Source organism: Nitrosomonas eutropha (assembly GCF_900116685.1).
Classification (GTDB): Bacteria; Pseudomonadota; Gammaproteobacteria; order Burkholderiales; family Nitrosomonadaceae; genus Nitrosomonas; species Nitrosomonas eutropha_A.
This window is the reverse complement of record NZ_FPBL01000007.1, coordinates 1-55,000: the sequence shown is the minus strand read 5'-3', so window position 1 is coordinate 55,000 and position 55,000 is coordinate 1. Positions and strand designations below refer to the sequence as shown.

The 55,000-nt window shown below is 45.5% G+C and carries 58 protein-coding genes, 3 tRNA genes and 3 rRNA genes (1 of these 64 cut by a window edge); 46 read left to right on the top strand and 18 right to left on the bottom strand.

From position 1 onward, the window contains the following. The 12 genes from BM331_RS08255 to BM331_RS08200 form a co-directional block, all read left to right on the top strand. Positions 1-41 (top strand): 16S ribosomal RNA (locus BM331_RS08255) (it extends 1,496 nt beyond the left edge of the window). A 94-nt stretch (positions 42-135) separates the two neighbouring features. Next, positions 136-212: transfer RNA gene (locus BM331_RS08250), tRNA-Ile, on the top strand. A 2-nt stretch (positions 213-214) separates the two neighbouring features. Then, positions 215-290, top strand: a tRNA-Ala gene (locus BM331_RS08245). 143 nt (positions 291-433) lie between these two features. Further along, positions 434-3,317: ribosomal RNA gene (locus BM331_RS08240) — 23S ribosomal RNA — on the top strand. A gap of 70 nt (positions 3,318-3,387) precedes the next feature. Then, a 5S ribosomal RNA gene (gene rrf, locus BM331_RS08235) occupies positions 3,388-3,500 on the top strand. The 16S, 23S and 5S rRNA genes sit together here with 2 tRNA genes alongside, the layout of an rRNA operon. A 1,064-nt stretch (positions 3,501-4,564) precedes the next feature. Beyond that, positions 4,565-5,572, top strand: coding sequence for an NAD-dependent epimerase (locus BM331_RS08230; RefSeq protein WP_074928772.1), 1,008 nt, complete (start codon positions 4,565-4,567; stop codon positions 5,570-5,572). An 8-nt stretch (positions 5,573-5,580) separates the two neighbouring features. Beyond that, a complete protein-coding gene (gene tviB / locus BM331_RS08225; RefSeq protein WP_074928770.1) occupies positions 5,581-6,855 on the top strand; it encodes a Vi polysaccharide biosynthesis UDP-N-acetylglucosamine C-6 dehydrogenase TviB in 1,275 nt (424 codons plus the stop codon). Between the two features lie 230 nt (positions 6,856-7,085). Beyond that, on the top strand, positions 7,086-8,246 hold the full coding sequence (locus BM331_RS08220) for a cysteine desulfurase family protein (RefSeq protein WP_074928768.1): 1,161 nt from the start codon (positions 7,086-7,088) through the stop codon (positions 8,244-8,246). A 43-nt stretch (positions 8,247-8,289) separates the two neighbouring features. Continuing rightward, complete coding sequence (locus BM331_RS08215) at positions 8,290-9,099, top strand: phosphocholine cytidylyltransferase family protein (RefSeq protein ID WP_074928767.1); 810 nt, start codon at positions 8,290-8,292, stop codon at positions 9,097-9,099. 21 nt (positions 9,100-9,120) lie between these two features. Next, positions 9,121-9,558 (top strand): HIT domain-containing protein, encoded by a 438-nt coding sequence (locus BM331_RS08210; protein ID WP_074928765.1) that lies wholly within the window; start codon positions 9,121-9,123, stop codon positions 9,556-9,558. Positions 9,559-9,579: 21 nt separating this feature from the next. After that, positions 9,580-10,638, top strand: a complete 1,059-nt coding sequence (locus tag BM331_RS08205) for a fatty acid desaturase family protein (protein WP_074928762.1) — start codon at positions 9,580-9,582, stop codon at positions 10,636-10,638. Between the two features lie 62 nt (positions 10,639-10,700). Then, a complete protein-coding gene (locus BM331_RS08200; RefSeq protein WP_074928760.1) occupies positions 10,701-11,411 on the top strand; it encodes a 2,3-bisphosphoglycerate-dependent phosphoglycerate mutase in 711 nt (236 codons plus the stop codon). Positions 11,412-11,455: 44 nt separating this feature from the next. Here the strand turns inward: BM331_RS08200 and BM331_RS08195 are convergent, their stop codons facing one another. The 6 genes from BM331_RS08195 to BM331_RS08170 all read right to left on the bottom strand — a co-directional run bounded on the left by BM331_RS08195 (position 11,456) and on the right by BM331_RS08170 (position 16,288). Beyond that, entirely contained in the window at positions 11,456-12,142 is a 687-nt protein-coding gene (locus BM331_RS08195; protein WP_074928759.1) for a DUF6781 family protein, read from the bottom strand. Between the two features lie 48 nt (positions 12,143-12,190). Beyond that, positions 12,191-13,504, bottom strand: coding sequence for a serine--tRNA ligase (gene serS, locus BM331_RS08190; RefSeq protein WP_074928757.1), 1,314 nt, complete (start codon positions 13,502-13,504; stop codon positions 12,191-12,193). A 195-nt stretch (positions 13,505-13,699) separates the two neighbouring features. Further along, complete coding sequence (locus tag BM331_RS08185; protein ID WP_074928756.1) at positions 13,700-14,224, bottom strand: adenine phosphoribosyltransferase; 525 nt, start codon at positions 14,222-14,224, stop codon at positions 13,700-13,702. A gap of 90 nt (positions 14,225-14,314) precedes the next feature. Next, the gene (locus BM331_RS08180; protein WP_074928754.1) at positions 14,315-14,797 is read right to left on the bottom strand and encodes a YbhB/YbcL family Raf kinase inhibitor-like protein; all 483 of its coding nucleotides are present in this window, start codon (positions 14,795-14,797) and stop codon (positions 14,315-14,317) included. 155 nt (positions 14,798-14,952) lie between these two features. Further along, entirely contained in the window at positions 14,953-15,510 is a 558-nt protein-coding gene (locus BM331_RS08175; RefSeq protein WP_256214860.1) for a hypothetical protein, read from the bottom strand. 328 nt (positions 15,511-15,838) lie between these two features. Continuing rightward, positions 15,839-16,288: an NUDIX hydrolase gene (locus BM331_RS08170; protein ID WP_074928751.1), complete on the bottom strand. Its 450-nt coding sequence runs from the start codon at positions 16,286-16,288 to the stop codon at positions 15,839-15,841. Positions 16,289-16,468: 180 nt separating this feature from the next. Here BM331_RS08170 and BM331_RS08165 point away from each other — a divergent pair, with 180 nt between their 5' ends. Continuing rightward, complete coding sequence (locus tag BM331_RS08165; RefSeq protein WP_074928749.1) at positions 16,469-17,194, top strand: glycosyltransferase; 726 nt, start codon at positions 16,469-16,471, stop codon at positions 17,192-17,194. A gap of 141 nt (positions 17,195-17,335) precedes the next feature. Here the strand turns inward: BM331_RS08165 and BM331_RS08160 are convergent, their stop codons facing one another. The 5 genes from BM331_RS08160 to BM331_RS08145 form a co-directional block, all read right to left on the bottom strand. Further along, positions 17,336-17,605 carry a Rho-binding antiterminator gene (locus BM331_RS08160; RefSeq protein ID WP_074928747.1) on the bottom strand — a complete coding sequence of 90 codons (270 nt, stop codon included), beginning with the start codon at positions 17,603-17,605 and terminating at the stop codon, positions 17,336-17,338. Positions 17,606-17,664: 59 nt separating this feature from the next. After that, positions 17,665-18,969 (bottom strand): acyltransferase family protein, encoded by a 1,305-nt coding sequence (locus BM331_RS11435; RefSeq protein WP_371265351.1) that lies wholly within the window; start codon positions 18,967-18,969, stop codon positions 17,665-17,667. 74 nt (positions 18,970-19,043) lie between these two features. After that, a complete protein-coding gene (locus tag BM331_RS11430) occupies positions 19,044-19,745 on the bottom strand; it encodes an acyltransferase family protein (RefSeq protein ID WP_083414723.1) in 702 nt (233 codons plus the stop codon). A gap of 41 nt (positions 19,746-19,786) precedes the next feature. After that, positions 19,787-20,518, bottom strand: a complete 732-nt coding sequence (murU, locus tag BM331_RS08150; RefSeq protein ID WP_074928745.1) for an N-acetylmuramate alpha-1-phosphate uridylyltransferase MurU — start codon at positions 20,516-20,518, stop codon at positions 19,787-19,789. Positions 20,519-20,532: 14 nt separating this feature from the next. After that, entirely contained in the window at positions 20,533-21,531 is a 999-nt protein-coding gene (locus BM331_RS08145) for an aminoglycoside phosphotransferase family protein (RefSeq protein WP_074928743.1), read from the bottom strand. 163 nt (positions 21,532-21,694) lie between these two features. Between BM331_RS08145 and BM331_RS08140 the strand changes: the two genes are divergently transcribed. Together BM331_RS08140 and BM331_RS08135 are read left to right on the top strand one after the other, a co-directional pair. Next, positions 21,695-22,009, top strand: coding sequence for an accessory factor UbiK family protein (locus BM331_RS08140; protein ID WP_074928741.1), 315 nt, complete (start codon positions 21,695-21,697; stop codon positions 22,007-22,009). 60 nt (positions 22,010-22,069) lie between these two features. After that, on the top strand, positions 22,070-23,569 hold the full coding sequence (locus tag BM331_RS08135; protein ID WP_074928740.1) for a YifB family Mg chelatase-like AAA ATPase: 1,500 nt from the start codon (positions 22,070-22,072) through the stop codon (positions 23,567-23,569). Positions 23,570-23,587: 18 nt separating this feature from the next. Here BM331_RS08135 and dnaB read toward each other — a convergent pair whose 3' ends face one another. From dnaB to rpsF, 5 genes are all read right to left on the bottom strand, one after another. Beyond that, on the bottom strand, positions 23,588-24,985 hold the full coding sequence (dnaB, locus tag BM331_RS08130) for a replicative DNA helicase (RefSeq protein WP_074928738.1): 1,398 nt from the start codon (positions 24,983-24,985) through the stop codon (positions 23,588-23,590). A gap of 108 nt (positions 24,986-25,093) precedes the next feature. Next, positions 25,094-25,549 (bottom strand): 50S ribosomal protein L9, encoded by a 456-nt coding sequence (gene rplI, locus BM331_RS08125; protein WP_074928736.1) that lies wholly within the window; start codon positions 25,547-25,549, stop codon positions 25,094-25,096. An 18-nt stretch (positions 25,550-25,567) separates the two neighbouring features. Continuing rightward, the gene (gene rpsR, locus BM331_RS08120) at positions 25,568-25,846 is read right to left on the bottom strand and encodes a 30S ribosomal protein S18 (protein ID WP_074928734.1); all 279 of its coding nucleotides are present in this window, start codon (positions 25,844-25,846) and stop codon (positions 25,568-25,570) included. 41 nt (positions 25,847-25,887) lie between these two features. Then, the gene (gene priB, locus BM331_RS08115; RefSeq protein WP_083414722.1) at positions 25,888-26,196 is read right to left on the bottom strand and encodes a primosomal replication protein N; all 309 of its coding nucleotides are present in this window, start codon (positions 26,194-26,196) and stop codon (positions 25,888-25,890) included. A gap of 1 nt (position 26,197) precedes the next feature. Then, entirely contained in the window at positions 26,198-26,629 is a 432-nt protein-coding gene (rpsF, locus tag BM331_RS08110) for a 30S ribosomal protein S6 (RefSeq protein WP_074928733.1), read from the bottom strand. A 353-nt stretch (positions 26,630-26,982) separates the two neighbouring features. On the opposite strand from rpsF, the gene BM331_RS08105 reads away from it, so the two are divergent. The 24 genes from BM331_RS08105 (at position 26,983) to queC (ending at position 47,159) form a co-directional block, all read left to right on the top strand. Further along, positions 26,983-27,450 (top strand): ATP synthase subunit I, encoded by a 468-nt coding sequence (locus tag BM331_RS08105; RefSeq protein WP_256214859.1) that lies wholly within the window; start codon positions 26,983-26,985, stop codon positions 27,448-27,450. An 18-nt stretch (positions 27,451-27,468) separates the two neighbouring features. After that, complete coding sequence (gene atpB, locus BM331_RS08100) at positions 27,469-28,278, top strand: F0F1 ATP synthase subunit A (RefSeq protein WP_074928729.1); 810 nt, start codon at positions 27,469-27,471, stop codon at positions 28,276-28,278. A gap of 43 nt (positions 28,279-28,321) precedes the next feature. After that, on the top strand, positions 28,322-28,594 hold the full coding sequence (gene atpE / locus BM331_RS08095; protein ID WP_011633400.1) for a F0F1 ATP synthase subunit C: 273 nt from the start codon (positions 28,322-28,324) through the stop codon (positions 28,592-28,594). 39 nt (positions 28,595-28,633) lie between these two features. Beyond that, positions 28,634-29,107: a F0F1 ATP synthase subunit B gene (locus tag BM331_RS08090; RefSeq protein WP_074928727.1), complete on the top strand. Its 474-nt coding sequence runs from the start codon at positions 28,634-28,636 to the stop codon at positions 29,105-29,107. Further along, on the top strand, positions 29,108-29,644 hold the full coding sequence (locus tag BM331_RS08085) for a F0F1 ATP synthase subunit delta (RefSeq protein ID WP_074928726.1): 537 nt from the start codon (positions 29,108-29,110) through the stop codon (positions 29,642-29,644). Positions 29,645-29,656: 12 nt separating this feature from the next. Beyond that, positions 29,657-31,198 (top strand): F0F1 ATP synthase subunit alpha, encoded by a 1,542-nt coding sequence (gene atpA, locus BM331_RS08080; RefSeq protein WP_074928725.1) that lies wholly within the window; start codon positions 29,657-29,659, stop codon positions 31,196-31,198. 3 nt (positions 31,199-31,201) lie between these two features. Then, positions 31,202-32,086, top strand: coding sequence for a F0F1 ATP synthase subunit gamma (gene atpG, locus BM331_RS08075; RefSeq protein WP_074928723.1), 885 nt, complete (start codon positions 31,202-31,204; stop codon positions 32,084-32,086). 30 nt (positions 32,087-32,116) lie between these two features. Further along, positions 32,117-33,499 carry a F0F1 ATP synthase subunit beta gene (gene atpD / locus BM331_RS08070; RefSeq protein WP_011633405.1) on the top strand — a complete coding sequence of 461 codons (1,383 nt, stop codon included), beginning with the start codon at positions 32,117-32,119 and terminating at the stop codon, positions 33,497-33,499. 25 nt (positions 33,500-33,524) lie between these two features. Continuing rightward, a complete protein-coding gene (locus BM331_RS08065) occupies positions 33,525-33,947 on the top strand; it encodes a F0F1 ATP synthase subunit epsilon (protein WP_074928722.1) in 423 nt (140 codons plus the stop codon). A 246-nt stretch (positions 33,948-34,193) separates the two neighbouring features. Continuing rightward, positions 34,194-35,570, top strand: coding sequence for a bifunctional UDP-N-acetylglucosamine diphosphorylase/glucosamine-1-phosphate N-acetyltransferase GlmU (glmU, locus tag BM331_RS08060; RefSeq protein ID WP_074928720.1), 1,377 nt, complete (start codon positions 34,194-34,196; stop codon positions 35,568-35,570). A gap of 39 nt (positions 35,571-35,609) precedes the next feature. After that, on the top strand, positions 35,610-37,457 hold the full coding sequence (glmS, locus tag BM331_RS08055; protein WP_074928718.1) for a glutamine--fructose-6-phosphate transaminase (isomerizing): 1,848 nt from the start codon (positions 35,610-35,612) through the stop codon (positions 37,455-37,457). A 153-nt stretch (positions 37,458-37,610) separates the two neighbouring features. Next, entirely contained in the window at positions 37,611-38,336 is a 726-nt protein-coding gene (locus BM331_RS08050) for a YebC/PmpR family DNA-binding transcriptional regulator (protein WP_074928716.1), read from the top strand. A 2-nt stretch (positions 38,337-38,338) separates the two neighbouring features. Next, on the top strand, positions 38,339-38,875 hold the full coding sequence (ruvC, locus tag BM331_RS08045) for a crossover junction endodeoxyribonuclease RuvC (protein ID WP_074928863.1): 537 nt from the start codon (positions 38,339-38,341) through the stop codon (positions 38,873-38,875). Beyond that, positions 38,872-39,456, top strand: a complete 585-nt coding sequence (gene ruvA, locus BM331_RS08040) for a Holliday junction branch migration protein RuvA (protein WP_074928714.1) — start codon at positions 38,872-38,874, stop codon at positions 39,454-39,456. The genes ruvC and ruvA overlap by 4 nt, the downstream gene beginning before the upstream one ends. Before the next feature lie 18 nt (positions 39,457-39,474). Then, positions 39,475-40,515: a Holliday junction branch migration DNA helicase RuvB gene (gene ruvB, locus BM331_RS08035; RefSeq protein ID WP_074928713.1), complete on the top strand. Its 1,041-nt coding sequence runs from the start codon at positions 39,475-39,477 to the stop codon at positions 40,513-40,515. 61 nt (positions 40,516-40,576) lie between these two features. After that, positions 40,577-40,990, top strand: coding sequence for a tol-pal system-associated acyl-CoA thioesterase (gene ybgC / locus BM331_RS08030; protein WP_074928711.1), 414 nt, complete (start codon positions 40,577-40,579; stop codon positions 40,988-40,990). Next, a complete protein-coding gene (gene tolQ / locus BM331_RS08025; protein WP_074928709.1) occupies positions 40,983-41,687 on the top strand; it encodes a protein TolQ in 705 nt (234 codons plus the stop codon). The genes ybgC and tolQ overlap by 8 nt, the downstream gene beginning before the upstream one ends. Next, positions 41,684-42,100, top strand: coding sequence for a protein TolR (gene tolR, locus BM331_RS08020; protein WP_177217851.1), 417 nt, complete (start codon positions 41,684-41,686; stop codon positions 42,098-42,100). Before tolQ ends, tolR begins: the two co-directional genes overlap by 4 nt. A gap of 20 nt (positions 42,101-42,120) precedes the next feature. Next, on the top strand, positions 42,121-43,017 hold the full coding sequence (gene tolA, locus BM331_RS08015) for a cell envelope integrity protein TolA (protein WP_074928708.1): 897 nt from the start codon (positions 42,121-42,123) through the stop codon (positions 43,015-43,017). 38 nt (positions 43,018-43,055) lie between these two features. Next, on the top strand, positions 43,056-44,327 hold the full coding sequence (gene tolB / locus BM331_RS08010; RefSeq protein WP_074928706.1) for a Tol-Pal system beta propeller repeat protein TolB: 1,272 nt from the start codon (positions 43,056-43,058) through the stop codon (positions 44,325-44,327). Between the two features lie 54 nt (positions 44,328-44,381). Beyond that, a complete protein-coding gene (gene pal, locus BM331_RS08005; RefSeq protein WP_074928704.1) occupies positions 44,382-44,903 on the top strand; it encodes a peptidoglycan-associated lipoprotein Pal in 522 nt (173 codons plus the stop codon). Next, entirely contained in the window at positions 44,903-45,724 is an 822-nt protein-coding gene (ybgF, locus tag BM331_RS08000) for a tol-pal system protein YbgF (protein WP_074928702.1), read from the top strand. The genes pal and ybgF overlap by 1 nt, the downstream gene beginning before the upstream one ends. Before the next feature lie 91 nt (positions 45,725-45,815). Then, positions 45,816-46,451, top strand: a complete 636-nt coding sequence (gene queE, locus BM331_RS07995) for a 7-carboxy-7-deazaguanine synthase QueE (RefSeq protein ID WP_074928701.1) — start codon at positions 45,816-45,818, stop codon at positions 46,449-46,451. A gap of 21 nt (positions 46,452-46,472) precedes the next feature. Further along, positions 46,473-47,159, top strand: a complete 687-nt coding sequence (gene queC / locus BM331_RS07990) for a 7-cyano-7-deazaguanine synthase QueC (protein WP_074928699.1) — start codon at positions 46,473-46,475, stop codon at positions 47,157-47,159. Here queC and BM331_RS07985 read toward each other — a convergent pair whose 3' ends face one another. Then, positions 47,160-47,513 carry a dihydroneopterin aldolase gene (locus tag BM331_RS07985; RefSeq protein ID WP_074928698.1) on the bottom strand — a complete coding sequence of 118 codons (354 nt, stop codon included), beginning with the start codon at positions 47,511-47,513 and terminating at the stop codon, positions 47,160-47,162. 85 nt (positions 47,514-47,598) lie between these two features. Here BM331_RS07985 and plsY point away from each other — a divergent pair, with 85 nt between their 5' ends. Further along, on the top strand, positions 47,599-48,201 hold the full coding sequence (gene plsY, locus BM331_RS07980) for a glycerol-3-phosphate 1-O-acyltransferase PlsY (protein WP_074928696.1): 603 nt from the start codon (positions 47,599-47,601) through the stop codon (positions 48,199-48,201). A gap of 17 nt (positions 48,202-48,218) precedes the next feature. Here plsY and tsaD read toward each other — a convergent pair whose 3' ends face one another. Next, positions 48,219-49,241 (bottom strand): tRNA (adenosine(37)-N6)-threonylcarbamoyltransferase complex transferase subunit TsaD, encoded by a 1,023-nt coding sequence (tsaD, locus tag BM331_RS07975; RefSeq protein WP_074928694.1) that lies wholly within the window; start codon positions 49,239-49,241, stop codon positions 48,219-48,221. 13 nt (positions 49,242-49,254) lie between these two features. Between tsaD and BM331_RS07970 the strand changes: the two genes are divergently transcribed. The 6 genes from BM331_RS07970 (at position 49,255) to BM331_RS07945 (ending at position 54,668) form a co-directional block, all read left to right on the top strand. Continuing rightward, positions 49,255-49,458, top strand: a complete 204-nt coding sequence (locus BM331_RS07970; RefSeq protein WP_143100944.1) for a hypothetical protein — start codon at positions 49,255-49,257, stop codon at positions 49,456-49,458. A 58-nt stretch (positions 49,459-49,516) separates the two neighbouring features. Beyond that, a complete protein-coding gene (rpsU, locus tag BM331_RS07965; protein ID WP_011110871.1) occupies positions 49,517-49,729 on the top strand; it encodes a 30S ribosomal protein S21 in 213 nt (70 codons plus the stop codon). Between the two features lie 31 nt (positions 49,730-49,760). Beyond that, a complete protein-coding gene (locus BM331_RS07960) occupies positions 49,761-50,210 on the top strand; it encodes a GatB/YqeY domain-containing protein (RefSeq protein ID WP_074928691.1) in 450 nt (149 codons plus the stop codon). Positions 50,211-50,305: 95 nt separating this feature from the next. Further along, positions 50,306-52,108 carry a DNA primase gene (gene dnaG / locus BM331_RS07955; RefSeq protein WP_074928689.1) on the top strand — a complete coding sequence of 601 codons (1,803 nt, stop codon included), beginning with the start codon at positions 50,306-50,308 and terminating at the stop codon, positions 52,106-52,108. A 183-nt stretch (positions 52,109-52,291) separates the two neighbouring features. Further along, positions 52,292-54,541: an RNA polymerase sigma factor RpoD gene (gene rpoD / locus BM331_RS07950; RefSeq protein WP_177217850.1), complete on the top strand. Its 2,250-nt coding sequence runs from the start codon at positions 52,292-52,294 to the stop codon at positions 54,539-54,541. A 50-nt stretch (positions 54,542-54,591) separates the two neighbouring features. Beyond that, a tRNA-Ile gene (locus BM331_RS07945) sits at positions 54,592-54,668 on the top strand. Positions 54,669-55,000 lie beyond the last annotated feature (332 nt).

Here is a 55,000-nt window from a genome sequence, read left to right as displayed (position 1 = left end):
AAGGTAGCCGTAGGGGAACCTGCGGCTGGATCACCTCCTTTCATAAATTATTGTCAAGTGTTCACACTTATTGGTTGTTTGGATAAATAAATACAAATTTGGGTTTGAGGTGTGGGGTTAAACTTGGACTCGTAAGGGTCTGTAGCTCAGTTGGTTAGAGCACACGCTTGATAAGCGTGGGGTCGGTGGTTCAAGTCCACCCAGACCCACCATAGGGGGTGTAGCTCAGCTGGGAGAGCACCTGCTTTGCAAGCAGGGGGTCATCGGTTCGATCCCGTTCACCTCCACCATTAAAAATAAAATTTGATTTATTTATTGTTCTTTAAAAATAAAAATTGGGTAAGATTGTGCTTAAGGCATAATTAAAGTAACTATAATATGATGGCAAAATACTGGCCTTTATAAGGGTAGTAATGAGTTTTCAAGATTATAGGATCAAGCAAATAAGTGCATGTGGTGGATGCCTTGGCGATTACAGGCGATGAAGGACGTGGAAGCCTGCGAAAAGCTTCGGGGAGCTGGCAATAAGCTTTGATCCGAAGATGTCCGAATGGGGAAACCCACCCGCAAGGGTAATCTCTCCTGAATATATAGGGAGATGATGGCTAACCTGGTGAACTGAAACATCTAAGTAGCCAGAGGAAAAGAAATCAAAAGAGATTCCCAGAGTAGCGGCGAGCGAAATGGGAGTAGCCGGTAATATTTAGTATTTGAATTAATCGAATTATTTGGAAAGTTAAACCATAGTGGGTGATAGTCCCGTAGATAAAAATTCAAATATGGAACTAGGGTTACATAAAGTAGGGCGGGGCACGTGAAACCCTGTCTGAATATAGGGGGACCATCCTCTAAGGCTAAATACTCGTAATCGACCGATAGTGAACCAGTACCGTGAGGGAAAGGCGAAAAGAACCCCGGGAGGGGAGTGAAATAGATCCTGAAACCGCATGCATACAAACAGTAGGAGCCTCGCAAGGGGTGACTGCGTACCTTTTGTATAATGGGTCAGCGACTTACATTCAGTAGCAAGCTTAACCGATAGGGGAGGCGTAGTGAAAACGAGTCTTAATAGGGCGATAAGTTGCTGGGTGTAGACCCGAAACCAGATGATCTACCCATGGCCAGGATGAAGCGAGGGTAATGCTTCGTGGAGGTCCGAACCCACTAATGTTGAAAAATTAGGGGATGAGCTGTGGGTAGGGGTGAAAGGCTAAACAAATCTGGAAATAGCTGGTTCTCTCCGAAAACTATTTAGGTAGTGCCTCATATATCATTTTTGGGGGTAGAGCACTGTTATGGCTAGGGGGTCGTCAAGACTTACCAAACCATTGCAAACTCCGAATACCAAAAAATGCAAGTATGGGAGACAGACATCGGGTGCTAACGTTCGGTGTCGAAAGGGAAACAACCCAGACCTTCAGCTAAGGTCCCAAAGATACAGTTAAGTGGTAAACGAAGTGGGAAGGCATAGACAGTCAGGAAGTTGGCTTAGAAGCAGCCATCCTTTAAAGAAAGCGTAATAGCTCACTGATCGAGTCGTCCTGCGCGGAAGATGTAACGGGGCTAAACTGTGCACCGAAGCTAAGGACTTGCAATTAGTTGCAAGTGGTAGGAGAGCGTTCCGTAGGCCTGTGAAGGTGATTTGTGAAAATTGCTGGAGGTATCGGAAGTGCGAATGCTGACATGAGTAGCGATAAAGGAAGTGAAAAGCTTCCTCGCCGAAAACCCAAGGTTTCCTGTGCAACGTTCATCGGCGCAGGGTTAGTCGGCTCCTAAGGTGAGGCAGAGATGCGTAACTGATGGGAAACTGGTTAATATTCCAGTACCTTTATTTAATGCGATGCGGGGACGAAGAAGGCTAGCTTAGCCGGGTGTTGGATGTCCCGGTTGAAACAGGTAGACATGCTATTTAGGAAAATCCGGATGGCTAAGTTGAGATGTGATAACGAAACTTCCTTAGGGAAGCCAAGTAAGTAATGCCATGCTTCCAGGAAAAGCCGCTAAGCTTCAGTTAAATAAAGACCGTACCGTAAACCGACACAGGTGGGAAGGATGAGAATTCTAAGGCGCTTGAGAGAACTCAGGAGAAGGAACTCGGCAAATTGACACCGTAACTTCGGGAGAAGGTGTGCCTTGAGTATGTGAAGTACTTCGCGTATAGAGCAGAAAGAGGTTGCAATAAAATGGTGGCTGCGACTGTTTAATAAAAACACAGCACTCTGCAAACACGAAAGTGGACGTATAGAGTGTGACGCCTGCCCGGTGCCGGAAGGTTAAGTGATGGGGTGCAAGCTCTTGATCGAAGCCCCGGTAAACGGCGGCCGTAACTATAACGGTCCTAAGGTAGCGAAATTCCTTGTCGGGTAAGTTCCGACCTGCACGAATGGCGTAACGATGGCCACACTGTCTCCTCCTGAGACTCAGCGAAGTTGAAATGGTTGTGAAGATGCAATCTACCCGCGGCTAGACGGAAAGACCCCGTGCACCTTTACTGTAGCTTTACATTGGATTTTGATTATTCTTGTGTAGGATAGGTGGGAGGCTGTGATACATGCTCGCTAGAGTATGTGGAGCCAACCTTGAAATACCACCCTGGAATGGTCGGAATTCTAACTCAGGTCCATAATCTGGATCGAGGACCGTGTATGGTAGGCAGTTTGACTGGGGCGGTCTCCTCCCAAAGAGTAACGGAGGAGTGCGAAGGTACGCTAGGTACGGTCGGAAATCGTGCTGATAGTGCAATGGCATAAGCGTGCTTAACTGCGAGACTGACAAGTCGAGCAGATGCGAAAGCAGGTCATAGTGATCCGGTGGTTCTGTATGGAAGGGCCATCGCTCAACGGATAAAAGGTACGCCGGGGATAACAGGCTGATTCCTCCCAAGAGTTCATATCGACGGGGGAGTTTGGCACCTCGATGTCGGCTCATCACATCCTGGGGCTGTAGTCGGTCCCAAGGGTATGGCTGTTCGCCATTTAAAGTGGTACGTGAGCTGGGTTTAAAACGTCGTGAGACAGTTTGGTCCCTATCTGCCGTGGGCGTTGGAAATTTGAGTGGGGCTGCTCCTAGTACGAGAGGACCGGAGTGGACGCACCTCTGGTGTACCGGTTATGACGCCAGTCGTATCGCCGGGTAGCTAAGTGCGGAAGAGATAACCGCTGAAAGCATCTAAGCGGGAAACTTGCCACGAGATTAGATTTCCCGGGAGTATAACTCCCCTAAAGGTTCGTTGGAGACTACAACGTTGATAGGTCGAATGTGGAAGCACAGTAATGTGTTGAGCTAATCGATACTAATTGACCGTGAGGCTTGATCCTATAATCTTGAAAATTAAGTTGTATTTAATAACTGATTAATAGTTATTATTGCCCAATTCTACCGTTTATGCTTGGCGGCCATAGCGCTTTGGACCCACCTTTTCCCATCCCGAACAGAGAAGTGAAACGAAGCAGCGCCGATGATAGTATGTTTTCACATGTGAAAGTAGGTCACCGCCAAGCTTCCTATTAATAGAGTGTTTTGAAATATTATTTTAAAACACTCTAATTAATTTTAAATTCTGTATGGCTAATATTTAAATATTATTAGTGAATATCTTCGCAGTATCTCTACACCTGTTTATTTACACATCCTATCTACTAATCTTTGTGGTATCATTTAATTTCATTTTTAATGCTAATGTTATTGTATGATTCCTATCTCTATTGAAAGTGGGAATAAGTTAGCAAAGATGTTTGAGTGCTCTTGATGAGCAGATCGAGCGACTTATTCTCTATATTCATTATCTCGTATGATGATTGTATTATTTTCATTAATCACCTGTCTGGTGGATTCTTTTCTTATTTGTAAAACTTTGTAAACTGTGAGAAAGCTTCGTTTTTTAGCCTAACCTTCTATTTAAACGAATGAGAAGTAGTGATAATCTTAGGCTGTAGTGCTAGTTTGAAATTTGTTCTGTACCCATAATAAAAATTTGAGCTGTGATATCTGAGTTTGTGTTGCATATTAAAAATGCGAATATAAGGGTGATATGTTGAAAACAACACGCACTGATTAGAGAAATGAACTGACTGACCTATGAAAATTGCAGTTGCAGGAATCGGATTTAGTGTTGCTGGCACAGCATGATGAAGTTGTTACCTTAAGTCTGTCATTATCACTGCGCCGACAAACTTCCTGACGTAAATTACTTCAACGCGAGCTTTATTAAGGTAATCGTTCGCGATGTTATAGTCATCAATCTGTGAGCAGTGATTGTGACTAAATTCATCATCCGGTTGATTATACTGCTAAAATACGTAAGGTATTGGGTATATAACCTGATTTTTCTCCTGAATTTTTACGTGAAGGTAGGGCACCATCAAATAAGATAGCTTCTACTATTTACTGGCAGTGCCGAGTCCAAGGCAATTAGCTGCTGATACCAAGAACTTGTTGGCCAAATTGCGCTGTGTCAGAGAACCTGTTCATGGCCATTGTCGAAACTAATACTACATGAGTAGATTGATACATTAGCGGATGTGCCGACAAGATTTATACACGTGATCTATTCAGGAGTAATTAATTGAAGGTACTTATTACTGGTTCAGCCGGTTTTATTGGATCTGCACTGGCGCTGCGGCTGCTTGAACGTGGTGACACCGTTATCGGTATCGATAATCACAATGATTATTACGATCCACAGATTAAGGAAGATCGTCTTGCCCGGTTTGCGGATCACCCTGCCTACACCCATTTGCGTCTTGACTTGGCAGATCGCAAAGGGATCAATACCTGTTTTGAAATGCATAAACCGCAACGAGTGGTGAATCTGGCTGCTCAGGCTGGGGTGCGCTATTCCATCGAAAATCCATTGGCCTATATTGACAGTAATATCGTTGGTTTTGCCCACATTCTTGAAGGTTGTCGTCATAACGGTGTCGAACATCTGGTGTATGCCAGTAGCTCCAGCGTGTATGGTGCCAATACGATGATGCCGTTTTCGGTGCATCACAACGTTGATCACCCGCTCAGTCTCTATGCAGCCAGCAAAAAATCTAATGAACTAATGGCACATACTTACAGCCATTTATACAATTTATCGACTGCTGGCCTGCGTTTTTTTACTGTATATGGCCCTTGGGGACGGCCGGATATGGCATTGTTCAAATTCACCAAGGCTATTCTTGCCGGAGAAAAGATTCCAGTATTTAATTATGGCAAACATCGCCGAGATTTTACTTATGTAGATGACATTGTGGGGGGGGTAATCCGTGTACTGGATCAACCCACTCGGCCTGACCCGGCCTGGAGCGGGGTAAATCCGGACGCAGGCACCAGCATGGCGCCCTGGCGTGTTTACAACATTGGTAATAACAGCCCGGTGGAGCTGATGGACTATATTGCTACGCTGGAAAAAGCGCTTGGTAAAAAGGCCGAAATGGAAATGCTGCCCTTACAACCAGGTGACGTACCGGACACTTATGCCGACGTCTCCGATCTCGTCAAACAATTCAATTATAAGCCCACCACGTCTGTCGAACAGGGAATAGCCAACTTTGTGACGTGGTATCGCAATTACTTCAATTTGTAGGAGACAACATGCAACTCCAGGATATCAAACTTGCCATTATCGGGCTTGGATATGTCGGTCTTCCACTGGCTGCTGAGTTTGGTCGCAAGCGTCCTGTGACCGGGTTCGATATCAACCAACAGCGTATTAATGAGCTTAAAAATGGCAGTGATTTTACACTGGAAGTCACGCAGGAAGAACTGGCTGCGGCAAAGTATTTGACATTTACCACGAATATCGACGATTTGCGCGCCTGCAATTGCTACATTATTACTGTTCCCACACCAATCGATGATCACAAGCGCCCTGATCTTACGCCACTTGTCAAAGCCAGCGAGACTATCGGCAAGGTATTGAAAAAAGGCGATATTGTCATTTACGAATCCACTGTCTATCCCGGTTGTACTGAAGAAGATTGTGTGCCTGTGCTGGAGCGTGTTTCTGGCCTGGAATTCAACCGGGATTTCTACTGTGGCTACAGTCCCGAGCGCATCAACCCGGGCGACAAGGAACATCGTGTCACTACTATCAAAAAAGTTACCTCGGGCTCTACTCCAGAAATTGCTGATCTGGTAGATAGCCTGTACAACGAAATTATTACTGTAGGCACACACAAAGCGGAAAGCATCAAGGTGGCTGAAGCTGCCAAGGTGATCGAAAACACCCAGCGTGATCTGAATATTGCTCTTATCAACGAGCTGGCATTGATTTTCAACAAAATGAATATTGATACTGAAGCCGTACTCAAAGCAGCGGGCAGCAAGTGGAATTTTCTGCCGTTTCGCCCCGGTCTGGTGGGCGGGCATTGTATTGGGGTGGATCCGTATTACCTGACACATAAAGCACAGGCGATTGGCTATCATCCGGAAATTATTCTTGCCGGGCGGCGGCTGAATGACAGCATGGGCGCCTATGTTGTTGCCCAGCTGGTTAAAGCCATGACCAAAAAACGTCTTCAGGTAGATGGTGCCAAGGTATTGGTCATGGGGCTTACTTTCAAGGAAAACTGCCCAGATTTGCGTAATACCCGGGTAGTGGATATTGTGACCGAACTCAAGGACTATAACTGCATGGTGGATGTATACGATCCATGGTTATCTTCTGAAGAGGCGCAGCATGAATACAGCATCACGCCTATTGAAGCACCTGAATCCGGCAATTATGATGCCATTATCTTGGCTGTGGCACATCGGCAGTTCAAGGATATGGGAGCTTCCTCTATCCGCGCACTGGGTAAACCCAATGCTGTTCTATATGATCTTAAGTATGTACTTAATCCACAGGAATCGGATCTGAGGCTGTAAATAAGATTACTCTCGTATATCCTGTTTTTAGGAAATAGGCATTTCAAATTCATCATTCTGCACTCGAACCAAGTATTAGTGATTTATCTGTTGCCAGTCAATTTGAAGCAGATATTTGAAAGATCGTATCCGTAGTCCGCGAATTTGACTATACTCATTCTTTATCGTTTTCTATATGGGGAGTACACCAGATATACATTATCTGGTGTACTAATCGACTCGTACATCTCATGACTCAAGTTTATTTTGATCATAATGCCACTACCAAAGTGGATGATGCGGTACTGGAAGCGATGTTGCCTTACTTCCGTGAGCATTATGGTAATGCGTCCAGTAGTCATTCCCTTGGATTAGTTGCACGCCGGGCGATTGATCGGGCGCGCGAACAGGTGGCTCAGGCGATAGGAGCCCGGCCTGCGCAGGTCATTTTTACCAGTGGTGGTTCTGAGGCAAATAACTTGTTTATTCGCGGTGTGGCAGATAGCCTGAAGCCTTCTGCGCTGATTGTGAGTGCAATTGAGCATCCATGCGTCATGCGTACCGCGCAGGCACTGACAAGAAAAAACGGTGAGAAATGGCAACTACATTATCTGACAGTGAATGCGGCAGGACAGGTAAAAGCAGATGAAGCAACGGAGATGCTGGTTTCAGAAAAATCAGCCATGGTTTCAGTAATGTTGGCAAATAATGAGACTGGTGTGATTCAGGACATTACTTCCATTGCTGAGGCTGCAAAGGCGCAGGGTGCTTGGATACATACCGATGCAGTGCAAGCATTTGGTAAAGTTCCGGTAAATTTTGATGAGCTTGGCATACATGCCATGACACTGTCTGCACATAAAATTTATGGGCCCAAGGGAGCCGCAGCGCTGATTATTGATCCACGTTTACCACTTAGACCGCTCATTTACGGAGGTGGTCATGAAGATGGGCTGCGCTCCGGTACCGAAAATGTACCGGCTATTGTAGGATTTGGTGCTGCTTGTGAACTTGCCATATCCAGGCTAACTGAATCAATGGCACACATGGTGAAGTTGCGTGATCATTTGGAGCATGGTTTGCTGGCGATGGGTGCTGTGGTATTTGGATTGGATGCTTCTCGCTTGCCTAATACCTGTTATTTTGCATTGCCAGATATCGAAGGTGATACCTTGGTTGTTCGCCTGGATAAAAGAGGATTTGCAGTTGCCAGTGGCGCTGCCTGTTCCAGCGCTGTCCCAGGTAAAAGTCATGTGCTGGAAGCCATGAATGTGCCAACTATTCTGGCGCGATGTGCGGTAAGGATAAGTCTGGGGCCGGATAATACAATTGAAGAAGTTGACGCTTTTCTTTCTGCTGTCAGGCATATCGCGGATGAATTGAGGAAAATGAGCGTATTGCTGGATGTATGAATATATCGAAAGGATCCATAATTGAATAAAGCCGGATATAAAAATGACTGATCAAATTGATGATTTTCCGGCTAAGGCGATTATTCTGAGTGCCGGGCAAGGTAGGCGATTGTTACCTTTGACCGAAGATACTCCTAAATGCTTGTTGCCAGTTTCAGGCAAACCGGTGATTGTTTGGCAGATTGATACCTTGCTGGCCAATGGTATCCAGGAGATCGTGATTGTCGCCGGCTTCCAAATTGGCAAGGTGGAAATGCTGTTAGCCGAACGCTATCCGGATCATTCTAATATTCGGGTTGTATTTAATCCTTTCTACGAAGTAGCGGATAATCTGGCTAGCTGCTGGATTGCACGCGAAGAGATGAATACCGGATTTCTATTACTGAATGGTGATACGCTGCTGGAAGATAATTTGCTGTCAGGCGTGTTACATGCACAAATAGCACCAATTACTTTGTGTATTGATTTTAAAGAAAAATTTGATGACGATGACATGAAGGTTCAACTTGACCTGGCAGGTCAAGTGAAACAAGTCAGCAAGAAACTCCCTGTAGAGGAAACCAATGCAGAATCAATTGGACTGATTCGTTTCAGTAGGCAAGGTGCGCAGCTTTTCCGTAATGCGGTGGAGCAGGCATTACGTGAACCGGAAACACTTGGATCATGGTATCTGGCTATTATCAGTACGTTAGCTAAACAAGGTATGGTGAGCAGCCACTCGGTTGTTGGTAATTACTGGTGTGAAATTGACTTTATTCAGGATTTGCAGAGGGCGGGAAACTACTTTCTTTGCGAGGAAATTGCTGCTGCAGATCAATCGCAATCTGATCAGTTTCTGCAGGCACCAGGCTGATCTGGAGAAAAGATAGTGAGTATGGAAATATTTAACGACACCATGCAGAAGTTTGGTGCGCCAGATACAGTCATTTACCAGTTTCAATATTGGAGCGTGCTGTTGCGTCCAGCCCAATTGACCCTGGGAGCTTTGGTTTTGATTGCGCATGAGCCGGTGCAAAGTTTTTCTGCATTGAGCAGCGCCAGTTTTGCTGAACTACAAATTGTGACTGGCAAGATTGACGCTGCTTTAAAAGAAGCCTTTCAGTATGACAAATTGAATTATCTGATGTTGATGATGGTTGACCCTGATGTCCATTTTCACGTTATTCCTCGTTATGCACAAGCCAGAGAATTTGCCGGTAAAACTTTTTTTGATGCTGGTTGGCCTGGTGTGCCTGATTTCAGCAAAATTAATGGAACCGATCTAGATATAAATCAACAGATAATCAAACATCTGATTTCTAGCTGGGAGTGAATTTGAAGAATATTTTTCCTCATGGCTGCTGATAGCAATAATACGATACAAGCCAATTTTCCCTTATATGAGGCGCGTGCATTGGTGCGTGACCTGATGACGCCTGATCCTGGAATTTACTGGTCAGATTTTCTGTTTCATATCATGCTGGGCTGGGCAGCTTTTGCGACAGTATTCTATATGCCATGGTTTTCCATCTGGCAAATACTTTCTTGTTGGGTAGCGATATTTGCCTTTTATCGTGCTGCAATTTTTATCCATGAGCTTGCTCATCTTGAGCGTGGAACGTTCCGGGTATTCCGACTGGTATGGAATCTGACGTGTGGCATCCCATTCATGATCCCATCTTTCACCTATGATGGCGTGCATTACGATCATCATAAACCGACCATCTATGGTACTTCTGAGGATGGGGAATATCTTCCATTTGCCACTCAACATCCGGCAGGGTTAGTAGGTTATGTACTACTTTCATTGATTTTGCCGCTACTGCTGGTGGTGCGGTTTTTGTTACTGACTCCAATCTCGTATCTGATTCCACCCTTGCGGAAAATTGTCTGGGAGCGTGCTTCTTCGCTGACAATTAATCCAGCTTATATCCGTCGGGAAGATGCTGTACGTAACGATCATAATTGGCAGCTGCAGGAGCTGGCAACGTTTTTGTTTGCAGTGACTGTCGTAGTCAGTGTGATATTGGGGAAGTTATCCTGGCAGGTATTGGTGCTCTGGTATGTGGTTGCTGTCGCAATTTTTATCCTGAATTCACTGCGTACCCTGGCTGCCCATGCGTATCGTCATCAGGGTGATTATCATCTGACACTGGTTGAGCAGTATCTTGATTCCATCAATGTTCCCGGTAATTCTATGACCGGATTATGGGCGCCGGTCGGGTTGCGTTACCATGCTACACATCATCTTTTCATGAGTATGCCCTACCACAATCTCGGCAAGGCACAAAGGCGAATTACACAGAAATTTGGCGATAACAAATTGATTTTACAAACCAATCGTAGTGGGTTGTGGCCTGCATTGAAGCAAATCTGGCAAGAATCTACCGCTGCGGCAGCAAAGAAAAAATAATGTGCAAGGTTGATGTTTAATATTTCTGTAATTTTCCTGTCTCTAAAAATCTATAATCGTTTGTGAACAAAACAGAAGAATTAACCCGGCTGGTATTGCTTCGCCATGGGAAAAGTATCTGGAATAAAGACAGGCACTTTACTGGATGGACTGATATCGCACTTAGCTTGCAAGGTGAAGAGGAGGCAAGAAAAGCAGGCCAGCAGCTCAAGCAGGCAGGTTTTAGTTTTGATATCTGTTTCTGTTCGGAGTTAAAGCGTGCACGAGATACACTTGCTTTTGTGCAATCAGAAATGAATCTGGATCATCTTCCGGTTCATCATAGCTGGCGGCTGAATGAGCGTCATTACGGTGCATTGGAGGGCATGCGTCCTTGGGACGCCATTCGTAAATTTGGTATCTGGCCGATACTGAAAAGCCAGCTCCACTTTGATGCAAAACCTCCAATATTAATGCCGAGTGATCCGCGTGCGCCGGTGAACCAGCAGCGTTATACGGCGATTGTTCGCTCTCAACTTCCTCTGACAGAAAGCATACAACAAGCATTAGTGCGTGTGCAGCCCCTCTGGCAGGAAACGATTCTTCCCGAAATCAGGCAGGGAAAACGTTTGCTGATTGTCTCGCACAAAGGGCTTTTAAGAACACTGGTTATGCAATTGGAAGGATTGACAGGCGCACAGGCGATGCGTCTGTCAATTAAGACAGGTCAGCCGCTTTGTTACGAGCTGGATAGCTCGCTCAACCCGGTTAACCGTTATTATTTACCAGGTTGAAGAGAGGCAGAATTTACGACAGATTTTTTGGATCGGAGAAATGATTATTTATTATCCCGATCAGTTTGACTGGTAATGCCAGATAAGACTCCGGTAGAAATTTTGTACAGAAGATCTACAGTCATCTGGGTGAGTTTTACGCCCGCTTCAAATTGTGCCCGGCCGGCTGAAGCTACTTGATGTGCCAAAACTGCCAGCGTATCTTTGATCTGTCTGCCCACAGCGGTGCCATTATGCTGTGCATGTGTTAACAGATCCTGCAGTGTTTCAGCAATCAGACCCTGTGCAGCGGAAGCCGTGTGCTTCAGGGTATCCAAAAATACATCTTCCAGGTCTTCCAAATCTGCTCGGGCTTTGGCCAGGTCGCTGTCGGAGAATTGCTTTGCTTTGCCTGCTGCTTCTTCCAGGGCCAGCTTGGAAGCACCAGCCAATTGAGCAAAAGCACTATCCAATCCGCTGACTGCCTGGGTGATTTGTGATTGCGCTGTTTGAGATTGACCTGTGGCATGTGTTATTTTCTGCTGTGCGCCAGCCTGAGCCCCCTCCATGACAGCGGTTGCTATCTGTTTCAGGGATTCGATATCCAGACCATTGGAGTGAATAGCCTTGAGTGTAAGATTTCTGACGGCGTTTTCCACATCACCACCTTGCTCTATTGCCTTCCTGACTTCTGCGGCAAGCTGGGTAACATCCTTATCAGTACAGGCGGCATCATGATTATCATTTTGCATCAGAATCCTCCATTCTAGTAGTTAATACGGGCGAATATGGTGTATGTATTATAGGCTGATCCGCTTGATGCCGCCCATATAAGTCTGCAAGATTTCCGGGATGGTGATACTGCCATCTTCATTCTGATAATTTTCCAGGATGGCCACCAATGTTCGTCCCACTGCCAGTCCGGAGCCATTAAGTGTATGCAGTAGTTCCGGTTTATCCTGCCCCTTGCGGAAGCGTGCCTGCATGCGCCGTGCCTGGAATGCTTCGCAATTACTACATGATGATATCTCCCGGTAGGTTTGTTGTGCGGGTAGCCATACTTCAATGTCGTAAGTCTTGGCTGCAGAGAATCCCATATCTCCTGTACACAACAGCATGATCCTATAAGGTAGATCCAGCTTTTGGAGAATTTTCTCGGCATGACCTACCAGTGATTCCAATGCTTCGTAAGATTTTTCCGGATGGGCGATTTGTACCAGTTCGACCTTGTCAAATTGATGCTGGCGGATTAATCCGCGCGTATCTTTGCCGTAACTGCCTGCCTCAGAACGGAAACAGGGGGTATGAGCGACAAATTTAAGCGGGAGCTGCTCAAGAGGAATAATCGTATTGCGTACGATATTGGTAAGAGGGACTTCGGCAGTGGGAATGAGGTGCAGGCCAGCCGGGTCTATTTTATCTACATTGTCTGTTTCATCCTGCGTGCTGGTTTGTACGGAAAAAAGATCCTGTTCGAATTTGGGTAACTGTCCAGTTCCGCGCAAGCAGTCCGCATTAACCAGATAGGGCACATAGACTTCGTTGTAGCCATTTTCTTGCGTATGGGTATCGAGCATAAACTGCGCCAGCGCGCGATGCAGCCGCGCCATCCCGCCTTTCAGCAGGCAGAAGCGTGCCCCACTCAGCTTTGCTGCAGTTTCGAAATCAATCAACCCGAGACGCTCACCAATGCTGGTATGATCCTTGACTGTGAAATCAAAATTCTTGGGCGTTCCCCAGTGCCGTATTTCAAGGTTGCTATCTGCATCTTTGCCCGTCGGAACGCTGTTATGAGGAAGATTGGGAATTTCCATCAACAATTGCTGCAGTTTGGTTTGAATGGATTCGAACTGATTTTCTGCCTGCTTTAACGCATCTCCCATATTCGCTACTTCAGCCATGATCGTACTGACATCTTCGCCCCGCTGTTTGGCGATACCAATTTGCTTGGAGGCTGAATTACGTTTTGCCTGTAATGTTTGAGTCAGGGTTTGTATGGATTTGCGTTGGCTTTCCAGGCTCTCAAAATCGGATACAGGAAAGTTGTAACCTCTTTGAGCCAGATGAGTGGTAATACTTTGCAGGTTGCTACGTAATTGCTGGATATCTAACATGTGAACGGACTCCACGGCAGCCAGCAGGCTGGGTTGATATAAAATTTGTTATTGAAAGTTGCTTCGGGAATTTCAACCGGCAGGATTGCGGCTAGTTCGCTGCAAATATTAGCACTGCAACGATTCTGTTTGAGCAGAAATTAGATGTCTGTATACGTGTTTAATCCAGGGAAACGAGGATACTGCCAAACAGATTCAATCATCAAAACTGCACAGAGAATACAGTTGATGGTTCTGTTGGCGCAACCGTGTACTTCCACCGACACCAGGCAGATCGATCACAAAACAGCACTCGATTATTTTGCCGCCCATCTCCTGAACCAGCTTGATCGCTGCTTCCATCGTTCCACCTGTTGCAATCAGATCGTCAATCATTAGCACACGGTCGTCTTTATCGATTGCATCCGCATGGATTTCGATTTTATCGCAACCATATTCCAGTTGATAATCACAGCTGATGGTTTCTGCCGGCAATTTACCTTGCTTGCGGATGGGAACAAATCCGGCTCCCAGCGCATAAGCCACTGGTGCGGCAAAGATAAAACCACGAGATTCAATTCCGACAACTTTGTCGATTTTTTCAGTCCGGTAACGTTCGATAATCTTGTCAATAGTTGTACGCAATCCAACTGGATCTTTCAGAAGAGTGGTAATGTCCCGGAACATAATCCCTTCACGAGGGTAGTGCGGGATGGTACGGATACGTGATTTGATAGACATATTAACAAGGGTGATAAACAGTATCGGAGTCAGCAGTCAAGATTGACAAGATGGTGCAATTTGTTGGCTTTTAACTTGACTATTTGTATTTCAAGCGTTGCTTGGATGGCAATACCATCCGATTAATTCAGCCTGAGCAATAATGTGACTTTGCATAGCTTGTTCCAGAATAGCTTTGGTTGGCCGATTCAAGTCAGACAGCATGGTATTCAGAGCGTATAGCTTATGAAAATAACGGTGTGTTCCAATTGGTGGGCATGGCCCGCCGTAGCCGATTCGCCCCCAGTCATTGATTCCTTCCAGGGTATCAGCGGGTAATCCAGCTGAGGGCACTTGCGCTGGCAATTTATCGATGGTGGCTGGAATATTGTAAAGAATCCAATGTACCCATGTCATTTTAGGCGCCTGCGGATCAGGTGCATCCGGGTCATCAATAATCAGGACCAGGCTTTTCGTACTTTCTGGCACTCCTGTCCAGACAAGCTCCGGTGAAGAGTCCTCACCGTCACAGGTGTGATGCGCCGGAATCAGGCCCTGATGAGAAAATGATGGAGATGTTAAACTGAGTGTCATGATTTTTTACGGCCAGAAAGTAGTTGAGAATATGCTTTTCATTACGAATAGCTTGTCCCACTTCCTTTTTCGGTTATCCAGATATGTCAGGCATGCAGCTTTATATTCAGCAACACAATGCTGCATGCGTTCATATTTGATTGATACTGTCCTAGCTAAGCTTTTGCAGGATCTTTCTTGCGCAGGAAGATGAAAGCACCTGCTATACCCACGCCAGCAAGCAGAATCAGTTCTATCATGCCAAAATTGGATCCGTGGTCGTGGCCGCCACCCTCTCCAATGTGCAACGGGATATTGACGGCTGTTTTGACATTGCCTGCGCCATCATCTGTTTCCAGTTGCACCTTATACTGTCCGACTTGTTCGAGATTGGTTGCAATAACGATAATACCAGATGAATATTTCTCGGCAGGCATATACAGTACCTCATGCGCGCCGTGTTCACTGCCTTCATGCCCTTCCATAAGCATCCTGACAGCGATAGGAACTTCACGTGTTTTGGCATCGGAAAGCTCAATTGTCATATTGATCTTTCCCGCATTGGGAACATGGCTGCAATATGAATGCATAGGAGGAATATTTCCCTCCGGAACTTCATAAATGCTGATCGCAACAGGAAAATCGCCATTTTCAATTTGACACCCCGAATCATCGTGGTGCCCCTCGTGTGCGAGCATAAGCTGAGCAGATGCGGGCAACGATGCTAGAGACATTGATATTGCAAGGCATAGCCCGGCAACGTATCTGTTTCGAAAAACCTTCTTCATATTTCCTCCACGTTATGATTTCGAATATTGGTGCTGTTTAAGTGTATTTCCTTTTGACCAGGTTTTTTATTTCAGCCCGGTTTTCTTGGTTAGAACGCAAACCATCACCGGATTGTATAACAAAAAACAAGCCAGGCAGCATAGCGATTTGTGTATGGCCATAGAATGCCCTGCTTCTGTTCTTACTGGATGAAAGTGTAGAAAGCCTGTTTGTTACTATATCAGCGTGTATGTATGATTCCTCGCGCCGGATTTATAGCTGACTGCTTGACTTTCAGCCGTAGTACTTCAGGATATTCAGCGGGTAGCTTCTCCCGGTGAGGTAGTCTTCAATACATTGCATTACCAGTGGTGTGCGATGAAGTGCCTGTTTTGCACGGATTTCATCTATGTTGAGCCAGCTTGTCCGTATGATGCCTGTATCAAGTTTTCTTTTGGGGTCAAAAGCAGTGACTTGACCAGAGAAGGTAAAGCGCAGGTAGGTGATGCCATTCGAGGCCGATGTCCAATGATAAATACCGGTTAATACTTCAGGCTGAAAGGTATGGCCGGTTTCTTCCAGTACTTCTCGACAGCACGCCTGTATGATGGATTCACCAGGCTCCAGATGGCCGGCCGGCTGGTTGAGTTTTATCTCGGTTCCTTTGGGAATTTCTTCTACCAGCAGATATTTGCCATTTTGTTCAATAACAGCGGCGACTGTAACATTGGGTTTCCAGATCATATTAAAAGATGGATCAGGATGGATTGTTTAAGAATTACAAACAGAAACTGTAAAAAATTCGACAATATCTATTTTATTGGCATTTTATAATGTAAATGGTGAGGTTGAGTCGCAATCAGCGGATTGTGGCACCGGGATATTTGATGAACATACCAGTATTTTTATAATTTAATCAACGATATGTATATTTCTTTCATCATTCCGGCTTTCAATGAAGAGCAACTGATCGAGCAGTGCCTGCGTTCGGTTACCGACGCGGTGGCGGCTAATCAATCATACGGCTACGCTCATGAGATCATCGTGGTGGATAACAATTCTACTGATGCAACCGCTCATCTGGCTAAACGAGCAGGCGCTCGGGTAGTTTTTGAGCCGATCAATCATATTGCGCGTGCTAGAACGGCTGGTGCGGATGCTGCCAAGGGTGAGTGGCTGATATTCATGGATGCCGATTGCCTGATGAATGCCGGGCTGGTGGGCGATATGTTTGAATTGATCAAACAAGGTAGGCACGTCGGTGCAGGCAGCACGGTTTATATGCCGGATCAGCCTTGGTGGGCGGAGGTTGTGTTGAAGTTATGGACGCTGCTGTCAGTGCAGCTTGGTTGGGCTGCTGGGGCGCTGATGGTATGCAATGCTGTCGCATTCAAAGAGGTGGGCGGGTTTGATTTGACACTGTACGCGGCAGAAGAAATCGAATGGAGCCAGAAACTCAAGCAGTATGGCCGCGAACGTAAACTTAAATTTACCATTCTGAACAACCATCCGCTTGAAACTTCTTCCAGGAAAACTAGGCTTTACAGTGGATGGGAGATTACCAGGCAATTTTTTTACCTGGTGCTGTCTCCCTTGGGCTCATTGCGCAATAAAAAGAAGCTGCCGATGTGGTATGACGGCAGGCGCTGACCGGAGAAAGGCCGATTTATTCCGCTACGCTGTTAATTCAGGTTGTATCACCCCGGAGAAAGCCGGAATCTGGAAAAGTCAGCCCGCCGGATGACGGGTTGCTTGCCTGATTATTCAGGCAGTTTCCAGATCGTAACGGATTCAGGGCTCGCAGGAATCAGAAAACACGACTTCACTGAAGCGTGCATTCGGAGTTAGCACCTGCAGTTTATCCAGCGAAATCAATTCGACCTGCTGTGATCCGGAACCAGTTTCCAGCAGCAAAAACTCCCGTTTCTCCGCATCCGTCAGAATATCCTTCGCCTTCCCTTCCACGGTTGACTGATCTTTCAGAATCAACCTGATCTGATAACCATACATACAGGCCACTTCGATATAGTCATGCAAATCACAGGAAATATGTTGAGTCATGGTATTTATCCAAATGGTTTAAATCACCGCTGTTTTCTTGGGTGGTAGCCATACTGCGCCTAATGAAGTAATTTTACCAATTCCGCAGAGATTAGACGTGCTCCATCCAGTGAAAGGTGATCATCATCACGATATAGTACCTTATCTTCTTTCATCGCCAGGCATTGTTGTTCATCACACAGTTGCGCTGCTGCATCAAATATCTTAACGGATGGATAATCCCTCAGAATTGACAGGATAAGATTGCGATATTCCCTGTTGCGCTCATCGAAATCTTTGCGTGGTATAGCGCAGGGGGTTTTTATACGATTTGTAAGTCTTAATGGACGGGAATCAATACAGGACTTAGGATCAAAACCCAATTCCGGGTTATCGAATACAAATATGACGTTTTTCGTTTTTGTCAGTGTATTCAATGTGCTTCGCATTGCAGATTCATAAATCACATAATGATCAGTCAAATCTGGATTGGCTGGTGACGTTAGCACCCAATCATATTCTGTTTCGGCAGCAAAATCATTGTAAGAAAAACCCTTGGATGAGAGATATAACGGGCCGCGCGCTGCCAAAATAACGGTTTTAATACTTTCAGATCCAGCAGCAATCTCAATTGCCTGTGCCGTGATCATCAGGCAGTTCTCGTTTTTGTCTTTTCGATCATAACTCGAGGTATTGAGGAGTGGCGGACAGCCTCCTGTGCCGATCATAAGAATATTCTCAGAGGTATCCATCAAGGCATCCCGTAGTCCCGGATAGAGGGAAACACCATGGGAATCACCGATTATCTGCACTGTTGGCGCTTCGTTTTTTGCCAGTCTGCAATAACCATCAATTTTTGGATTGAATTTTTCCTTGCACCAAGGTTCCTGATTTTCCGGGAGCCAGGGTGTGTTTTTGTCTGAAAATATTTCATTTTTGGCCATCATTTCCTTGATTTCTTCCCGGAATGGTAATCCATCTCTGGAATAGGTGTAATAGCCGGTGTAACCAATGAAAGCCGCCAGCACACACAAAGTTATAACTTTGTATGACATTGTCTGCCCAAACCGAATAGGTTTTTCAATCAAGTAATAGGTGAGTGCCGCCAGAATGAAGCTGAGTATTACAGCAGAGACACGGATACTACGTGGAGGAGTGTCAGATTCAATAATCCGGGCAAACGACAGGATTGGCCAATGCCAGAGATAGAGCGGGTAGCTGATTAGCCCGATCCAGATCATTGCTTTGTTTGCCAGCAGTTTACGATTTACGTATGCCTGCGGCCCGACAAGAATCAAGAGTACAGCACCTGCTACCGGGGCCAGTGCAGCAGGCCCAGGGAAAAGCATATCGCGGTTATAACCTGTAACTGCATAAACAATCAGAAGTAGACCGATTGCTGATGATGTATTTGCCAGTAGCGCATCACGTTCTTCATGTGCCGGAATTTCGCGAAAAATTACCCGATTGAATATACCAACATGAATGAATGAATCTTCTTGTGTGCGTCAAACGCATGGAAATAGGCGAGTATCGAGCCTATCATCAATTCCCAGAAGCGGGTTTGAGGAACAAAGAAAGCCTTTATGGCATTTTTATGGATACCTTTGTAACTTAGCCAGAATGAAATGCAGCCCAGGAGAATTACAAATGTGAGCGCGTTTAATCTGGCTTTCCATAACAGCCAGATTAAAAATGGATAGATCAGGTAGAACTGTTCCTCAATTGCGAGCGACCACAAATGCATAAGGGGTTTCAGTTCGGTTGCAACATCAAAATACCCGGCTTCTTTCCGCAGCACGAAATTTTCTACAAATCCCATGCCAGCAGCGATGTGTTTCCCAAGTTGCATGAACTCATCAGGTAATAGCGCGAAATACCCGAACATATAGCATGTACTTGTTACCACTATTAGCGCAGGAAAAAGACGTTTGATTCTTCGGGCATAGAATTCTGTGAAGGAAAAATTATTGTTTGCCAGGTTTTTGAACGCGATGAGCGAGATTAGATATCCCGAAATGACAAAAAAGATGTCAACTCCGATAAATCCACCTGGTGCGTAACGGGGGAAAGCATGGTAGGCAACAACAGGGAGAATGGCCAGTGCTCTCAGGCCATCAATATCTTGGCGGTATTTAGGACGAAAATTGTGCACTGACATACGTTTGCTTCACAGTAAAGATTTTTGAAGATGTATCAGAATTAAGTGCTCAGAGCAGATTGCCTGAGTCTGGTATCGAGCAGTTGCAGGCGTTCAGGGGTGCCGATATCCAACCACAAGCCCGGAAAATATGAACCGGTGGCTTTCCCGGCAGCAATGGCCTGGTGCAGCAGGGGAGCCAGTTTTTCAGCTTGATTGGGGAACACATTTTTGAAAAGTGTGGGGTGATAAACCCCGATGCCGCTGAAAGTGAGTTTTCGGCAATCCGGGCAGGTTGATTCAACCAGTTTGCCGGTATCGTCATGCAGGGAAAAATCCCCTTCTGGATGATGTGGCGGATTGTTTACCAAGATTAAGTGAGCCAACATTTGCTCTGAATCTGATTGCATCTGTTGCAGAACTGGTTGCAGGGCGGAGAAGTCCATATTGCAGAAGATATCAGCGTTGATGACTGCAAAAGGCTGATCTTTATCGGGATTAGTGAGCAATGGTAATGCATTGGCAATGCCGCCTGCGGTTTCCAGTACGATGGATTCCGGTGAATATTGAATATGGAGGCCATAGCGTTTGCCATCCTGCAGCGTAGCTTCAATCATATCGCCAAGGTAGGCGTGATTAATGACAACGCTGGAGAAACCAGCCTGTGCCAGTTTCTCCAGATGATACTCGATCAGCATTTTTTCACCTACCCGCAGCAGTGGTTTGGGGCAGGTATCGGTGAGTGGCTTCATGCGTTCCCCTTTGCCAGCCGCCAGGATCATGATTTTGAACATCAGGTGTTTCTTGATCAGAAGGTATAACCGGTTGCGGGTGTTTTGTCTTCCAGTTGATCCAGTAGTCGGGCCAGCGGATGAAGTTCGCCATAACGTTCACAGGTTTTTCGAAGATACTGCATGACTGTGGGCATGTCCTGCAAATAGGCGTCTTTCTGATCGCGATAGTGTAGTCGGGAAAAAACTCCCAGTACTTTGAGATGGCGTTGTACACCCATCCATTCAAAATCCCGGTAGAAACTGGGGAAATCGGCTGTAACGGGTAATCTGCTCCGGCGTGCGCGTTCCCAGTAGCGGATTATCCAATCCAGTACCTGTGCTTCTTCCCATTGGATGTAGGCATCTTTGAACAGGGACACCAGATCATAAGTGATGGGGCCAAGGACGGCATCCTGAAAATCGATAATGCCGGGATTAGGGGAAGCTACCATCAGGTTGCGGCTGTGGTAATCACGGTGTACGAATACTTGCGGTTGTGCGAGATTGTTGTCAAGAATCAGATTGAAAACTACCTTTAGTATATTCTTTTGATCATCATTCGGCGCAACATGCAAATGGCGTGTCATGTACCAATCAGGAAAAAGTTCCAGCTCACTGGAAAGCAACCCCCGATCATACTCGTGGAAGGTGTTTTTCTGGCTGGCACTTTGTATCCTGATCAGTGCATCAATGGCATCCTGGTAGAGCTGATTGGCGTTTTCTGGCTTGGTGGTAAGTGCTTGCAGATAAGTGGTGGTGCCAAGATCGGATAACAGTAAAAAACCTTGATCCAGATTTTGTGCGACGATGTTGGGCACATGAATGGATGCTTTTGCAAATACACTGGCGGCATGCAGGAAAGGCCGGCAATCTTCCAGTTGTGGTGGCGCATCCATGGCAATCAGTGTTTCCCCGGGAAGGGATACGCGAAAATAGCGGCGAAAACTGGCATCTGCCGAGGCAGGCGACAAAGTGAAGGGTTGATTGGGATAGAGAGTTTTCAGCCAGTATTCCAAAAGTTGCAGACGGTTCATCGAGACTTATTGGTTGAAGGTAGATTAAAGGATGAATGATGCAGCTGTATACCGCCTGATAGTTGGATAGGAGCTGCTGATTTGTGTTTGCCTGTTCGTTTAAAATATGAGATTTTATCCCGGAAGCCGATAATAAAACTTTGAAATTTAATGGAGAGAAGAAATGCTGAATAAAAATGTACTGGATGAAATCGGCAGCAAGGTTAATGAAATCTTGGCGGGTAGCCCGGCTAAAGATATTGAGAAAAATATGCGTGCCATGTTGATGGGTGTTTTTTCCCGACTGGATTTGGTCACGCGGGAAGAATTCGATGTGCAACAGGAGATGATCAAGCGTACGCGTATCAGGCTGGCTGAATTGGAAGAGAAGGTGAACAAACTGGAGCAGCAGGCGCATCCATCAACAATGGCTGGGGGTACCGTAGAAGATGTAATGGATACTTCCGGCCCTGGGTCGGCCAATAATGGGCCGTACTGAGATTGGTTACGTTTTTTTCTGGTGATGCACTGGCTCATCATGTTTTGATCGTGTTCCTTTATGTCTCTGGCTATTCTGTATAGCCGTGCATTGTGTGGAGTAGATGCACCGCTAGTAACCGTAGAGGTGCATCTTGCTAACGGCCTGCCGAAATTTACTATAGTCGGACTTCCGGAAACGGAGGTCCGGGAAAGTAAAGACAGGGTGCGCGCCGCACTGCAGAATGGACGATTCAAATTTCCTGCCCGGCGTATCACGGTTAATCTTGCGCCGGCTGATTTACCCAAGGAAAGCGGGCGCTTCGATTTGCCTATTGCGTTGGGTATTTTGGCGGCAACCGGGCAAATTCCCGCAAATAAACTCGATCAGTATGAATGGGCAGGAGAGTTGTCTCTTGATGGTCGTCTGCGCCCGATTCGCGGCGCATTGGCCATGACTTACAGTGCTTCCCGTTCAGGCCGCAGTTTTGTTTTGCCGGAGCAAAATGCGGGTGAAGTAGCACTAGTCAAAGAGGCGACTATTTATCCTGCTGCTTCGCTGCTGCAGCTGTGTGCATATCTGACTGGGCAGGAGCCGTGGCAACCTTATCGTGGTGGACTGGCTGAGTTGGAATCAAATGATTATCCGGACATGGGAGATGTCAAGGGGCAAATGCAGGCCAGGCGCGCGTTGGAGATCGCTGCTGCAGGCGGGCACAGCATGCTGATGATTGGCCCGCCGGGTACAGGAAAAACCATGTTAGCCAAGCGTATTCCGGGAATTTTGCCGCCCATGACCGGGCAGGAGGCGCTGCAATCGGCCGCCATTCAATCTTTGGGGAGTGGCAGTTTTAATTTGGCCGACTGGAAGCGTCGCCCGTTCCGGTCACCCCATCATACTGCCTCGGCCGTGGCATTGGTGGGTGGGGGCAGTATCCCACGTCCGGGTGAGATTTCGCTGGCCATGCATGGAGTGCTGTTTCTTGATGAGTTGCCTGAATTTGATCGACGGGTTCTGGAGGTGCTGCGTGAACCGCTTGAATCCGGTCACATTACCATTTCACGCGCAGCACGCCGAGCAGATTTTCCAGCCAGATTTCAGCTTATTGCTGCAATGAACCCCTGTCCATGCGGATATCTGGGGCATTACACCAATAAATGTCGTTGTACACCTGATCAAGTGGCGCGTTATCGTGGCAAGGTTTCCGGTCCGCTACTGGATCGAATCGATATTCAGATTGAAGTCCTCGCTTTGCCGAAGGAGGATATGTTGCGCCCCGGGCCGGGTGAATCAAGCGCTGTTATTCGGGAACGGACGTTGGTTGCCCGGCAGCGCCAGTTAAATCGTCAAAACGTACCCAACACGGGATTGGGGGTGCAGGAAATTGAAAAATACTGTGTTTTGGATGCGGAGGGTAAGCGAATGCTGGAACGAGCCATGACCCATTTGAATATTTCAGCACGGGCTTATCACAGAATATTGAAGCTGGCTCGAACCATTGCAGATTTGTCAGGCAGTGAGTCTATTTTGGGAAAGCATGTGGCGGAAGCTATTCAGTATCGCCGTATGGGTATAAATTAATTGTTCGGGCTGGTTGAATCAGTAGTAGTCAGCGGTACGCGCACAATTTTCAAATCTTGTAAATTCGCCTAAAAAAGTCAGATCGACCTTGCCAATAGGCCCGTTACGCTGCTTGCCGATGATGATTTCAGCAATACCCTTGTCCTGAGTATCCGGATTATAAACTTCATCCCGATAAATAAATAAAATAACATCTGCATCCTGCTCGATGGCGCCTGATTCACGCAAATCAGACATAATTGGGCGTTTGTTGGGGCGTTGTTCAAGGCCGCGATTCAGCTGCGACAAAGCAATTACAGGAACCTGCAATTCTTTTGCCAGTGCTTTCAGTGAGCGTGAGATCTCTGAAATTTCGGCAGCGCGGCTTTCACTGTTGGGCGAAGTGGATGACATGAGTTGCAGGTAGTCAATAATGATGAGCCCTAGCCCTTCATGCTGACGATACAAACGCCGAGCGCGGGCACGCAGCTCTAAAGAGTTCAGTGCGGCACTTTCGTCAATAAATATCGGCGCATCGTTCAGCTTTCCTAATGCATGGGTGAGCCTGGGCCAGTCATCATCATCCAGTTGGCCTGTGCGTACTTTGTGCTGATCCAATCGCCCGATTGAGCCCAACATACGCATGGCAAGCTGTGCGCCCCCCATTTCCATGCTGAATACTGCCACTGGTTTGCCAGCTTCCAATGCGACATGTTCTCCAATATTGAGTGCAAAGGCGGTTTTTCCCATTGAAGGCCGCCCGGCAACGATGATCAGGTCACCGGCTTGGAAACCAGAAGTTTTTTGATCGAGATCGCTGAAGCCGGATGGAATGCCGGTAATATCGCTGGGATTACTCCGGTTATAGAGCATCTCGATTCGCTCGACTACTTGTTTGAGCAATGGCTGGATATCAACAAATCCTTGTTTTCCGTGCGCACTTTGTTCGGCGATTTCAAATATTCTGCTTTCTGCTTCATCCAACAAATTGCCCGCAGAGCGGCCTGCAGGATTGTAAGCTGAATCAGTTATTTGTGTGCTGACTTGCGCCAGCTTGCGCATGATTGAGCGTTCCCGCACGATTTCCGCATAACGGCGGATGTTGGCAGCAGACGGGGTATTCTGTGCAATGGCACCGATATAGGCCAGTCCACCCGCGTGTTGCAGTTGGGCCGCATTTTCAAGAGATTCTGCAACAGTTATTACATCTGCTGGCTTGCTTTGTTCTATAAGACGGCATATGTGTTGGTAAATGAGTTGATGATCCTGGCGGTAGAAATCACTCTCGATAATGATGTCCGCTACTTTGTCCCATGCCTGATTATCCAGCATGAGTCCACCAAGAACGGATTGTTCAGCCTCGATGGAGTGGGGCGGAAGCTTGTAAATACTGTTATCAGCAAGGTTCTGAATAAAGTTGGTCGTGGGTTGATTCATGTGAATTAATGGTGGCTAACAGCCAGGGTCGGGATGGTAGTGTCTGATGGAGAAACAAAAAAAGGACCGGGGGTAGTCCTTTTTTTGTTTAGTCTTTACCCGGTAGTGTCAGGTTGTTGTTTCGCCCAACACCGATACAGTAATATGAGCCGATACCTCGTTATGCAGTGCAACGATAACCGTATAGTCACCCACCTGTTTGATTTGTCCCTCAGGCATGCGAATCATGGACTTTTCAATTGCAAAGTCCTGTTTGCACAACTCTTCGGCAATATTTGCACTGGTGACTGATCCAAAAAGTTTGCCATCCACACCTGCTTTCTGGGAGATTTGTATGAGCAGTCCGTCCAGTTTTGCTGCCTGTGTGCCCGCTGCATCTAAAATATCGGCTTGTTTCTTTTCCAGCTCCGCGCGTTGTGTTTCAAATTCAGCTATAACCCTTTCGGTTGCTCTCTTTGCTTTTCCCTGAGGGATCAGATAATTGCGAGCATACCCTGGTTTGACATTCACAATACTGCCCAGTGAACCAAGCTTGATGATTTTCTCTAACAAAATTACTTGCATGCTGTTTCTCCCGATTGCTTAGTGCTGATCAGTATAGGGTAATAACGCCAGGAAACGGGCGCGTTCGATGGCTAAGTTTAATTGACGTTGATAGTATGCGCGCGTACCTGTAATTCGAGCCGGTATGATTCTGCCATTCTCGCTGATAAAGTCTTTCAGCAGATCAACATCTTTATAGTCTATTTTTTTAATTCCCTCAGCTGTAAACCGACAGAATTTCTTGCGTTTAAATAGCGGCCGGTTTGCCATCCGGTCTTTCATCTTGTTCTTTGCATCTTTGTTTCTTGAGAATCTCATGTTATTTCTCCATTAAGAGCGTACATATTTGGTATTTGTTTTCAGATAATTCTGGCATCACTAACATGCAAAACCAGCTGGTTACTTAAGCGATTTTTTTTTGTAACGAAGCCGGTAAGTTCGACATGACTGCCAGATCCCAAGCGAGCAATTTTTTCAGCCATGCCTGCCATGGCGACTGCCGCGAGTTCAAATTCAATCTTGCGCTGGATACCAGCTTCTTCCTGGCTGGAAACGTGGCTCAGTCTAAACTCGACGATCATAATACCAACAGGCGTATAGCGAGGTATATTCAGATCAACAATCTTTCCACCGATAATCACCTGATTCAGGTTCGATGGAAACTTCATATCAGGATTGAGGATCGTTTTCCTCAGTTGCTGCTTGTGTGTCACTAGGCGAGTCATCGGCTGTGCTCACTCTGGGAGACGAAGTGCTCCTGCTATTTTCATCGGGCTTCGGTTTATCTTCTTGCATCATAGGGGAGGGAGTTGTAACCGGGCCATTCATGCGGATAACAAGGTGGCGAAGAATAGCATCATTAAATTTAAAGCTATGCTCCAATTCATTGAGGGATTCTTGATCGCATTTGATGTTCATTAAAATGTAGTGCGCTTTATGCAGTTTTTGTATGGGATAGGTGAGTTGTCTGCGTCCCCAATCTTCCAATCGGTGAATTTCTCCAGATCTTTCAGTGATGATGTTGCTATAGCGCTCAATCATGGCAGATACTTGCTCGCTTTGGTCTGGGTGAACAATAAATATAATTTCGTAATGTCTCATAATTTCCTTGTGGGTAAAGCCTTCTTGCAACGTTTTCAGTGTAGAACGTGGAAGTAAGGCAAGGGATCAGCTTAAAACTCATGCATCGATGTTGTATCGAATTACATTGATAAACCTGTTGCTTCTGTGAACATTTAAACAACGGTTTTATAATTCTACTTAATCAATGACTAAACTTCAAAAAAATTGGATTTTTCTTTTTTGAGCGTACGCAGGATTTGTAAAATACGAATAGAAGGTTTGGATGTAAATGAGTTTAAGTAAGTAAATATGCGGACAGCACCTAAATCACAGAAAAATATAGAAAATATTAAGTTAAAGCCGATATTTCTCATTCGCATTGACTGGGTGGGGTGATCAAGGTAGAATCGCCGCACTTTTTTAGGGACATTTCATTTTTTAATTTTTTGACATATCTGCTTGTATTAATGTTTCAGATTAAGAACAGACCGCTTGGCATTGTTCTGCTCTGGCAGCTGGTATTTGCATGTGTTGTTGCTGTTATCTGTGGCTTGCTGTCAGGTATAAATGGTGCATTCTCCGGTTTTTTCGGTGTGCTAGTCAGCGTGGTTGCGGGAGGAGCTTACGCAGTTTTGATATCGAGGCACAGTGGATATTCTGCAGGTGATGTTTTGCGCACGGCACTTCGTGCGGAGGCTGTGAAAATATTTTTAATAGTAATGCTGTTATGGATCGTATTTGCAGCATATAAAGATTTGAAGCCTGTTATATTTATTGGTTCGTTTGCTGCTGCTGTATTGATATCAAGCATGGCAGTGTTTGTTTCAGAAAAGCCTCGTGTTAAAAAACATATCAATTAACGTAATAAAGGTAGGTAGATGTCAACTGAAGCTGAGTTAAACCCAACATCGTACATACAGCATCACTTAACACATAAGACGATGAGCATCGGAGAGGGTTCGTTCTGGGTTTTGCATGTCGATACACTGGTGATGTCGTTGATACTTGGTGTAATCAGCCTTGGCTTTATTTGGATGGTTGTTAGGAAAGCTACGTCGGGAGTTCCCAGTAAAACACAGGCTTTTGTCGAGTTGTTGATAGAATTTATAGATGATCAGGTAAAAAATACATTCCACGGAAATCGTCACGCCTTTGTTGCTCCAGCGGCACTAACAATTTTTGTCTGGGTTCTTCTGTTGAATTCCATGGATTTTTTGCCTATCGATATTATGGCGTGGATTTACGAACACTTGTTCGGCCTGCATAACTGGCGAGGTGTGCCAACAGCAGATGTCAATACAACTTTTGCACTTGCGCTTTCTATCTGGGTGCTGACAATTTATTTCAGTATTAAGGTAAAGGGTTTTGGAGGGTGGATTAAAGAATTGTTTTGTGCTCCTTTCGGCAAAAATCCTATATTGTGGCCGTTCAATTTGTTGCTGAACCTGATTGAATACATCTCAAAGCCTTTGTCTCATTCTTTGCGACTTTTTGGGAACATGTATGCTGGTGAGATTATTTTTATGTTGCTCGGCATGTGGGCGGCAACAGGGGTCGCTGGTACAATTTTTGGGGCTGTCCTCGGCGTTGGTTGGGCAATTTTTCACATACTGATCGTGGTGTTGCATGCGTTTATATTTATGATATTGGCTGTAGTTTATCTTTCTATGGCGCATGAGTCACATTGATTTATAAGGTTTTTTGTTATTAACTTGAACTAAAGGGAAAAATATGGATAACGTTCAATTTCTTGCAATGATTCAGGCGTATACCGGAATTGGTATTGGGCTAATGATTGGTTTGGGTGCGGCAGGTGCATGTATTGGTGTGGGTGTGATGTGTGGCCGATTTTTGGAAGGTGCGGCTCGCCAGCCTGAAATGATTCCCACCTTGCAGGGTAAGGTATTCTTGTTGCTGGGGTTGACTGATGCTTCATTTATTATTGCCGTAGGTTTAGCAATGCTTTTTGCATTTGGTAACCCATTGTTAGCTGTTGTACAGTAAATCATTGAATTAGTTGCTGAATGTAAATAAGGGGCTGTTATGAATATAAATTTCACATTGGTCTCGCAAGCGATAGCTTTTTCCATATTTATATGGTTTTCCACAAAGTTTGTGTGGCCGTATTTATCGCGTGCTATTGAAGAGCGTCAGCAGAAAATAGCGGATGGCTTGGCAGCAGGTGAGCGTGGTAAGAAGGAATTGGAGCTTGCCAGCCAGCGTTCATCAGAGGTGTTGAAAGAAGCCAAACAGCGTGCGGGTGAGATCGTTATTCAGGCGGAAAAAAGAGCTTCTGACATCATAGAAGAAGCTAAAAAGAATGCTCGAGTTGAGGGTGAAAAAATTCTAGCCGGAGCTAAAGCAGAAATTCAGCATGAGATTTTTAGTGCGCGTGAGTCATTGCGTCAACAGGTGGCGGGGTTGGCAGTGCAAGGTGCTTCAAAAATTCTGCGTCGTGAAGTAAATGCCAAGGCTCATGCTGATCTACTGGCATCAATAGAGACAGAGTTAAAATAAATGGCTGAAGCGATAACAATAGCACGACCGTATGCAGAGGCAGTTTTCAGACTTGCTCAAGGAAGTGGATCTTTGTCACTCTGGTCGGAGATACTTGGGATTGTCAGCTCTGTTATTCAGGAATCTCAGGTAAATGCTTTAATCGGTAACCCACAAATCCCATCAATAAAACTGCGTGAAATCGTTTTTAGTATTTGTGATAAAGAGCTAAATGAAGATGGAAGGCGTTTAATTTCATTGTTGATTGAAAATGGACGGCTGCTTGTATTGCCGCAGATAAGCGAGCTGTATGAGCAACTTAAGGCGCAACATGAGAGTGTGCTTGAAGCGGAAATAGTATCGGCATTTCCTCTTGAATCGTATCAGCTGGAAAAGCTCATATCGGTTCTTGAGGCAAAATTTCAGCATAAAGTAAAGGCTCAGGTAAGTGTGGATAGTGGGCTTATTGGTGGCGTAAAAATTGAAATCGGTGACCAGGTGATTGACAGTTCTGTGTCCGGAAAGCTGGAAGCTATGGCGGCGACTCTCAAAGGCTAGGAGTGATATAAAATGCAGTTAAATCCATCAGAAATCAGTGAATTAATCAAGAGTAAAATTGAAGGCCTTTCCGTTACATCGGAATTTCGTACGCAGGGGACTATTGTATCGTTGACGGATGGTATCGTTCGAGTGCATGGTCTTTCTGATGTAATGCAAGGTGAGATGTTGGAGTTTCCGGGTGGGACGTATGGTCTGGCGTTAAATTTGGAGCGTGATTCGGTTGGTGCGGTTATCTTAGGTGCTTACGAACATCTTACGGAAGGAGATATCGTAAAATGTACTGGCAGAGTTCTTGAGGTTCCTGTAGGAGAGGCTTTGCTGGGTCGTGTCGTAAATGCTTTAGGGCAGCCGATTGATGGTAAAGGACCTATAGCTGCACAAGGAATGGAGCCAATAGAGAAAATTGCTCCTGGCGTCATATCACGTAAATCAGTTGATCAACCAATGCAAACAGGCTTGAAATCGGTTGATTCAATGGTTCCGATCGGAAGAGGGCAGCGTGAGTTGATCATTGGGGATCGGCAGACAGGTAAAACAGCAGTTGCAATTGATGCGATCATTAATCAAAAGGGTGAAGATATGATCTGCATCTATGTTGCAATAGGCCAGAAAGCTTCATCAATTGCAAACGTGGTGCGTAAACTGGAAGAAGTTGGTGCCATGGCATATACCATTGTGGTAGTGGCTTCTGCTTCTGAATCAGCAGCTATGCAATATATTGCACCTTATTCTGGCTGTACCATGGGTGAATATTTTCGTGACAAGGGGCAGGATGCGCTGATTGTCTATGATGACCTAACGAAGCAGGCATGGGCTTATCGTCAGATTTCTTTGTTGTTGCGCCGACCTCCTGGTCGTGAGGCTTATCCAGGAGACGTTTTCTATCTTCACTCTCGTTTATTAGAAAGAGCAGCAAGAGTGAATGCTGATTATGTTGAAAAAGCTACTGGTGGAAAAGTAAAAGGAAAAACAGGATCGCTAACTGCGTTACCTATTATTGAAACTCAAGCAGGTGACGTAACGGCATTTGTACCTACTAACGTAATTTCAATTACGGATGGTCAGATATTCCTTGAGTCTGATTTATTTAATGCAGGTATACGTCCGGCAATCAATGCTGGTGTTTCAGTTTCCAGAGTTGGAGGTGCTGCTCAGACTAAGGTCATCAAAAAACTAGGCGGTGGTATTCGTTTGGCTTTGGCGCAATATCGTGAACTTGCTGCCTTCGCACAGTTTGCTTCTGATCTTGATGAGGCCACACGTAAGCAACTGGAGCGTGGAAAAATGGCTACAGAGTTAATGAAGCAAGCGCAGTACGCTACATTAAAAGTTTCAGAGATGGCATTAACACTGTTTGCGTTGAATAAAGGTTATTTTGATGATGTTGACATTAAACGCGCTCTTGCTTTTGAGTCTGCATTAAAAAGCCATGTTCGTAGTCATCATGCTGCAATACTGGATAAGATCGAGACATCCAAGGAGCTTGACGCTGAAACAGAAAAGGCGTTAGAAGCAGCTATTCAGGAATTTAAGCAGAACGGGATATACTAACCCATGGCAAGCAGCAGAGAAATACGAAACAAAATCAAAAGCATTAAAAATACACAAAAGATTACGCGTGCGATGGAAATGGTTGCTGCCTCCAAGATGAGAAAAGCACAGGATCGCATGAAAAAGGCGCGTCCTTATGGTGAAAAAATTCGTAATGTGGCCGCACATATGAGCAAGGCGAGTGTTGAGTATCGTCATCCTTTTCTGATTGACCGTAATTCTGTTAAAAGAGTAGGAATTATTGTTGTGACATCGGATAAAGGGTTATGTGGCGGGCTGAATACTAATGTATTGCGTAGAGCTCTCAATGAAATACGAGTTTGGGGAGCCGAGGGCGAACAAATAGAAGTTTGCTGCATAGGTAACAAAGGTTTGGGGTTCATGAGTCGTCTCGGTGTACAGGTAATTTCACAGGTTACTGGCTTAGGTGACGCGCCTAATATGGAAAAACTGATAGGCGCAGTTAAGGTTGTCTTGGATGCTTATACTGATGACCATTTTGACAGGGTGTATATTTTCTATAACCGTTTTGTCAACACTATGAAACAAATACCGGTTATGGAGCAACTTCTCCCACTGACTGACGAGCATATGGGGGATGATAATAATGAAGCCAAATCTGCTCGCGCTCCATGGGATTATATTTATGAACCTGAAGCCAAGCCTGTTATTGACGATATTATGATCAGGTATATAGAGGCACTCGTATATCAGGCAGTTGCTGAAAATATGGCTTCCGAGCAGTCAGCAAGGATGGTTGCTATGAAAGCAGCCTCCGATAATGCTGGTAATTTAATTGACGAACTGACACTTATTTATAACAAATCTCGTCAGGCAGCTATTACCAAAGAACTTTCAGAAATCGTCGGCGGAGCAGCAGCTGTTTAAGTATTGTAAATTTGTATTTAGGGAAAAGTGATGAGCCATCAAGGAAAGATCGTTCAATGCATTGGCGCGGTAATCGACGTGGAATTTGCATCAGAGGGAATACCAAAAGTATATGACGCTCTGGTAATGGAAGGATCGGAATTAACACTGGAAGTACAGCAGCAGTTGGGAGATGGAGTTGTCAGAACCATTGCACTTGGATCGTCAGATGGTCTGAGGCGAGGAATGATGGTTACCAATACCCAAAAGCAGATATCGGTTCCTGTTGGTACCAAGACGCTGGGGCGCATTATGGATGTCCTCGGTAGGCCCATTGATGAAATGGGAGAAATCGGTGCAGAATCATTCATGCCCATTCATCGGACTGCTCCTGCTTTTGATGAACTGTCAGCCTCGACGGAGCTGTTGGAAACTGGGATTAAAGTTATTGATTTGATTTGTCCTTTTGCCAAGGGAGGCAAGGTTGGGCTTTTCGGTGGTGCTGGTGTAGGAAAAACTGTCAACATGATGGAGCTTATCCGTAATATCGCAATTGAGCATAGCGGATACTCGGTATTTGCTGGTGTGGGCGAGAGGACACGGGAAGGAAACGATTTCTATCATGAAATGAAAGATTCCAATGTATTAGACAAGGTGGCATTGGTTTATGGTCAGATGAACGAGCCACCTGGAAACCGTTTGCGTGTTGCGCTAACAGGTTTGACGATGGCTGAAGCATTTCGTGATGAAGGGCGTGATGTTTTGTTCTTTGTGGATAATATTTATCGTTACACACTGGCGGGGACAGAGGTTTCTGCATTATTAGGGCGTATGCCGTCTGCAGTTGGATATCAACCGACACTTGCGGAAGAAATGGGGCGCTTACAGGAAAGAATTACCTCGTCTAAAACGGGTTCAATTACATCAATTCAGGCTGTATATGTACCGGCTGATGATTTGACCGATCCATCTCCGGCAACGACGTTTGGTCACCTTGACGCTACTGTGGTGTTGTCACGGGATATCGCTTCTCTTGGGATTTATCCTGCTGTTGATCCACTCGATTCGACTTCACGTCAATTAGATCCTTTGGTTGTTGGCGAAGATCACTACAACACAGCACGTGAAGTTCAGCAAACATTACAGCGTTACAAAGAGTTGCGTGACATCATTGCTATTTTAGGTATGGATGAGCTTTCACCAGAAGATAAATTATCGGTTAGTCGCGCACGAAAAATACAAAGATTCCTGTCGCAACCATTTTTTGTTGCCGAAGTCTTTACAGGCTCACCCGGAAAATATGTTTCATTAAAAGAAACTATTAAGGGGTTCAAAGGGATTATTAATGGTGAGTATGATGATATTCCCGAACAGGCTTTTTACATGGTGGGTGGAATTGAAGAAGTACTAGAGAAAGCTAAGTCATTCCAATAATAAATATCTATTTTATAGGTAATCAATGGGTACGATATTCCACTTGGATATAGTAAGTGCAGAAGAATCGATTTATTCTGGACCTGCAGAATTCATTGTTGCTCCGGCGGTGATGGGGGAGGTAGGAATATATCCTCAGCATACCCCCATGCTTACTCGTATCAAGTCAGGCGTGGTACGGGTAAAGGCACCACTTCAAGATGATGAAGAAATTTATGTTTCGGGTGGTATGCTTGAAGTACAGCCTGATGTTGTAACAATTTTGGCAGATACTGCTGTGCGTGGGCAGGACTTAGATGAAGCCAAAGCCTTAGAAGCTAAGCGCAAAGCAGAAGAAATCATGAAAAATAAGACTTCTGAAATTGAATATGCTCGAGCACAAGCTGAGTTAATTGAAGCAACAGCCCAATTGGCAGCTATCCGGAAGCTAAGAAAAAGGAGACACTAGAGCTGTCTAATTAGTGTTCAATGGTAGTCTGTTTATAAAAAAGGGCGATTAATAATCGCCCTTTTTTATAAACAGAAGGCATTTTTGCTACCTGTCTTATTTATTCCACCCTTTCCCTTTCCAGTACACTTGGTTTGCGTGTGTTTGTCACAGATAATTGGCAAAAGTGATAGATAATTCTTAGTTTGGCAGATATACCCCGGATAGCATAATCATCAACAAAGCATTTCAAGTAAGGACTGACTCGTGTTACAAATTGATGTCGTCGTACTGGCAGCTGGTATGGGTAAAAGGATGCGATCAACTTTACCTAAAGTCTTGCATCCTTTGGCTGGGAAACCTATTTTATCCCATGTTTTAGATACTGCGCGTGCCCTGTCTCCTGCAAAAATATGTGTGATCTACGGGCATGGCGGAGAGCTGGTTCGGCAAACTGTTGGTAATGATCCTGATCTTATCTGGGTAAAACAGGCGCAGCAGTTGGGGACAGGGCACGCAGTAAAGCAAGCTCTGCCTTGCTTGAGGAAGAATGGTATTACGCTGGTTTTATTCGGTGATGTACCGTTGGTAAAGAGCAATACACTTAAATCCCTGGTCGATAAAGCATGTGAAGATAATCTTGCTTTGCTGACTGTTGAATTGAATAACCCTGCCGGTTATGGGCGTATCATACGCGATCCTCAAACAAATCGTGTCCAAGCAATTGTAGAAGAACGGGATGCTCTGCCATCGCAGAAAAGAATCCATGAAATTAACACAGGTATCATGGTTCTTCCGAATATGTATCTGGAAAGCTGGCTCGATAGGCTAAGTAATGCCAATACTCAAGGGGAATATTACCTTACTGATATTATTGCAATGGCCGTTAATGATGGAGTCCGAATTGAGACTTCCAGCCCCGCATCTGATTGGGAAGTGGTTGGAGTAAACGACAAGATTCAATTGTCTGACTTGGAGCGTACCCATCAGCAAGATGTTGCAAGGAAGCTTATGGAACAGGGGGTGACGTTTGCTGATCCAGCGCGCTTTGATGTGCGCGGTCAGCTGGTTTGCGGAAATAATGTTGAAATTGACGTCAATTGCATATTTGAAGGTAATGTACGCTTGGGTGATAACGTGAAGATTAGCGCAAACTGCATACTTAGAAACGTAGCCATCTCGGATGGATCGATTGTTCATCCTTTTAGCATGATAGAAGATACAGAAATAGGTGAAAATTGTCGTGTTGGCCCTTATGCTCGCATCCGACCGGGGACACAACTCGCCGATGCTGTACATGTTGGAAATTTTGTCGAAATTAAGAATAGTCATATAGCCTCCGGGAGTAAGGTCAATCACCTCAGCTATATTGGTGATACTGAAATGGGCAGGCGGGTGAATATTGGTGCTGGTACGATTACCTGTAATTATGACGGAGCTTTTAAATACCAAACGATCATTGAAGATGACGTGTTTATTGGCTCTGATTCGCAGTTGATCGCTCCGGTAACGGTGACTAAGGGATCGACAATTGGCGCTGGATCCACTATTACGCGTGATACGCCTGAAGGTCAGCTAACATTATCCCGGATTAAACAAATAAGTATTGCCAACTGGAAGCGGCCGGAAAAAAACAAGGATTGATGTTGTTTATACAAGGTAGAGCTGAATAGAGGACAGGTTATGTGCGGTATTGTAGGTGCAATTGCGAAAAATGATGTTGTACCGTTTTTATTGGAAGGATTATCCAGGCTTGAGTACCGTGGTTATGACTCGGCGGGAATCGTGATTGCAGATGGTACATTGCACAGATTGCGGACAACGGGCCGTGTTTCGGAGCTGAGCAAGCTGGTTCATGCCGGAGGAACATCAGGATTTACCGGTATTGCGCATACCCGTTGGGCAACGCATGGTGCGCCTTCTGAGCGGAATGCCCATCCGCATTTTTCTGGTGACCAAAGAAAAATTGCCGTTGTACATAACGGTATTATTGAAAATCACGAAACTCTCCGGCAACGTTTACAGCAAGAGGGATTTAAATTTCTGTCAGATACCGACACCGAAGTAATTGCTCATTTGATTTCGCTTTATCTTCGTGAGACCGATGATTTGCTGGATGCTGTCTGCCATTCCCTTGAGGAGTTACAAGGCGCATATGCTATCGCTGTTATGGAAGAGTCGCGTCAGGATCGCATTGTCGTTGCCAGAAATGGAGCTCCACTCTTGCTTGGGATAGATGATGATGGACTTTATGCTGCTTCTGATGCCTCTGCGCTAGTACAGATTACACAGAGAATTGTGTATCTTGAAGAAGGAGATGTCGCGGAGTTATCCAGTGATGGATATCGTATTTTGAATTGCCTGGATACGGTAAAAGGCTGTGAAGTTACCCGTGAAGTAATTGAGAGCAGCTTGACACGGGATGCGGTGGAGTTAGGTCCATATTCGCATTTTATGCAAAAGGAGATCTTTGAGCAGCCGGTTGCTGTGGCAAATACTCTGGAAATGGTGTTGAATGCACAATCAGTGTCTCCTCAATTATTTGGCAGTGAAGCACAAACTATTTTTGCCCAGACTCAGGGAATACTGATACTTGCTTGCGGGACTAGCTATCATGCTGGTCTGGTTGCAAAATACTGGCTGGAAACAATTGCAAGACTTCCTTGTAATGTCGAGATTGCCAGTGAATATCGATATCGCAATCCAATTGCTGATCCGGCTACGCTGGTTATTGGCATTTCCCAATCCGGTGAAACTGCGGATACTCTGGCTGCGCTAAGTTATGCCAAGTCATTAGGCCATCGCTACAACCTGGCAATTTGTAACGTGCCGGAAAGTGCCCTGGTCAGGCAAACCAATCTGCGCTTCCTGACTCGTGCCGGTCCTGAAATTGGAGTTGCTTCCACAAAAGCTTTCACTACGCAGCTGGCGGTTTTGCTGTTGTTTACAGCAGTACTTGCAAAGATACGCGACAAATTGCCGCTTGAAGACGAACAGAAAATGATTGCCGCATTACGGCATTTGCCAGTTGCGATACAGCGTGCGCTTCAAAGTGAGCCGGAAATTAAAAAATGGGCAGGAGATTTTTCCCAGAAACACCATGCTCTATTTTTGGGGCGTGGCGTACACTATCCAATCGCATTGGAGGGGGCGCTGAAGCTTAAGGAGATTTCGTATATTCACGCTGAAGCTTATGCCGCAGGTGAACTCAAGCACGGCCCGCTTGCACTTGTAGATAGTGGAATGCCTGTAGTTGCCATAGCCCCGAATGATGTGCTACTGGAAAAGCTGAAATCCAATTTGCATGAAGTGCGTGCACGCGGAGGGGAGTTATACGTCTTTGCAGATGCAGATTCACGTATTGAGGAGAGTGAAGGGGTGCATATTATTCGCATGGATGAATATGGGGGTGTACTTAGTCCCATTTTGCATACCATTCCGTTACAGCTACTGGCTTATCACGTGGCTTTGCAAAAGGGTACTGATGTTGATAAACCCAGAAATCTGGCAAAATCCGTTACGGTTGAGTAATTGAGCCGCTTTGATTTTCAGCTTGAGATTAAAGTATCCAAGTATTCACTGGTCCGCAGGAAAAACGACCAGCCAGACGCACAGCTGCGGCATGCTTTATACAATGCCGCTGGAATGGTAGCATTGTAGCCTTTCAATGATTAGAGGAAGTCAATGGCTGGTCATAGCAAGTGGGCCAATATTAAGCATAAAAAGGCCGCGCAAGATGCAAGACGAGGAAAGATCTTTACTCGTCTGATTAAGGAAATTACAGTTGCTGCCCGGCTGGGTGGTGGGGATCCTGGTAGTAATCCCCGGTTAAGATTGGCGATGGATAAAGCCTTTGGACATAACATGCCAAAGGATAATGTCGAGCGTGCGATCAAGCGCGGGTGTGGTGAGCTCGAAGGCGTTAACTATGAGGAAATTCGCTACGAAGGCTATGGGGTATCCGGGGCTGCTGTCATGGTTGATTGCATGACGGATAACCGTACACGAACCGTGGCGGATGTTCGCCATGCATTTACCAAGCACGGGGGTAACCTGGGAACGGATGGTTCTGTCTCTTATTTGTTCACACATTGTGGCCAATTATTATTTGCGCCAGGTATTGATGAAGCGCAGTTACTGGAGGTTGCACTCAATGCGGGCGCGGAAGATGTTATCGATAATGATGATGGCAGTCTGGAAGTTATTACCAATCCGGATACATTTGTAACAGTCAAGGACGAGCTGGAAAATGCTGGTTTTAAGGCTGAACTGGCTGAGGTAACCTGGAAGCCAGAAAACGAAGTCTTTCTGCAGGGTGATGATGCAATCAGAATGCAGAAGCTGTTGGATGCTCTGGAAGATATAGACGATGTACAGGATGTTTATACCACTGCAGTCTTAGATATTTGATCTTGCTACCTTCCGGCAAGAGTATCCGCATACTGGGCATTGACCCTGGCTTACGTATCACAGGTTTTGGTGTTATCGAAAAAAATGGAAGCCAACTAACCTACCTTGGGAGTGGCTGTGTAATAACCGAAAAATCCGGTTTGCCGGATCGCTTGAAGACTATCCTTGATGGACTGAATGAAATTATTTTGCAACACCAGCCGGAGCAGGTTGCTGTAGAACAGGTTTTTGTCAATATCAATCCCAAATCGACGCTGTTGCTCGGGCAGGCTCGCGGTGCCGCAATTAGTGCAGCAGTTCTTCATGAACTTTCCGTGTATGAATATACTGCTCTGCAAATCAAGCAATCTGTAGTGGGGAATGGTCATGCCCGGAAAGAGCAGGTGCAGGAAATGGTGATGCGATTGTTGAGGCTGGGAGAACGCCCTCGCCCGGATGCGGCTGATGCGTTGGCCTGTGCCATTTGCCATGCTCATGGAGGAACAGGTTTGCTTGCCCTGAGTGTACGCAATCATCTGAAACGAGGTAGTTGTCTGTGATTGGCAGAATTACCGGGTTGCTGCTTGAGAAACATCCTCCGTTGGTACTGGTTGACGTACAAGGTACCGGTTATGAAATTGACGTGCCGATGAGTACCTTCTGCAAATTACCTGATATTGGCAAAAAAGTAACGCTCCATACCCATTTATGGGTGCGTGAGGATGCACATTTGCTGTTTGGTTTTATGACGGAACAGGAACGTACTCTTTTTCGCCAGCTTACAAAAATTTCTGGTATTGGTGCGAGAACAGGTTTAGCGATCTTGTCTGGCCTAAACGTCACAGATCTCCATCAAGCTGTGGTATCGCAGGACAGTATTCGCCTAACCAAAATCCCCGGAATTGGAAAGAAGACGGCGGAGCGTTTATTACTGGAGTTGCGCGATAAGATCGACCCAGTAGCGATCCTTTCTGAAACGGGAGTGGTTGCATCTAACGTTGACAAAGACATTCTCTCTGCATTATTAGCACTAGGCTATAATGGCCGCGAAGTTAACCGGGCATTAGAGCAGCTGTCAGAAGGCGTTACGGTATCTGATGGTATTATGCAGTCACTTAAATTTTTGTCGAAAGTAAAATAACGTTTTGGCTGATCTTAAATGATTGAATCGGATCGGATTATCACTGCCTCTCCGTTTTCTTCTCAAGAAGAAGTAATAGAACGTGCGCTTCGTCCTGTCCAGCTGGATGACTATGTCGGTCAGGAAAAAATTCGTGAGCAATTGAAGATTTTTATTGAGGCTGCCAGACAAAGGCAAGAAGCACTGGATCATGTGTTGCTGTTTGGCCCGCCCGGATTGGGTAAAACGACACTGGCCCATATTATTGCTCGCGAAATGGGTGTGAATTTGCGCCAGACTTCTGGCCCGGTACTTGAGCGCGCGGGTGATCTGGCAGCCTTGCTGACCAATCTGGAAGCGAATGATGTATTGTTCATTGATGAAATTCACCGGCTTTCTCCCATTGTTGAGGAAATCCTGTATCCGGCGATGGAGGATTACCAGCTGGATATCATGATCGGCGAGGGGGTAGCAGCAAGATCAGTCAAGATTGATTTGCCAAGTTTTACTCTGGTGGGGGCGACTACGCGCGCGGGTATGTTGACCAACCCTCTGAGAGACCGCTTTGGGATCGTTTCCCGTCTGGAATTTTATACTTCCGATGAGCTCAGCAAGATCGTTACCCGTTCTGCCGGGTTGCTTGATGTCGATATTACTGCCGATGGCGCCAGGGAGATTGCATGCAGATCACGGGGCACGCCACGGATCGCCAATCGATTACTGCGCAGAGTCCGTGATTTTGCTGAAGTTCGGGCGAATGGGCGTATTGATCGCCAGGTAGCAGATGCTGCATTGCAGATGCTGGATGTTGATGCTACTGGTCTGGATGTGCTGGATAGAAAGCTTCTGCTAGCGGTGCTGGAAAAGTTTGGTGGTGGCCCGGTGGGAGTGGATAATCTTGCTGCAGCTATCAATGAGGAACGTGACACGATTGAAGAAGTGCTGGAGCCTTATCTTATTCAGCAGGGTTTTCTGCAGCGTACACCTCGTGGCCGAATGGCAACAACCATGACTTATCAGCATTTCGATATCATTCCTTCGCAGCAAGCCGCTACACCTGGTCTGTTTAACTCAGATTAAAAATCGGTAATAACCCGCAAGCCAAGAATTCAATATCTTTCTGAAGAGTATTTTTACAAAAATGAAAGCTGCTTTTTTTCATCCCGTGCGTGTCTACTACCAGGATACTGATACGGGAGGCGTTGTATATCACGGATCTTACCTCAACTTCATGGAACGTGCCCGTTACGAGTGGTTGCGCGATCTGGGGTTTACGGTGGATACCATGATCCGGTCACATAAAATGATTTTTCTTATTCGTTCGCTCAGTATCGAGTATTTCAAGCCAGCTGTACTAGACGATTTATTGGACATAACTGTGAAGGTGACAGAAGTGGGCAGAAGCCGGATAACATTGCAGCAGCAGATTTTACGTGAACAAGGTACACTTGCCAGCGCCATTGTTCATGCAGTATGTGTCGGATCAGATACGTTGAAGCCGATTAGTATTCCAGTGCCACTTCGTCAAAAAATAGAAAACGGCCATCATGAGTAAAACCATCACCCAGGATTTATCATTTCTTCACCTGATTAGCGGTGCAAGCCTCCCGGTTCAACTGGTTATGCTGCTATTGTTATTAGCTTCATTTATTTCCTGGTGGTTTATTTTCAGAAAATTATTTACTCTCCGCCAGGAAATCAAACAAACCGATGAATTTGAAAGCGTATTTTGGCGTGGATCAGATTTGAATGCGCTTTATCAGCGAGCAGCCAGTGCACGCCATGCAGCAGGTAGTATGGAGCGTATTTTTGAAGCCGGATTTCGTGAATTCACCAAATATCAGTCGGGGGTTGATATCGGTCCCATTATGGACAGTACACGTGGCGCGATGCGGGCCGTTTACCAGCGAGAAATGGACAGGCTTGAATCACATTTATCATTCCTGGCCACCGTAGGATCTGTAAGTCCGTACGTAGGATTGTTCGGAACGGTGTGGGGAATCATGAATGCCTTTCGTGAGCTGTCCAATGTTGGTCAGGCGACCATCGCGCATGTTGCGCCTGGTATTGCTGAAGCACTGATTGCAACGGCAATGGGGCTTTTTGCAGCAATTCCGGCCGTGATTGCCTATAATCGCTATGCCAGTGATACTGCTCAGCTCGCTACTCGTTATGAAAGTTTTATAGAGGAAGTATCCAACGTTCTGCAGCGCCGTGTGGCCAAACCTCGGGATGTGGCAAATTTCTCATGATCCCGCGTCGCAGTAAACGCAGATTAATGAATGAAATCAATGTTGTGCCGTATATTGACGTCATGCTGGTGCTACTTATTATTTTTATGATCACAGCACCGCTTATCCAGCCCAGCCAGGTAGAATTGCCTGAAATCGGTAAATCGTCTACACCTCCAGCAGAACCTTTAGAAGTCACAATTACTGCAAATGGAAATCTCACGTTACGCGATCGTGCCGGTGCGAACAGGGAGCAGCAGGTGAATCGCAGCCAGCTGGTGGAGCTGATCAAGGCCAGACAGGCACAGAATGCCAATCAGCCTGTCGTGATTGCAGCAGATAAAAATGTTCGTTACGAAGAGGTGATTCAAGTAATGGATATGCTGCAACAGCAACAAATCCGTAAAATCGGGTTGTTAACCAAGTCAAAATAAACTATCGGGGTGTATGCGCAATGGTCCGGCTGCCCAGGAATAAGAGCGAACCTGGAAAACTGCGTGCGGCATTATTTGCCCTGTTGGTACATGCAGCATTTCTCGCTTTGCTGGTATTTGGCCTGAACTGGAAGAATGAAGCACCTGAAGCGATGTCCGTTGATTTATGGGCGGATCTGCCTCAGCGCCCGATCAAACCTGTACCCCCTATTGCGAAGGTAACATCTCAGCCTCAACCGGCTAAGCCGCAATCCCGGCCACAGCAAAAAACTCAACCCCAGCCTCAGCCAGTGATTAAAGTGGCACCTCCTCCAGTGCGTAAACCTGAGATTGCGCTTAAGGATAAAACGGAAAAACCACAACCTAAAGAGGAAGTAAAAAACCCGGAGCCAGTGAAAAAGGAAGTACCAAAAGAAGAACTAGCCAAGAAACCGGTAGAGAAACCAGTATCCAAGGAAGGGGTAAAGAAATCCGAACCGATCAAGAAAGAAGTACCCAAAGTTGAACCTGTCAAAAAAGTCGAACAAAAAACTGAGAAAAAGGATGACACTCGACAGCAAGTTAAAGCACAAGAGCAGACTCAGCAGCGCGAACAGCAGATGGCTGCAGTGAAGGCAGCCCAAGCCAGAGCGCTGGGTGAAATAGAAAAATACAAAGCCATGATTCAGGCCAAGATTCGCAGCCGGATTATCATGCCACCGGATCTTCCAGGAAATCCCGCAGTTGAGTTTATGGTGACTCTGTTACCGGGAGGAGATGTGCTGGTAGTAACTTTGCGCAAATCAAGTAGTTATGCTGCGTTTGATGAGGCAGTGGAGAGGGCGATTTATCTGGCTAAGCCCTTGCCTTTACCTCCGGATCCTGGATTGTTTAATGAGTTTCGTAATTTAAATCTTACTGTTTATTATCGTGAATAGTTTTTGATCTACCTCTACAACATGACATGGTGATTCATATGCGTAATTTTTTGTATTGCACCGGTGTATTTTTGTTGTTATGGATGAATACACCGCTACAAGCTGCTCTTAATATTGAAATCTTTGGTGGTGGGGCTAACAGGGTGCCGATTGCTATAGCTCCGTTTAATGGCGAAAGAGGACTTCCCCAGAATATTTCGGCAATTATATCGGCTGATCTGGAGCGTAGCGGGATATTTAAACTGGTTGACCCGTTGGGGTTAACTTCGCAGGAGCCGGTGAGCTATGTCGATTGGCTGGGGCGCGGTGCAAGTGCGCTGGTTATCGGCAGTGCATCAATGTTGCCAGACGGGCGGGTGGATATCCAGTTTCGCTTACTGGATGTTGCCAAACAGGTTCAACTGACCGGATTTAGTGGTGCCGTTACGACCGAACAGCTGCGTGCTTTTGCACATCGTATTGCGGATATTGTGTATGAAGCGCTGACAAATGAACCTGGTGTATTCAGTACAAGGATTGCCTTCGTTAGAAAACAGGGAAGCCGCTATGCATTGCAAGTGTCAGATTATGATGGATTCAATGCACGTTCATTGATCGAGTATACCGAGCCGATCATCTCTCCGGCCTGGTCGCCTGATGCTAGCAAAGTTGCTTACACTTCCTTTGAAAAGAAAAAACCAGTGGTTTATGTGCAAGCGCTGGCAACCCGTGAACGTAAGGTGGTAGCAAATTTCAAAGGCAGTAACAGTGCCCCGACCTGGTCGCCTGATGGTAATAAATTAGCAGTAGTTTTGACATTGCATGGTGGATCACAGATTTATCTAATCAATGCGGATGGTAGTGGGCTACAGAGGATTTCACAAAGTCCTGGGATAGATACCGAACCAAATTTTTCACCAGATGGAAAATGGCTGATATTTACTTCTGACAGAGGAGGAAGTCCGCAGATATATCGTATGCCGGTATCTGGCGGTGCTGCCGAGAGGTTGACCTTTGAAGGAGATTACAATGTCAGTCCGCGTTATAGCTCGGATGGAAAACGGTTTGTCTATATCCACAGAAATTCCGGCCGATTCAGCGTTGCTGTGCAGGATTTATCGACTCGCCAGATGCAATTGCTAACGGATTCCAGTTTTGATGAATCCCCCAGTTTCTCCCCTAATAATCGCATGGTTCTGTACACAACGGAAGTGAGTGGGCGTGGTATATTATCCATCGTTTCCAGTGATGGTCAGACAAGAAGTCGTTTTTCGCAGGAAGCGGGAGATATCCGGGAAGCGGTTTGGGGGCCGTTACTGAAACAGCGGTAATGTGGGTAAGAAATGTTCATTGAATGTGGGTCAATTATTTATTTATGGTGAGAAATGAAAAAAATTTTTGCAGTATTGGCGATTAGCCTGCTGTCAGCTTGCGCCAGCGATAATGCACAACAAACTTCTGATGTTGAGGATCATTCGTATAACAGAGGAGGGGAAGGTGAGGGCATGCGAAGCGGTGCCGGATCGGATGGATTTGGGATGAATCCATTGCAAGACCCTAATAACATATTGTCTCGCCGCAGTGTCTACTTTGACTTTGACAGTTATACGGTAAAGGGCGAGTACCGTGATCTGGTTCTGGCACACGCTAGCTATTTGCGTGATAACCTGAATGCGCAAGTGTTACTGCAAGGCAATACTGATGAACGTGGCAGCCGGGAATATAACCTTGCACTTGGACAACGCCGAGCCAACAGTGTGAAGGATATCCTGTTGCTATCCGGTGCCCGTGATCAGCAGGTTGAAGCTGTCAGCCTGGGTGAAGAAAAGCCGCGTGCTCTGGGGAATGATGAATCATCCTGGACCGAGAACCGACGTACTGATATTCTCTATCAAGGGGAGTATTAATGTTTTTGCGCGCTTTCTTGCCATTACTTTTGCTTCTTGGTTATGGCGTTGCACAAGCTGCACTGTTTGGTGATTCTGAAACACGTGAACAGTTGGAGGCGCTGCGCACAAAGGTGTTGGAAATGGAAGCGCGCATGCAGCGTACGGAAGAAGTTTTTATGGGTCAATCTCTGATCGAATTGCATTCTCAGGCAGAAGCCCTCAAGGAGGAAATGGGAAAACTGCGAGGACAGATAGAGGTACTTGAGGATGAGAATCGGTCATTACGCAAGCGACAAAAAGATTTTTATCTGGATCTTGATAACCGACTGCGTCAGATTGAACCTGGTTCAGCGAGCGTTTCTGTGCCGGATGCCGGAATTTCTATCCCGGCATCAGAACTGCCAGCTGCTGATATAAAAAATACTACGCCTCTCAAAACGCCCGTGATTCTGCAATTACCGGATACAGCGCAGCGCAATCGCTATGATGCAGCCTATGCTTTGTTTAAGGATGGCGATTATTCCGGGTCGATAGCCAGTTTCGAGAGTTTCTTGTCCCAGCATCCCCAATCTGCTTTGGCACCTGCCGCAGCCTATTGGATTGGAAATGCACATTACGCAATGAGAAATTTTGACAAAGCGATTTCTGCGCAACAGCGATTAATTGAAACGTATCCTGATAGTCCCAAAATACCGGATGGGCTTCTTAATATGGCAAGCAGCCAGGTTGAAATCGGCCAAAAAGCTGCTGCCAGAAAAACATTGGAAAATCTCATTGCGAACCACCCCGGTACTGAGGCGGCAGAAAAGGCCAAGCGTCGTCTGGGATCTCTCAAATAGATATGCTGCTAAAATTTAGCACAACTTGTTCTACTCATTTTTAAACTCCTCTTGGCAATCAGGGGGAATATCCCAGTTCCGTTAGGATCCGATGTTACGAGTTACGGAAATTTTCTATTCGCTTCAGGGGGAAACAAGTCGGATGGGACTGCCCACGGTATTTATCCGTCTGACCGGCTGCCCGTTACGTTGTGGATATTGTGATACCAGCTACGCATTTTCTGGTGGTGAAAGTGTGGATATCAATGAAATCATGCACAAAGTGGCTTCATTTTCTCCGCATTATGTCACCGTTACGGGAGGGGAGCCGTTAGCTCAAGCCGACTGCCTGATTCTGCTGACAGCTTTGTGTGATCAAGGATATTCTGTTTCTCTTGAAACCAGCGGAGCACTGGATATTTCACGAGTAGATACGCGTGTATCGAGAATTCTGGATATAAAAACCCCAGGTTCTGGTGAGATGGAAAAAAATTACTGGAATAACCTCGACTGCTTAACTGCTCATGATGAAATAAAATTTGTACTGTGTGATCGGGCTGATTATGACTGGGCGATGCAAAAACTCTTGAAGCTGAAGTTGGATAACATCTGCCCGGTTTTGTTTTCCCCAGTCTATAACCAGCTTGATCCCGCAGCACTGGCAGCTTGGATATTGCAAGATCGATTACCGGTTCGTTTGCAGTTCCAGCTACATAAGTTACTTTGGGGGGAGTGTGTCGGGCGATAAAACAGTAGACAGGCTTGCTTCATGAAAAAAGCAGTTGTGCTGTTATCAGGAGGACTGGATTCCGCTACAACACTTGCTATTGCCAAGGAAAACGGGTTTGCTTGTTACGCACTCAGTGTTGATTATAGTCAGCGTCATGCTGCTGAGTTAACTGCTGCGATGCGAATCGGCCAATCACTTCAAGTCCATGATCATCAATTCCTCAAGCTGGATTTGACTGTTCTGGCCAGCTCTGCGTTGACCGATCCTTCTGTTACTGTTCCGATACATGGCACCAGCCCAGGAATTCCAGTCACTTACGTTCCGGCCCGGAACACCATTATGTTGTCGCTGGCGCTGGCGTGGGCGGAGGTGCTGGGCAGCCAGGATATTTTTATCGGTGTAACAGCTGTTGATTATTCTGGATATCCTGATTGCCGACTGGATTATATTGATGCCTTTGAGAAAATGGCGAATCTGGCCACAAAAGCAGGAAGAGAGAGCAATCTTCTAAAGGTGCATGCTCCTTTAATTAATCTGCCCAAGCATGACATCATTCATCGCGGTATAGGGCTTGGAATAGATTACAGTATGACTGTTTCCTGTTACCAGGCAGATGAAAGCGGGTGGGCTTGTGGTCAGTGCGATGCGTGCCATATCCGCCGAGCTGGTTTTGCAGCGGCAAATATTCCCGATCCAACACACTACCAGAACAAACAGGCAGGATGATTACAATCGACTGCGCTCGATGCAGATACCAAGCTGCTTTACCCCTTGAATAACATCTAGCTTTGCTGCACTGATTTTTACCCAAGGTGAACCAAATTCATTAAGAATCATCTGAGCAATGTTTTCTGTGAGCGTTTCCAGTAAAGAAAAATGTTGCTGATCGAGCATTGAATTAATTTTATACGCGACTTGTGAATAATCCAGCGTATCTTCAATATAATCAGTCTTGCTGGCCTGTTGAGAAGGCAAAGCAATCTCAAGATTTAATTCGATAGTTTGCGGAATTTTCCTTTCCCAAGGATAAATACCGATCAAGGTTTTTATTCTGAATTCTTTGAGAAAGATGATATCCATAGACAGGTTCCGGGTTGACTTGGGGATTACGGGTAATACTAGGATTTCACAATTTTAGTTTATTTATTGGAATGTAAAAGCTTTGATGATTACGGTGATTCTGATTTTTTCTGCCTACTTGTTGGGCTCAATTTCTTTTGCTATTGTTGCAAGCTGGTTATTCAAGCTTCCGGATCCGCGTAGTTACGGTTCCGGTAATCCCGGAGCAACGAATGTATTGCGTACCGGTAAGAAAGCGGCAGCGGCAGTAACATTATTGGGAGATGCAGGTAAAGGCTGGGTAGCGGTTGTGGCCGCTAAATATTTTGGTAATGCTCTGGGATTAGGTGATGAAGTCATTGCCAGCGCAGCACTTGCAGTATTTTTGGGACATTTGTTTCCGGTTTTTCTTGCGTTTAAAGGTGGAAAAGGCGTTGCCACATCGGCAGGCATACTGTTGGGATTAAATCCTTGGTTAGGTATTCTTGCTATATTGACTTGGATAATCGTTGCACTGTTTTCGCGTATTTCTTCATTATCTGCCTTATTGACAGCTCTACTTGCACCGTTGTACACCTATTTTTTATTGCAGAAAGAGATGCTGACAATAACCGTGCTCATCATATCCATACTCTTGATATTAAAGCATCAATCGAATATTGCTAACTTGATCGCCGGCAAGGAAGCAAGGATAGACAAAAGTAGCTGATTTCAAGCTGTATGTTTTCATAAATCTTCCAGGTTCCAGCGAGCCTTGATAGTAAAGCTGCCGTCTGATCCGGGTGGTTTTTCGTTGAGCTGCTGCAAACGTAATGCGCCGGCCAAGGCGATCATTGCACCATTATCAGTACAAAATTCCAGTTCAGGAAAGAAGACGACAATACCTGTTCCAGCCAGGTGATGTTGCAGTTTTTGGCGTAAACGGCTATTTGCGCCTACACCACCGGCTACAACCAGTTGTTGCAATCTGGTGATTTTTAAAGCAGTAATAGATTTTTTTACCAGTACGTCAGTAACCGCATCTTCAAAAGCAAGTGCGATGTCGGCACGGGTTTGAGTGCTTGCTTTCTGTTTGTGTTTGTTAATGAGTAAAGCTGCGGCTGTTTTTAATCCACTAAAACTGAAATTCAGGTCGTTACTGTTAAGCATGGGGCGTGGAAGTCTAAATCTTCCCGGCTGGCCTTGGGTCGCCAGGTCTGCGAGCAATTTTCCACCCGGATAATCCAAGCCCAATAGTTTTGCAGTTTTATCAAATGCTTCTCCTGCCGCATCATCTACTGTTTCACCCAATAGCTTGTATTGCCCGATTCCTTTTACGTGCATTAATTGAGTGTGTCCTCCGGATACAAGCAGCGCCACAAACGGAAAATCAGGTGCCGGATCAGATAAAAGTGGGGAAAGAAGATGACCTTCAAGATGATGAATGTTCAATACGGGGATGTTGCGTGCAAAAGCTAGTGCATTGCCAATACTCGCACCTGTCAATAACGCCCCCGCAAGTCCTGGACCCTGGGTATAGGCAATTGCATCAATAGCTTCCAGAGAAATATTCGTTTGTTCGAGTACCTGGGCGACTAGGGGTAATACCCGACGGATATGATCACGTGATGCGAGTTCCGGCACAACGCCACCATAATCACGATGCATGTCAACTTGAGAGTACAGAGCGTGGCCAAGCAATCTTCGCCGGGTATCATAGAGCGCTATGCCTGTTTCATCACATGAAGTTTCAATACCTAATACGAGCATTTTGAGATTTTTGGTGAGAAATATTTTTTGTGGTGATCAAACTTTCTTTTGGAAAAAAATGATTGATGTTAAACTAGCGGGATTTTTCGAGGCCAATTGGGCAAACAGGCCTTGGAGAAAGCGGGCTGGTTTGGAGCTAACTTGTGTTGCTTCATTATTCAAACAAGGAATCAGTCAGGTTTATAACTTAGTTTTAACTGCAGGGCAAACCGATTAACGCTTGCTTTGTGTGATATGGAAAACAATCAAAGGAGACCGAAAGGAATTATTACTTTATGACTACTGTTAAAGTCAAGGAAAATGAGCCATTTGAAATTGCAATGCGGCGTTTTAAACGTTCTATTGAAAAAACAGGTTTACTGACCGAGTTGCGCGCACGGGAATTTTATGAAAAACCCACAGCTGTGCGTAAGCGTAAACATGCTGCGGCGGTAAAGCGTACCTATAAACGGTTACGTAGTCAGATGTTGCCCCCCAAATTGTATTGATTCCATCTGTTTTTCTGGATTTCATCATTTCATGAGATTAAGGCAAAAAATAACCGAGGATATGAAGTCGGCAATGCGTGCAGGGGACGTGAAGCGTCGAGACGCGTTACGTTTGCTGCAAGCTGCCTTAAAACAAAGAGAAGTTGATGAGCGGATTGAGCTGGATGATGGTGCCGTAGTTACTGTGATAGAGAAAATGCTTAAGCAGCGTAGGGATTCCATTTCACAATATGAAGCGGCACAGCGTCAAGATTTGGCAGATATTGAAAAATTTGAGGTAGAGGTTCTGCAGGTGTATATGCCTGTAGCACTAAGTGATGCTGAGCTGGATGCTACGATAAATGAAGTGATTGCTTCACTTGGAGAAAGTGGATCACTAAAAATTGGGCAGATCATAGCGCTTCTTAAGCCAAGGCTTGCAGGTCAGGCAGATATGGGAAGGGTATCCCGGCTGGTAAAGGAAAAAATCGCATCAAATTAAGCTGAAGCTAGCCAACTGATACCTGTTTCCAGGCAGGCATACTTCGGAAGAGGTGTACCCCGAGTGGTCTTTTATCGGAAATTTATTACCTATAAATGATTGCGCAGCCATTTATCCAGGAATTGCTGGATCGTATCGATATTGTCGATATTGTTACAAGACATCTTCAACTTAAAAAGGCGGGCGCAAATTTTACGGCGTGCTGTCCTTTCCATAATGAAAAAACTCCGTCATTTACTGTAAATTCATCGAAGCAGTTTTACCATTGCTTTGGTTGTGGCAGACATGGTAATGCTATTAACTTTTTGATGGAACATAGTGGAGTCAGTTTTGTCGAAGCAGTGGAAAGTCTCGTGGCGCATGCTGGTATGCAGATTCCTGCTTGGAAAAATGTTAATTCAAGAGCGCCTGATCCAAGCGAAGCTTCATTGAATGAAGTGAGATTCGATGAGGTGGGTGAGGTTATACAAACATCGCCTGACTTGTATGGGCGGATGGAGCAGGCTGCAAAGTTTTATCGTGTGCAACTTAAACAATCAGAGTTGGCGATTGCTTATTTGAAAGATCGGGGTGTTTCAGGGCAGACTGCTTTACGTTTTGGAATCGGATACGCACCTTCCGGTTGGCAAAATCTGGCTGAGATCTTTACAGATTATCCGCCAGGTGGCTCCAGTCACGCGCTGGTGCGATCAGGCTTGATCGTTGCTCATGAAGGTAAGAAAAACTATGACCGCTTCCGTCATCGGATCATGTTCCCTATTCTCGATCATAAAAAGAAAATAGTAGGGTTTGGCGGACGAGCATTGGATGGGAATGAACCGAAGTACCTCAATTCACCGGAAACCTCGTTATTTGTCAAAGGACGCGAACTTTATAATCTGGTATCAGCTGGTCCGGCAATCCGAAAATCAGGTCGGGTGGTCGTCGTAGAAGGTTATATGGATGTTGTAATGCTTGTGCAGTACGGCATTGAGAACGTAGTGGCAACTTTAGGTACGGCAACGACGTCTACGCATATTCAGAAGCTTTTACGTTATACAGATGAAGTGGTTTTTTGTTTTGATGGAGATGAAGCTGGTACAAAAGCTGCTTGGCGAGCATTGGAAACCAGTTTGCCGCAACTCAAAGATGGAAAGGATATCAAATTCTTATTTTTGCCGGATAAGGAGGATCCAGATAGCTATATTCGCAAATATGGCAAGGATGCTTTTGAAGATCTGCTGGAAAAAGCTCAGTTGCTATCCGTATTTTTTTGTAAAGAGTTATCCAGTCGTGTGAATCTTGGTACGAGTGAAGGGCGTGCTCGATTGGTTCAGCAGGCAGAGCCGCTGCTTGTGCAGATTAATGCTCCTGTATTTGGATTTATGTTAATGAAGCGTATTTCTGAGTTGGCTGGAGTGGATCAGAATCAGCTGATTGCTTTTCTGAAACCCGGAAAGAAGAATCAGCCTTCCACATCTCGTTCAAGCGTATCCAGGCCATTATCAGTTACGCCATATCGAAGGTTGATACAGATTTTGCTACACACTCCAGCTTATGTGGATAAGCTGGATACAGATCTTTTTGCATTAAATGATGGCCAAAGTGAGGAAAAAGCATTGTTGGCTGCATTGGTGGATTTTCTTAAAACATCTTCCTGTGCTTCGATGGATGAATTGAATTCAGTAGCAATCATGTTGCATCTTGATCAAACACCACATCGTGTTTTATTGGAAAAGATTGCCCGGGATATATATGTAAAAGATGTAGATTGGGATATCGATGCTGAATTTACTGGGGCAATGGTGCGATTACGAGAAGCTCAGCGTAAGTTGAGAGTGTCAGAATTACACAATAGGCCGCTTGCATCACTTACTCCGGAAGAGAAAAAAGAGTTGCGTCGATTGATACTTTCCTGAGCTATGGTGCACGGGGTATTTTTTACAAGATGATCAAAATAAAAAATTTTGGATATACCAAATTGTGTTGCCGTGATTGGTTGATAAGCGATACTTTTGTTCATATATTAAAAGTGTGTCAAAAGTTTGATACAATTAAAAGCTTTCGGTTTGTTTCGTCTTTAGTCTTAATGGGTGCTCTGCATGGCAAAAGCAAAAGTGTCAGAATCAGCTAAAAAAAATACTGTTACATCACAAAAAACGACTGAAACAAAAAGCAAAAAAGCGCCTGTTACAGTCCACGATGATGAGATTAAAGTGGTGGTTAAGGGTACTAGCGATATTTCTGTGGTTGAATCAGGGGGGCCGTCTGTTAAAAAGAAGGTGATCACCAAGAAAAAATCTGTCAAGGGAACGAAGTTAAGCAGTGATCTAACTGCCTCGTCCGGACAGGATGTGGTGTCGCTTGAAACAGGAGTGGAAGAGTTGAAACCCGTTGATGACATTTCTGAAAAAAACAAAGTGAGTAAAAAAGGTAAAAGCCCTCTTTCAGAGAAGCAGGTTATTGAACTCAGCGGGAACTCCGTGTCCATATCATTGGGCGATGATGTCGAATTACGCAGAATGCGTTTGAAAAAATTAATTATGCAGGGTAAGGAACGCGGTTATTTGACTTACTCTGAGATTAACGACCACTTGCCGGACGATATGCTGGATGCTGATCAAATTGAAAGCATTATCAGTATGATCAATGACATGGGTATTTCGGTGCACGATGAGGCGCCTGATGCAGAAGCTTTACTGATGTCGGATACAGCGACAGCAGTGGCTGACGAAGATGTGGCTGAAGAAACGGAAGCGGCACTTTCCAGTGTGGACTCGGAGTTTGGACGTACCACAGATCCAGTACGGATGTATATGCGTGAAATGGGCTCGGTAGGGTTGTTGACGCGAGAAAGTGAAATAGAAATCGCCAAGCGTATCGAAGATGGTTTAAGGCATATGATCCAGGCAATTTCTGCCTGCCCGACAATTATAGAAAACATCCTTGGGCTGGCTGCAGATGTGGAAAGCGGCCAGTTGCGCGCAGACGAGCTGGTCGATGGTTTCTTGGATGACGATACAGAGGAAATTATAGGCAAGGGAATGCCTGAAGAATCACTGGATCAGGACTTTGATTCAGATGAAACTGAAGAAGAGCAAATGGCTTCAGCTAATGCCGATATGCTGAAGATGAAAAATGAGGTGCTGGAGCGTTTTGCAGTGATACGTCAAACCTATGATGATATGAAAAAAATCATTGATAAAAAGGGTGGTGGGCGCCAGGACAAGAAATACAAGCAGCTACAGGAAAAAATTTCTGCCGAATTGATGGCAATGCGCTTCTCGGCCAAGATGGTTGAAAGGTTGTGTGATACACAACGCACTATTGTGAATGATATTCGCAGCTGCGAACGCAAAATTGCCGAATTGTGTGTTGTGCGGGCGAGAATGCCACGAAATCATTTTATTAAGGCATTTCCAGGTAACGAAATAAATGTTGACTGGATCGACTCGGAAGTGGGTGCAAATCAGTCTTACAGTCAGTCTCTTGAGCACTATCGTCCGGCTGTTATGGAGCAGCAGCAGAAGATGCTTACTCTTCAGAAACAAGCTGGTATTCCTATCAAGGAATTGAAGGAAATTAATCGTCGTATGACGACGGGTGAAGCCAAAGCACGACGCGCAAAGCGCGAAATGACAGAGGCTAATTTGCGGTTAGTTATTTCAATTGCCAAGAAATACACTAATCGCGGATTGCAGTTCCTTGATCTGATACAGGAAGGTAATATCGGATTGATGAAGGCAGTTGATAAATTCGAATATCGACGTGGATACAAATTTTCAACGTATGCGACATGGTGGATCCGTCAGGCGATTACACGCTCTATCGCAGATCAGGCGCGTACTATTCGCATCCCTGTGCACATGATAGAAACTATCAACAAGATGAATCGTATATCTCGTCAGATTCTACAGGAAACCGGACAAGAGCCGGAACCTGCAGTGCTTGCAGAAAAAATGGAGATGACTGAGGAAAAAATCAGAAAAATCCTCAAGATATCGAAAGAACCAATTTCAATGGAAACACCTATTGGTGATGATGAGGATTCTCACTTGGGAGATTTTATTGAAGATGTCTCTACCATGGAACCGGCCGATGCTGCTATTTATGCGGGATTACGCACTGTCACAAAAGATGTACTGGACTCTTTAACGCCTCGGGAAGCAAAAGTTTTACGCATGCGTTTCGGTATTGAAATGAATACGGATCATACTCTGGAAGAGGTGGGAAGGCAGTTTGATGTGACGCGTGAACGGATTCGCCAGATTGAGGCAAAAGCACTGCGAAAATTAAGACATCCTGCTCGATCTGACCGACTGCGCAGCTTCCTGGATAGTGGAAATTCCTGATAATATATTAATCAAATTAATAAAAAAGCTATAAATAACTTCTATCATCAGGGTCTGTAGCTCAGTTGGTTAGAGCAGGGGACTCATAATCCCTTGGTCGTAGGTTCAAGTCCTACCAGACCCACCATTTATCAAAGCCAGCCTAAGTGCTGGCTTTTTATTTGGTGCACCCAGCATGATGGGCGTATGCCTGTGGGTATCAATCCCACACGTAAGTGGGTCGTAACGAACGAAGTGAGGCGCGCACAATCGCGTGAGGGTGACTGAGCGTGGGGAGGAGGAGTGGAGCGAAGCTGCAGCCGATGGGCAATAATCTGGTAGAGGGTATGGCGAATGCGTAAGATGCCGTGAAGGGCAGATTTGATGTAGTGGTCAAGTAATTTCAGACCCTGCGATAGGTTCTTTTGCTACAGCATGTAACTCATAATCAACCGGTGTGATATACCCGAGCGTGGAGTG

What these genes read in the sequence shown, in the direction of transcription:
- rpsR (WP_074928734.1), bottom strand. Translation starts at nt 25,846, where the DNA reads ATGAGATTCTCAAGAAACAAAGATGCAAAGAACAAGATGAAAGACCGG.
- BM331_RS08145 (WP_074928743.1), bottom strand. Translation starts at nt 21,531, where the DNA reads ATGAACCGTCTGCAACTTTTGGAATACTGGCTGAAAACTCTCTATCCC.
- BM331_RS08135 (WP_074928740.1), top strand. Translation starts at nt 22,070, where the DNA reads ATGTCTCTGGCTATTCTGTATAGCCGTGCATTGTGTGGAGTAGATGCA.
- rpsF (WP_074928733.1), bottom strand. Translation starts at nt 26,629, where the DNA reads ATGAGACATTACGAAATTATATTTATTGTTCACCCAGACCAAAGCGAG.
- BM331_RS08140 (WP_074928741.1), top strand. Translation starts at nt 21,695, where the DNA reads ATGCTGAATAAAAATGTACTGGATGAAATCGGCAGCAAGGTTAATGAA.
- BM331_RS08175 (WP_256214860.1), bottom strand. Translation starts at nt 15,510, where the DNA reads ATGTCTCTAGCATCGTTGCCCGCATCTGCTCAGCTTATGCTCGCACAC.
- dnaG (WP_074928689.1), top strand. Translation starts at nt 50,306, where the DNA reads ATGATTGCGCAGCCATTTATCCAGGAATTGCTGGATCGTATCGATATT.
- ybgC (WP_074928711.1), top strand. Translation starts at nt 40,577, where the DNA reads ATGAAAGCTGCTTTTTTTCATCCCGTGCGTGTCTACTACCAGGATACT.
- BM331_RS08050 (WP_074928716.1), top strand. Translation starts at nt 37,611, where the DNA reads ATGGCTGGTCATAGCAAGTGGGCCAATATTAAGCATAAAAAGGCCGCG.
- ybgF (WP_074928702.1), top strand. Translation starts at nt 44,903, where the DNA reads ATGTTTTTGCGCGCTTTCTTGCCATTACTTTTGCTTCTTGGTTATGGC.
- BM331_RS08065 (WP_074928722.1), top strand. Translation starts at nt 33,525, where the DNA reads ATGGGTACGATATTCCACTTGGATATAGTAAGTGCAGAAGAATCGATT.
- queE (WP_074928701.1), top strand. Translation starts at nt 45,816, where the DNA reads ATGTTACGAGTTACGGAAATTTTCTATTCGCTTCAGGGGGAAACAAGT.
- BM331_RS08215 (WP_074928767.1), top strand. Translation starts at nt 8,290, where the DNA reads ATGACTGATCAAATTGATGATTTTCCGGCTAAGGCGATTATTCTGAGT.
- atpD (WP_011633405.1), top strand. Translation starts at nt 32,117, where the DNA reads ATGAGCCATCAAGGAAAGATCGTTCAATGCATTGGCGCGGTAATCGAC.
- atpG (WP_074928723.1), top strand. Translation starts at nt 31,202, where the DNA reads ATGGCAAGCAGCAGAGAAATACGAAACAAAATCAAAAGCATTAAAAAT.
- BM331_RS07960 (WP_074928691.1), top strand. Translation starts at nt 49,761, where the DNA reads ATGAGATTAAGGCAAAAAATAACCGAGGATATGAAGTCGGCAATGCGT.
- BM331_RS08210 (WP_074928765.1), top strand. Translation starts at nt 9,121, where the DNA reads ATGGAAATATTTAACGACACCATGCAGAAGTTTGGTGCGCCAGATACA.
- dnaB (WP_074928738.1), bottom strand. Translation starts at nt 24,985, where the DNA reads ATGAATCAACCCACGACCAACTTTATTCAGAACCTTGCTGATAACAGT.
- queC (WP_074928699.1), top strand. Translation starts at nt 46,473, where the DNA reads ATGAAAAAAGCAGTTGTGCTGTTATCAGGAGGACTGGATTCCGCTACA.
- atpA (WP_074928725.1), top strand. Translation starts at nt 29,657, where the DNA reads ATGCAGTTAAATCCATCAGAAATCAGTGAATTAATCAAGAGTAAAATT.
- BM331_RS08160 (WP_074928747.1), bottom strand. Translation starts at nt 17,605, where the DNA reads ATGACTCAACATATTTCCTGTGATTTGCATGACTATATCGAAGTGGCC.
- ruvB (WP_074928713.1), top strand. Translation starts at nt 39,475, where the DNA reads ATGATTGAATCGGATCGGATTATCACTGCCTCTCCGTTTTCTTCTCAA.
- atpB (WP_074928729.1), top strand. Translation starts at nt 27,469, where the DNA reads ATGTCAACTGAAGCTGAGTTAAACCCAACATCGTACATACAGCATCAC.
- tolQ (WP_074928709.1), top strand. Translation starts at nt 40,983, where the DNA reads ATGAGTAAAACCATCACCCAGGATTTATCATTTCTTCACCTGATTAGC.
- atpE (WP_011633400.1), top strand. Translation starts at nt 28,322, where the DNA reads ATGGATAACGTTCAATTTCTTGCAATGATTCAGGCGTATACCGGAATT.
- rplI (WP_074928736.1), bottom strand. Translation starts at nt 25,549, where the DNA reads ATGCAAGTAATTTTGTTAGAGAAAATCATCAAGCTTGGTTCACTGGGC.
- serS (WP_074928757.1), bottom strand. Translation starts at nt 13,504, where the DNA reads ATGTTAGATATCCAGCAATTACGTAGCAACCTGCAAAGTATTACCACT.
- tolR (WP_177217851.1), top strand. Translation starts at nt 41,684, where the DNA reads ATGATCCCGCGTCGCAGTAAACGCAGATTAATGAATGAAATCAATGTT.
- BM331_RS08195 (WP_074928759.1), bottom strand. Translation starts at nt 12,142, where the DNA reads ATGCAAAATGATAATCATGATGCCGCCTGTACTGATAAGGATGTTACC.
- BM331_RS08220 (WP_074928768.1), top strand. Translation starts at nt 7,086, where the DNA reads ATGACTCAAGTTTATTTTGATCATAATGCCACTACCAAAGTGGATGAT.
- plsY (WP_074928696.1), top strand. Translation starts at nt 47,599, where the DNA reads ATGATTACGGTGATTCTGATTTTTTCTGCCTACTTGTTGGGCTCAATT.
- BM331_RS08165 (WP_074928749.1), top strand. Translation starts at nt 16,469, where the DNA reads ATGTATATTTCTTTCATCATTCCGGCTTTCAATGAAGAGCAACTGATC.
- BM331_RS08205 (WP_074928762.1), top strand. Translation starts at nt 9,580, where the DNA reads ATGGCTGCTGATAGCAATAATACGATACAAGCCAATTTTCCCTTATAT.
- glmS (WP_074928718.1), top strand. Translation starts at nt 35,610, where the DNA reads ATGTGCGGTATTGTAGGTGCAATTGCGAAAAATGATGTTGTACCGTTT.
- BM331_RS08180 (WP_074928754.1), bottom strand. Translation starts at nt 14,797, where the DNA reads ATGACACTCAGTTTAACATCTCCATCATTTTCTCATCAGGGCCTGATT.
- BM331_RS11430 (WP_083414723.1), bottom strand. Translation starts at nt 19,745, where the DNA reads ATGTCAGTGCACAATTTTCGTCCTAAATACCGCCAAGATATTGATGGC.
- tolA (WP_074928708.1), top strand. Translation starts at nt 42,121, where the DNA reads ATGGTCCGGCTGCCCAGGAATAAGAGCGAACCTGGAAAACTGCGTGCG.
- priB (WP_083414722.1), bottom strand. Translation starts at nt 26,196, where the DNA reads ATGAAGTTTCCATCGAACCTGAATCAGGTGATTATCGGTGGAAAGATT.
- BM331_RS08185 (WP_074928756.1), bottom strand. Translation starts at nt 14,224, where the DNA reads ATGTCTATCAAATCACGTATCCGTACCATCCCGCACTACCCTCGTGAA.
- tolB (WP_074928706.1), top strand. Translation starts at nt 43,056, where the DNA reads ATGCGTAATTTTTTGTATTGCACCGGTGTATTTTTGTTGTTATGGATG.
- BM331_RS07985 (WP_074928698.1), bottom strand. Translation starts at nt 47,513, where the DNA reads ATGGATATCATCTTTCTCAAAGAATTCAGAATAAAAACCTTGATCGGT.
- tsaD (WP_074928694.1), bottom strand. Translation starts at nt 49,241, where the DNA reads ATGCTCGTATTAGGTATTGAAACTTCATGTGATGAAACAGGCATAGCG.
- pal (WP_074928704.1), top strand. Translation starts at nt 44,382, where the DNA reads ATGAAAAAAATTTTTGCAGTATTGGCGATTAGCCTGCTGTCAGCTTGC.
- tviB (WP_074928770.1), top strand. Translation starts at nt 5,581, where the DNA reads ATGCAACTCCAGGATATCAAACTTGCCATTATCGGGCTTGGATATGTC.
- BM331_RS08085 (WP_074928726.1), top strand. Translation starts at nt 29,108, where the DNA reads ATGGCTGAAGCGATAACAATAGCACGACCGTATGCAGAGGCAGTTTTC.
- BM331_RS08090 (WP_074928727.1), top strand. Translation starts at nt 28,634, where the DNA reads ATGAATATAAATTTCACATTGGTCTCGCAAGCGATAGCTTTTTCCATA.
- rpsU (WP_011110871.1), top strand. Translation starts at nt 49,517, where the DNA reads ATGACTACTGTTAAAGTCAAGGAAAATGAGCCATTTGAAATTGCAATG.
- BM331_RS08170 (WP_074928751.1), bottom strand. Translation starts at nt 16,288, where the DNA reads ATGATCTGGAAACCCAATGTTACAGTCGCCGCTGTTATTGAACAAAAT.
- rpoD (WP_177217850.1), top strand. Translation starts at nt 52,292, where the DNA reads ATGGCAAAAGCAAAAGTGTCAGAATCAGCTAAAAAAAATACTGTTACA.
- murU (WP_074928745.1), bottom strand. Translation starts at nt 20,518, where the DNA reads ATGTTCAAAATCATGATCCTGGCGGCTGGCAAAGGGGAACGCATGAAG.